Source organism: Mesorhizobium sp. M7A.F.Ca.US.008.03.1.1 (assembly GCF_003997495.1).
In the GTDB taxonomy this organism is placed as follows: Bacteria; Pseudomonadota; Alphaproteobacteria; order Rhizobiales; family Rhizobiaceae; genus Mesorhizobium.
Genome location: NZ_RZRU01000035.1, coordinates 1 through 52240 on the forward strand (window position 1 = coordinate 1; position 52240 = coordinate 52240).

General features: G+C 64.5%; 44 protein-coding genes and 1 pseudogene. 24 read left to right on the forward strand and 21 right to left on the reverse strand.

Annotated elements, in window-relative coordinates; genetic code table 11:
- Positions 1-331 precede the first annotated feature (331 nt).
- From EOA16_RS30415 to EOA16_RS30425, 3 genes are all read left to right on the forward strand, one after another.
- Positions 332-1117: an abortive infection family protein gene (locus tag EOA16_RS30415; protein ID WP_127261437.1), complete on the forward strand. Its 786-nt coding sequence runs from the start codon at positions 332-334 to the stop codon at positions 1115-1117.
- 151 nt (positions 1118-1268) lie between these two features.
- On the forward strand, positions 1269-2948 hold the full coding sequence (locus EOA16_RS30420) for an FAD-dependent oxidoreductase (RefSeq protein ID WP_127261438.1): 1680 nt from the start codon (positions 1269-1271) through the stop codon (positions 2946-2948).
- Positions 2945-3253, forward strand: coding sequence for a UBP-type zinc finger domain-containing protein (locus EOA16_RS30425; protein WP_164754435.1), 309 nt, complete (start codon positions 2945-2947; stop codon positions 3251-3253). The genes EOA16_RS30420 and EOA16_RS30425 overlap by 4 nt, the downstream gene beginning before the upstream one ends.
- Positions 3254-3341: 88 nt before the next feature.
- Here EOA16_RS30425 and EOA16_RS30430 read toward each other — a convergent pair whose 3' ends face one another.
- The 3 genes from EOA16_RS30430 to EOA16_RS30440 all read right to left on the reverse strand — a co-directional run bounded on the left by EOA16_RS30430 (position 3342) and on the right by EOA16_RS30440 (position 6105).
- Positions 3342-3716 (reverse strand): YkvA family protein, encoded by a 375-nt coding sequence (locus EOA16_RS30430; protein ID WP_127261440.1) that lies wholly within the window; start codon positions 3714-3716, stop codon positions 3342-3344.
- 90 nt (positions 3717-3806) lie between these two features.
- Positions 3807-3986, reverse strand: a complete 180-nt coding sequence (locus EOA16_RS30435) for a hypothetical protein (protein WP_023814179.1) — start codon at positions 3984-3986, stop codon at positions 3807-3809.
- 130 nt (positions 3987-4116) lie between these two features.
- A complete protein-coding gene (locus tag EOA16_RS30440) occupies positions 4117-6105 on the reverse strand; it encodes a BTAD domain-containing putative transcriptional regulator (protein WP_127261474.1) in 1989 nt (662 codons plus the stop codon).
- 254 nt (positions 6106-6359) lie between these two features.
- Here EOA16_RS30440 and cysK point away from each other — a divergent pair, with 254 nt between their 5' ends.
- The 7 genes from cysK to EOA16_RS30475 all read left to right on the forward strand — a co-directional run bounded on the left by cysK (position 6360) and on the right by EOA16_RS30475 (position 15057).
- A complete protein-coding gene (cysK, locus tag EOA16_RS30445) occupies positions 6360-7448 on the forward strand; it encodes a cysteine synthase A (protein ID WP_127261441.1) in 1089 nt (362 codons plus the stop codon).
- Between the two features lie 13 nt (positions 7449-7461).
- Positions 7462-8949 carry an aspartate aminotransferase family protein gene (locus EOA16_RS30450; protein ID WP_127261442.1) on the forward strand — a complete coding sequence of 496 codons (1488 nt, stop codon included), beginning with the start codon at positions 7462-7464 and terminating at the stop codon, positions 8947-8949.
- Between the two features lie 49 nt (positions 8950-8998).
- The gene (locus EOA16_RS30455; RefSeq protein ID WP_127261443.1) at positions 8999-9355 is read left to right on the forward strand and encodes a hypothetical protein; all 357 of its coding nucleotides are present in this window, start codon (positions 8999-9001) and stop codon (positions 9353-9355) included.
- Between the two features lie 125 nt (positions 9356-9480).
- The gene (locus tag EOA16_RS30460) at positions 9481-9852 is read left to right on the forward strand and encodes a hypothetical protein (protein ID WP_127261444.1); all 372 of its coding nucleotides are present in this window, start codon (positions 9481-9483) and stop codon (positions 9850-9852) included.
- A gap of 110 nt (positions 9853-9962) precedes the next feature.
- Positions 9963-10589, forward strand: coding sequence for a CDGSH iron-sulfur domain-containing protein (locus tag EOA16_RS30465; RefSeq protein WP_127261445.1), 627 nt, complete (start codon positions 9963-9965; stop codon positions 10587-10589).
- A gap of 158 nt (positions 10590-10747) precedes the next feature.
- Positions 10748-12790, forward strand: a complete 2043-nt coding sequence (locus EOA16_RS30470; RefSeq protein WP_127261446.1) for a hydantoinase/oxoprolinase family protein — start codon at positions 10748-10750, stop codon at positions 12788-12790.
- Between the two features lie 98 nt (positions 12791-12888).
- Positions 12889-15057 (forward strand): malate synthase G, encoded by a 2169-nt coding sequence (locus tag EOA16_RS30475; protein WP_127261447.1) that lies wholly within the window; start codon positions 12889-12891, stop codon positions 15055-15057.
- A gap of 128 nt (positions 15058-15185) precedes the next feature.
- On the opposite strand, the gene EOA16_RS30480 is transcribed toward EOA16_RS30475, so the two are convergent.
- The 3 genes from EOA16_RS30480 to gshB all read right to left on the reverse strand — a co-directional run bounded on the left by EOA16_RS30480 (position 15186) and on the right by gshB (position 18659).
- Positions 15186-15725 (reverse strand): J domain-containing protein, encoded by a 540-nt coding sequence (locus EOA16_RS30480; RefSeq protein ID WP_127261448.1) that lies wholly within the window; start codon positions 15723-15725, stop codon positions 15186-15188.
- Between the two features lie 277 nt (positions 15726-16002).
- Positions 16003-17535 carry a YifB family Mg chelatase-like AAA ATPase gene (locus EOA16_RS30485; RefSeq protein ID WP_127261449.1) on the reverse strand — a complete coding sequence of 511 codons (1533 nt, stop codon included), beginning with the start codon at positions 17533-17535 and terminating at the stop codon, positions 16003-16005.
- A 182-nt stretch (positions 17536-17717) separates the two neighbouring features.
- Positions 17718-18659 (reverse strand): glutathione synthase, encoded by a 942-nt coding sequence (gene gshB, locus EOA16_RS30490; protein ID WP_127261450.1) that lies wholly within the window; start codon positions 18657-18659, stop codon positions 17718-17720.
- A gap of 220 nt (positions 18660-18879) precedes the next feature.
- Here gshB and EOA16_RS30495 point away from each other — a divergent pair, with 220 nt between their 5' ends.
- From EOA16_RS30495 to EOA16_RS30520, 6 genes are all read left to right on the forward strand, one after another.
- The gene (locus EOA16_RS30495) at positions 18880-20229 is read left to right on the forward strand and encodes an EAL domain-containing protein (protein WP_127261451.1); all 1350 of its coding nucleotides are present in this window, start codon (positions 18880-18882) and stop codon (positions 20227-20229) included.
- A gap of 265 nt (positions 20230-20494) precedes the next feature.
- The gene (locus EOA16_RS30500; protein WP_127261452.1) at positions 20495-21262 is read left to right on the forward strand and encodes an SDR family oxidoreductase; all 768 of its coding nucleotides are present in this window, start codon (positions 20495-20497) and stop codon (positions 21260-21262) included.
- Positions 21259-22212, forward strand: a complete 954-nt coding sequence (locus EOA16_RS30505; protein WP_127261453.1) for a 2-dehydro-3-deoxygalactonokinase — start codon at positions 21259-21261, stop codon at positions 22210-22212. The genes EOA16_RS30500 and EOA16_RS30505 overlap by 4 nt, the downstream gene beginning before the upstream one ends.
- Positions 22209-22850, forward strand: coding sequence for a 2-dehydro-3-deoxy-6-phosphogalactonate aldolase (locus EOA16_RS30510; protein WP_127261454.1), 642 nt, complete (start codon positions 22209-22211; stop codon positions 22848-22850). The genes EOA16_RS30505 and EOA16_RS30510 overlap by 4 nt, the downstream gene beginning before the upstream one ends.
- On the forward strand, positions 22847-23728 hold the full coding sequence (locus EOA16_RS30515) for an SMP-30/gluconolactonase/LRE family protein (protein ID WP_127261455.1): 882 nt from the start codon (positions 22847-22849) through the stop codon (positions 23726-23728). The genes EOA16_RS30510 and EOA16_RS30515 overlap by 4 nt, the downstream gene beginning before the upstream one ends.
- A 126-nt stretch (positions 23729-23854) precedes the next feature.
- The gene (locus EOA16_RS30520; RefSeq protein WP_127261456.1) at positions 23855-24928 is read left to right on the forward strand and encodes a D-alanine:D-lactate ligase-like protein; all 1074 of its coding nucleotides are present in this window, start codon (positions 23855-23857) and stop codon (positions 24926-24928) included.
- Between the two features lie 48 nt (positions 24929-24976).
- Here EOA16_RS30520 and EOA16_RS30525 read toward each other — a convergent pair whose 3' ends face one another.
- The 9 genes from EOA16_RS30525 to dnaK form a co-directional block, all read right to left on the reverse strand.
- Positions 24977-25387 carry a GFA family protein gene (locus EOA16_RS30525; RefSeq protein ID WP_127261457.1) on the reverse strand — a complete coding sequence of 137 codons (411 nt, stop codon included), beginning with the start codon at positions 25385-25387 and terminating at the stop codon, positions 24977-24979.
- Positions 25388-25428: 41 nt separating this feature from the next.
- Positions 25429-25893 (reverse strand): SRPBCC family protein, encoded by a 465-nt coding sequence (locus EOA16_RS30530; RefSeq protein ID WP_127261458.1) that lies wholly within the window; start codon positions 25891-25893, stop codon positions 25429-25431.
- Positions 25890-26210 (reverse strand): helix-turn-helix domain-containing protein, encoded by a 321-nt coding sequence (locus EOA16_RS30535; protein WP_027040204.1) that lies wholly within the window; start codon positions 26208-26210, stop codon positions 25890-25892. Before EOA16_RS30535 ends, EOA16_RS30530 begins: the two co-directional genes overlap by 4 nt.
- Positions 26211-26494: 284 nt before the next feature.
- Positions 26495-26782 (reverse strand): DUF1330 domain-containing protein, encoded by a 288-nt coding sequence (locus EOA16_RS30540; RefSeq protein ID WP_013528591.1) that lies wholly within the window; start codon positions 26780-26782, stop codon positions 26495-26497.
- A 32-nt stretch (positions 26783-26814) separates the two neighbouring features.
- Positions 26815-27522, reverse strand: a complete 708-nt coding sequence (gene pyrF, locus EOA16_RS30545) for an orotidine-5'-phosphate decarboxylase (RefSeq protein WP_164754437.1) — start codon at positions 27520-27522, stop codon at positions 26815-26817.
- An 11-nt stretch (positions 27523-27533) separates the two neighbouring features.
- Positions 27534-28130, reverse strand: coding sequence for an NADPH-dependent FMN reductase (locus EOA16_RS30550; RefSeq protein ID WP_127261460.1), 597 nt, complete (start codon positions 28128-28130; stop codon positions 27534-27536).
- A 190-nt stretch (positions 28131-28320) separates the two neighbouring features.
- A complete protein-coding gene (gene pmtA / locus EOA16_RS30555) occupies positions 28321-28926 on the reverse strand; it encodes a phospholipid N-methyltransferase PmtA (RefSeq protein WP_127261461.1) in 606 nt (201 codons plus the stop codon).
- A gap of 166 nt (positions 28927-29092) precedes the next feature.
- Positions 29093-30223: a molecular chaperone DnaJ gene (gene dnaJ / locus EOA16_RS30560; RefSeq protein ID WP_023810873.1), complete on the reverse strand. Its 1131-nt coding sequence runs from the start codon at positions 30221-30223 to the stop codon at positions 29093-29095.
- A 212-nt stretch (positions 30224-30435) separates the two neighbouring features.
- Positions 30436-32352, reverse strand: a complete 1917-nt coding sequence (gene dnaK, locus EOA16_RS30565) for a molecular chaperone DnaK (RefSeq protein ID WP_024502156.1) — start codon at positions 32350-32352, stop codon at positions 30436-30438.
- A gap of 490 nt (positions 32353-32842) precedes the next feature.
- On the opposite strand from dnaK, the gene EOA16_RS30570 reads away from it, so the two are divergent.
- From EOA16_RS30570 to EOA16_RS30590, 5 genes are all read left to right on the forward strand, one after another.
- On the forward strand, positions 32843-34828 hold the full coding sequence (locus tag EOA16_RS30570) for a hypothetical protein (protein ID WP_127261462.1): 1986 nt from the start codon (positions 32843-32845) through the stop codon (positions 34826-34828).
- Positions 34829-34838: 10 nt separating this feature from the next.
- A complete protein-coding gene (locus EOA16_RS30575) occupies positions 34839-38684 on the forward strand; it encodes a DUF11 domain-containing protein (RefSeq protein ID WP_127261463.1) in 3846 nt (1281 codons plus the stop codon).
- A 215-nt stretch (positions 38685-38899) separates the two neighbouring features.
- Positions 38900-39577, forward strand: coding sequence for a ribulose-phosphate 3-epimerase (rpe, locus tag EOA16_RS30580; RefSeq protein ID WP_127261464.1), 678 nt, complete (start codon positions 38900-38902; stop codon positions 39575-39577).
- Positions 39578-39948: 371 nt separating this feature from the next.
- Positions 39949-40689 (forward strand): GntR family transcriptional regulator, encoded by a 741-nt coding sequence (locus EOA16_RS30585; protein WP_127261465.1) that lies wholly within the window; start codon positions 39949-39951, stop codon positions 40687-40689.
- Between the two features lie 177 nt (positions 40690-40866).
- Entirely contained in the window at positions 40867-42381 is a 1515-nt protein-coding gene (locus EOA16_RS30590) for a malonyl-CoA synthase (protein ID WP_127261466.1), read from the forward strand.
- A gap of 27 nt (positions 42382-42408) precedes the next feature.
- Here the strand turns inward: EOA16_RS30590 and EOA16_RS30595 are convergent, their stop codons facing one another.
- From EOA16_RS30595 to EOA16_RS30615, 5 genes are all read right to left on the reverse strand, one after another.
- Complete coding sequence (locus tag EOA16_RS30595) at positions 42409-44448, reverse strand: ABC transporter ATP-binding protein/permease (protein WP_127261467.1); 2040 nt, start codon at positions 44446-44448, stop codon at positions 42409-42411.
- 62 nt (positions 44449-44510) lie between these two features.
- On the reverse strand, positions 44511-45689 hold the full coding sequence (nagA, locus tag EOA16_RS30600) for an N-acetylglucosamine-6-phosphate deacetylase (protein ID WP_127261468.1): 1179 nt from the start codon (positions 45687-45689) through the stop codon (positions 44511-44513).
- Positions 45686-46723, reverse strand: coding sequence for an SIS domain-containing protein (locus tag EOA16_RS30605; protein WP_127261469.1), 1038 nt, complete (start codon positions 46721-46723; stop codon positions 45686-45688). The genes nagA and EOA16_RS30605 overlap by 4 nt, the downstream gene beginning before the upstream one ends.
- Positions 46720-47502 (reverse strand): GntR family transcriptional regulator, encoded by a 783-nt coding sequence (locus EOA16_RS30610; RefSeq protein WP_027040192.1) that lies wholly within the window; start codon positions 47500-47502, stop codon positions 46720-46722. Before EOA16_RS30610 ends, EOA16_RS30605 begins: the two co-directional genes overlap by 4 nt.
- A complete protein-coding gene (locus tag EOA16_RS30615; RefSeq protein WP_127261470.1) occupies positions 47499-48380 on the reverse strand; it encodes an N-acetylglucosamine kinase in 882 nt (293 codons plus the stop codon). The genes EOA16_RS30610 and EOA16_RS30615 overlap by 4 nt, the downstream gene beginning before the upstream one ends.
- Before the next feature lie 198 nt (positions 48381-48578).
- On the opposite strand from EOA16_RS30615, the gene EOA16_RS30620 reads away from it, so the two are divergent.
- The 3 genes from EOA16_RS30620 to EOA16_RS30630 all read left to right on the forward strand — a co-directional run bounded on the left by EOA16_RS30620 (position 48579) and on the right by EOA16_RS30630 (position 51982).
- Positions 48579-49538, forward strand: a complete 960-nt coding sequence (locus tag EOA16_RS30620; protein ID WP_127261471.1) for an N-acetylmuramic acid 6-phosphate etherase — start codon at positions 48579-48581, stop codon at positions 49536-49538.
- 2 nt (positions 49539-49540) lie between these two features.
- Positions 49541-50800: an ABC transporter substrate-binding protein gene (locus EOA16_RS30625; protein ID WP_127261472.1), complete on the forward strand. Its 1260-nt coding sequence runs from the start codon at positions 49541-49543 to the stop codon at positions 50798-50800.
- A gap of 252 nt (positions 50801-51052) precedes the next feature.
- Positions 51053-51982 carry a sugar ABC transporter permease gene (locus EOA16_RS30630; protein ID WP_127261473.1) on the forward strand — a complete coding sequence of 310 codons (930 nt, stop codon included), beginning with the start codon at positions 51053-51055 and terminating at the stop codon, positions 51980-51982.
- Positions 51983-52049: 67 nt separating this feature from the next.
- Here the strand turns inward: EOA16_RS30630 and EOA16_RS33420 are convergent.
- Positions 52050-52240 (reverse strand): annotated as a pseudogene (locus EOA16_RS33420) (ISAs1 family transposase); the annotation flags it as partial.

Here is a 52240-nt window from a genome sequence, read left to right on the forward strand (position 1 = left end):
CGCCGACAACTCCAGACATGCCAGCCCTTGGGCTGCAAAGGTCTATCAGGACGCCAGAAAGCGAGGGTGCAGACACCCTCATGCCGTTCGCATCCTTGCCAGAGCTTGGCTCAGAATCCTCTGGCGCACCTGGCAGGACGGTACACTCTACAATCCAGACAGACACCCCGCCGCAGCCGTCTTGCTCGCCAAAGGTTGACACAGGAAGTCTCATGGGTGAGCTACCTGACCAAGCCGCTGTGAATTTAGAAGCTTGGGGGAGCGCTTTGGCACAAGCCGCACAGCTTCATATTAACAAGAAGCGATCGGGACGAGTCGTCTGGGGCTTGGAATGACAATAGATGAGACCGAACTACCTTCGATCGCCGCGGAGCGAGCCGCGATGGTCGAAGGTATTCTGATCGACTGTGCGACCGGCGGGTCTTCGCAGAATGACATTTACGAACGTCTACGGCGCGAGTTTGTACAAAACGAGGAATTTAAGCCTCTGCTGCCGCCATTCGTTCGGGCTCATCGAAATTTGACGTCGTTCTGGGGATGGATAAAGCAGCAAGCCGGAACCTACGCCGAGCGCCGACAAATAATCGGAGCGGGGTTCACGCCTCTCATGGATCATTTGGAAGGCAAAGGATCTGCGCCAGGTGACAAACTCGTCTCTGAGACATTGGAAACGTTCGATGCCGAGGGAGTTCACCTAGTCTGGAACAAAGCTCTAGCCAGACGATCGTCGGATCCGGAAGGCGCGATCACGGTCGCTCGAACTTTGTTGGAAACCGTGTGCAAGCGCATCCTTGATGAGTGTTCGATCTATTATACAGACAAGGAGGATTTGCCGAAGCTCTATGCGATGGCCGCGAAGGCTCTCAACTTGGCACCGGACCAGCATAGCGAGGAGCCAATCAAGGCTATTCTTGGGGGCGCGATGAACCTTGTGAATGGAATCGGCACGCTCCGCAATCGCCTCTCCGATTCTCATGGGCGAGGTGGACGCCTGCCTGTTAAACCGTCCGCGCGTCACGCAAGCCTCGCCGTCAACACAGCCGGAGCCGTAGCGACATTTTTGGTCGAGACATATGTCGAGAAGCATGTACCCGCGAAAGCGGCGGACGCAGCCTAATTCAACCTAGCTGCATTCTTCTGCAGATGTCGCGGCATGCATCCCCGCCCCAAACTGACTAGGCGAGGCGTCCATCAACCAACCTCCCCTTTCGGCCAGTCCCCTCACAAACCGCTTCAAACTCCGCGTCCGCTTCGCTACGCTCAAAACCATGGCTCAACCCACCAACCCGATCTTCGGTGCCCGCCGCGACCAGGCGTTCCCCACGCTGGCCGAGGTGGACATCGACCGCATGCGCCGGTTCGGCGAGGCCAGCGCCTATGCGGCCGGCGAGCACATCTTCGCAGCCGGCGATGTGGCGCCGGGCCTGATCGTCGTCCTGTCGGGCAGCGTGGACATCACACAGGATGGCAAACTCGCCCGGCGCGAGACGATCGTCACGCATGGTCCGGGCAGCTTCGTCGGCGAGCTGGCCCAGCTTTCAGCTCGTCCCTCGCTGGTCAATGCGCAGGCAGCCGAACCGGTGGAGGCGTTCGTCATCGCCTCGCAGCGGCTGCGCGACCTGATGGTGCAGGAGGCCAATCTCGGCGAGCGCATCATGCGGGCGCTGATCCTGCGCCGCGTCGGGCTTTTGGAGAGTGCCACCAGCGGGCCGATCATCATCGGACCTGTCGCCAATGGCGACGTCTTGCGGCTGCAGGGTTTCCTCGCCCGCAGCGGCCAGCCGCACCGCGTGCTCGATTCAGACAGCGATCCCTGCGCCAAAACCCTGGTCGAGCGCTTCGAGGTCGACCCGCACCATCTGCCGATCGTGCTGTGTCCAAACGGCAGGCTGCTGCTCAATCCCGGCGAGAAGGACCTCGCCCGCTGCATCGGCCTGCTGCGGCCGATCGATGCCGCCAAATTGTATGACGTCGCCATTGTCGGCGCCGGCCCGGCGGGGCTGGCGGCGGCGGTCTATGCGGCGTCAGAAGGGCTGTCGACGATCGTGCTCGATTGCCGTGCCTTCGGCGGACAGGCGGGCGCCTCCTCGCGCATCGAGAACTATCTCGGTTTCCCCACGGGCATTTCGGGCATGGCGCTGATGGCGCGCGCCTACAACCAGGCGCAGAAATTCGGCGTCGAAATGGTGATCCCGGACGAGGCGAAGCTTTTGAGCGCCGCGACCGACGGCGCCGGTTACAGGCTCGATGTCGGCGACGGCGAGACCGTGCGCACGCGCAGCGTGGTGATCGCCAGCGGCGCGCGCTATCGCCGCCTCGATGTCGCGAACCTCGCCCAGTTCGAGGGAACGTCCGTGCACTATTGGGCCTCACCCATCGAAGCCCGGCTTTGCGGAGGCCAGGAAGTGGCGCTGGTCGGCGCCGGCAATTCCGCCGGCCAGGCCGCCGTCTATCTGGCCAGCCACGTGAAGCAGGTGGCGCTGCTGGCGCGGGGCGGCAGCCTTGAGGCCAGCATGTCGCGTTATCTGGTCGAGCGCATCCGGGCGCAGCCGAACATCGAGGTGCTGACCGGGACCGAAATCGAGGCGCTGGACGGCGAAGAGGGCAATCTTGCCACCGTGCGCTGGCGCAACCGCGCCAGCGGCGAGGAAACGATGCGCCAGATCCGCCATCTCTTCCTGTTCATCGGCGCCGACCCGAACACCGACTGGCTGGCGAACTGCAACGTGGCGCTGGACGCCAGGGGTTTCGTGCGCACCGGATCGGACCTGGGATCGGCGCCGATGGAGACGAGCCGCAGCGGCGTGTTTGCCATAGGCGACGTCCGCGCCGGCTCGGTCAAGCGCGTCGCGGCGGCTGTCGGCGAAGGCGCCCAGGTGGCCGCCGCCTTGCATGCCTATCTCGGGCGCGGCAACGCCGACGCATCTCAAACGGCAGGGAGACCATGATGGATGAATGCAGACATACGCGCGACATCAGGGACGTGACGCCGAGCGCGCTCGGCTGCGAGGAATGCCTGAAGAGCGGGTCGCAATGGGTGCATCTGCGGCTGTGCCGCACTTGCGGCCATGTCGGCTGCTGCGACGACTCGCCCAACCGCCACGCCACAAAGCATTTCCACGCCACCAAGCATCCGATCATCGAGGGCTACGATCCACCGGAAGGCTGGGCATGGTGCTATGTCGACGAGGTGTTTGTCGACCTCGGCGACGACGTGACCCCGCAGAACGGCCCGATCCCGCGCTTTATTTGAGCGGCGCCGCATGGCGAAGGAATCCCGAGAAAAGAGCGGTCCATCCGGGCTTTCTTGGCGGCGGCCTCCCTGCTGAACGGCTTGGCAGTCAGTCGGCGAAATACTGATACCCCAGCCACCCGGCCAGCACGATCGAGGCAGCCCAGATACAAACAATGATCACCGCCGCGTAGAGGCTCACCGGCCTGTCGGCGGCCAGCGCGGCGGTTTTTCTGTGTTCCGCCATCACCTCGGGCGGTATCATTCTGACCACGGCAAGGACGCCCAAAGGGACAAGGATCACGTCGTCGAGATAGCCGATCACCGGAATGAAATCGGGGATCAGATCGATTGGCGACAAGGCATAGCTTGCAACACACAGGGCAAGCGCCTTGGCGTACCAGGGCGTTCGGGGATCGCGAGCGGCGAGGTAGAGCGCATGCACATCGCGCTTGATCGTTCGGGTCCACTCATTCAGTGCCATCGGATGATTTTAGCGCCAAATGAGAACCGCCGATAGCGCACGCCAGGCGCAGGCCTGCGAGAGCATCTCGAAGAGCCGATGACCGCTGGTCTACCGCACGGAGCCAGTGACGGTCGGGTCGATCATGCTGGGAACCGACTTGCGTTCGTTTCCGGCAAGCGCCGCTATGATCAGCAGGCTGGCAACCACCGGGACAAACAGGATGGCAACGCGAGCTTGCACGTAAAATATGGCGCGCCATTCATTGCGCTTGTCGGGGCTGTTGCTCATCATACTCACTTTGTCGGCCCCCCGGGCCGATGACATAGCCGCGAACGGTTAAACAACTCCTTCCGACTTCGTTAACCCGGCGGATTTGAGGCGAAATTCCACGCGATCCCACAGATGGCGATCCCAGGCTTCAGTTCAGCCCGATGCGGCTGGCGCCCTGCCGGAACAGCGCCACGGCATCCGGTTCGAAGCGGAAGGTGCCGATGAAATCGTCGGCGCTATAGTCCGGTCTTGTCTTGCGGATGGCGGCGGCGAAGCTGCGCGCCTCGTCGAGCCGTCCGGCCAGCGCCAGGCAGTGCGCGGCGATCGCCAGTATGATGGCGTGGGCATTGGGCCGCGCCGCCGCCTTCAGCGCCCATTCGGCCGCTTCCTCGAACTGGCCGAGCCGGACATGCGCCATGGCGCGTGCCCCCAGCATGCCGAACAGCAATGGGTCGAATGGGCTGAGATGGCGCGAATGGTCGGAAGAGCCTATCGCCGCTTGCGGGTCGCCCGACTGCGAATGCACGAAGGACAGCGCGTAGTGGCCAAGCGCGAAGTTGGGGCTGAGATCGACCGCCCGCTCCAGTTCGAGCAGCGAACCGTCCTGCTCGCCGCGCAGCCACAGCGCCCGGCCCATTGCCCAGTGCGCGGCCGGATTGTGGTCGTCGACCAGCAGGCTGTGTCCTGCGCTCTCGAAGGCCAGCGCGCTTTCGCGGTCGCGGTCGCCCCAGCGCTGGAAGGCGCTCTGCCAGTGGGTGAAGGACAGGCCGGCATAGGCGCGGGCAAAGGTCGGGTCGAGCTGCAAAGCCTGGGCAAAGAAATGCCGCGCCTGCTCGTTTTCCGCCTGGGTGAAGCGGTACATGTGCCAGAGGCCGCGATGATAGGCCTCCCAGGCGTTGAGCGAGCTGGGCGCCTTCAGCATGGCGCGGTTGCGCTCGACTGTTTCGATCTCGGCCGAGATCGAGGAGACGATGCTGTTGCCGATGTCGTCGAGCACGGAAAAGATGTCATCGGGCCTGCGCTCGAAGGTCTCGGCCCAGACGATCCTGGCGCTGCGCACCTCGATCAGTTCGACGCTGACGATGAGGCGGCCGGACGGGCTGCGCACCGTGCCGGTGGCGACATAGTCGACATTCAGCCGGCGGCCGGCATCCTCGGGCGCGATGTTCTGCTCGGCCAGCGCAAACACCGATCCGCGCGCGATGACGAAGAAATCCCTGAGCTTGGCCAGGCGCGTGATGATGTCGTGGGTGAAACCGTCGGCCAGTCCGCCGCGCGTGCCGCCGCTCTCCTCGACAAACGGCATCACCGCCAGCGAAGCGTTGCTGGGCTCGACCGGGCCGGGTGCGGTGGGCATGGTGGCCGCCAGTGGCGATAGCGTGGACAGGCAGGCCGCCCGAAGCGAGGTGCCCGACTGTCGGTCACGGATCGCCCGCCAGGCCGCGCGAAGCGGTGCGAAATCCAGCTCCTCCGACCGAAACAATCGTTCCGCCGCCGCCAGATGCTCTTCGGCCGCACCGGCCTCGCCGCGCCCGGCCAGACCGGCCAGAAGTGCTGCATGCGCACGCGTGTCGAACGGCGCCAGTTCCACCCAGGTGTCGAGATGCGCGATCGCCTCGTCGCCATCGGCCGGCAGACTTCCAACAAGCTGTTCCAGCACGGCGGCGTGGCAAGCGCTGAAGCGGCGGCGCTGCGCGGTCAGCCAGCTGTTGAAATGCGGGCTGCGCTCGAGCTCCAGCCCGTCGAGGAAATCGCCGGCAAACAGTTTGGCCAGCGCCCGCAAGCGGTCGACATCAAGGGTGCCGAGCCCTTGCGTGGCGGCTTGGCTCACCTCCAGCGCATCGACCAGGCAATCGCTCAGATCGAGTACGACCGTGTCACCTTGGGTGGAGACCCGGCGCCGGCCCGGCATATCAAGCGCGCCGCGCAGCTTGCTCAGGCACCAGCGCAGTTCGCCCCTTGGGTCGTTCGGCACATCCCACAACAACTCGCACAGGCGACTGCGGCCGACCGGATGCGGCGCCAGCGCCAGATAGGCGAGCAGCGCGCGCAGCTTGCGTGACGACGGCAGCGCAACGGACACATCGTTGCCGGAGATCATCAGCGGACCGAGCAGGCGCACGGAAAGGATCGGCATCTCGCCGTCCGGCCTCGATCGGGTGGATTCCACGTGCGTTTCCACGCCTGCTCCCACGCTGGCCTGTCGGCCTCTCCTGTATCACCAAACACGACACGGCGCATCCGGCAGCGGATTTCAGCGCCGGATACAGCCATTGCCGCTGTGCGGCATGTCAGTCCTAGCGCGGCAAGGTCACCAAACCTCGCCGCCCAACCCGCCGGTTTGTAACCGGCCCGTGAAGACAAAACGCGATGACAATCAAGGAGACCAAGATGTTGCAGCAGCAGAAGATCAGGACCACGGCCGGCCGTGGCCGCCTTTTCGACAGCATTCTCGACACCGTCGGCGACACGCCGGTGGTTCGCATCAACAATCTCGGACCGTCCCACGCGACGATCTACGTCAAGGCCGAGTACTTCAATCCCGGCGCCTCGGTGAAGGACCGGCTGGCGCTCAACATCATCGAGGAGGGCGAGCGCAGCGGTGTGCTGAAGCCGGGCCAGACGGTGGTCGAGGCGACCAGCGGCAACACCGGCATCGGCCTCGCCATGGTCTGCGCGCAAAAGGGCTATCCGCTGGTCGTCAGCATGGCCGACAGTTTCTCGGTCGAGCGCCGCAAGCTGATGCGCATGCTGGGCGCCAAGGTGGTGCTGACGCCGCGCGCCGAAAAGGGTTTCGGCATGTACAAGAAGGCGGTGGAACTGGCCGAGGCCAATGGCTGGTTCCTTGCCCGCCAGTTCGAGACGGCCGCCAACGCCGCCATCCACGAGGCAACGACGGCGCGCGAGATCGTCAATGATTTCGAAGGCTCGCGGCTCGATTGCTTCGTCACCGGCTATGGCACCGGCGGCACGGTCGTCGGCGTGGCGCGCGTGCTGCGCCGCGAGCGTCCGGAAACCCGTATCGTGCTCTCCGAGCCGGCCAACGCGCAGCTCATCGGCAGCGGCAAGGTGCAGCAGCGCGGCGCCGATGGTGCCCCCGCCGCCAGCCATCCAGCCTTCGAGCCGCACCCGATCCAGGGCTGGACGCCGGATTTCATCCCCAACGTGCTGCAGGAAGCCATCGACACCAGCCTCTATGACGAGGTGATGCCGATCGCCGGGCCCGAGGGCATCAAATGGGCCAGGGAGTTGGCGCGGAAAGAGGGCATCTTCACCGGCATTTCCGGCGGCGCGACCTTCGCCGTGGCACGGCAGGTCGCGGAGAAGGCGCCGGCCGGCGCGGTGATCCTGTGCATGCTGCCAGACACCGGCGAGCGCTACATGTCGACGCCGCTGTTCGACGGCATCGAGGCCGAGATGGACGCCGACGAGACCGCCCTGTCGCGCTCGACGCCCGGCTGCCAGTTCCCGGCGGCTTGACGGGAGATCCGATATGGATGCCGTGCAAGAAAACCTCGGCCTGGTGGCCGAGGAAACGCTCGATCCCCCGGACTGGGCCGATGTGCAGGCCCTGTCGCACCGGGTCATCGACGATGCGGTCGATTATCTCCGCGATGTGCGCGACCGCCCGGTCTGGCGGGAGATGCCGGCCGATGTGAGAGAGGCCTTCTCGGCGCCGCTGCCGCGCTCGCCGGCGCCGCTGGATGCTGTCTATTCCGAGGTGTCCCGCACGGTGATGTCCTATCCGATGGGCAACATCCACCCGCGCTTCTGGTCCTGGTATATGGGGTCGAGCAACTTCACCGGGGCGCTCGGCGATTTCCTGGCGGCTATCCAGGGCTCGAACCTCGGCGGCGGCAACCACGCCGCCGGGCTGATGGACAGCCAGGTGGTCAACTGGTGCAAGGAGATGCTGGGCTTTCCCGCTTCTGCCGGCGGCACGCTGGTCAGCGGCGGCTCGATGGCCAACATCATAGGGCTGACCGTGGCGCGCAACGTCAAGGCCGGCATCGACGTGCGCGAGCATGGCGTTGCCGCCATCGAAAAGCCGCTGCGCTTCTACGGCTCGGAGCAGATCCACTCGTGCCACCGCAAGGCGATGGAGGCGCTCGGCCTCGGCAACCGGGCGCTGCGCCGCATCCCGACCGATGCCGGGCTGCGCATCGACATCAATGCCTTGCGTGCGGCCATTGCCGAAGACCGCGCGGCAGGGTTCAAGCCGGCCTGCGTCATCGGTACGGCCGGCACCGTCAACACCGGGGCGATCGACGATTTGCAGGCGCTTGCGAAGCTGGCACATGAGGAAGGCCTCTGGTTCCATGTCGACGGCTGCATCGGCGCGCTGATCGCGATTGCGCCTGAAAATGCCCATCGCGTCGCCGGGATCGAACGGGCCGATTCGGTCGCGCTCGATCCGCACAAATGGCTGCACGCGCCGTTCGAGGTCGGCTGCGCCCTGGTCAGGGATGCCGCCGCGCATCGGGGGACCTTCGCGGTGACGCCGGAATATCTGGAATCGACGCCGCGCGGCCTCGCTTCCGGCGAATGGCTGCACGATTACGGCCTGCAGACGTCGCGCGGTTTTCGCGCGCTGAAGGTGTGGATGGCGCTGAAGCAGCACGGCGTCGAGAAATTCGGCCGCCTGATCGACCAGAACATCGCCCAGGCCGTCTATCTCGCCGGTTTGATCGAGGCCGCGCCGCGGTTGCAACTGGCGGCATCGCCGACCGTCAACATCGTTTGCTTCCGCTATCAGCCCGGTCTGACAGGCGAGGTTCTGAAGGCGCTCAACACGGAGATCATGCTGCGGCTGCAGGAACAGGGCATCGCGGCCCTTTCGGACACCACGGTGCATGGCGAGCACTGGTTGCGCGTGGCGATCACCAACCACCGCACACGGCGCGAGGATCTCGACCTGCTGGTGCGTGAAACGGTGCGGCTGGGGCATGAGATCGCAACGCAGGATTCCGCGCCTTCCTAGTTACGGGCAGGCATGCGATTCTGCCGCGATGATTCGGGAGATCCAGGCCGTGACGCTGTTTCGTATGGTTGCACTGGCGGCGCTGGTCTTCACCCCCCCGGCGCAGGCCGCCGACATGGCCTTTTTCGTCAAGAACCTGCGCAAGGAATCTGTCGCGGTCGAGCTGTTCAGCCGCGACCGTGAGACGGTCTGGCCGGGCAATGACAAGGTGTTCCTGATTGGCCCCGGGTCGCAGAAATCCGTGCCGCTCTCCTGCGATCAGGGCGAGCATATCTGCTATGGCGCCTGGGTTGACGGCAATGACAGCATCTCGGCCGGCGTCGGGCCGGACAATGATCAGCCCTGCGACACCTGCTGCTTCATCTGCGTCGAACACTCGACCGAGACGATCGATCTGGTGCCGTAGAGCGTGGAAGTTTCGTTGGACCCAAATTAAGTCGGGGATCGGCTCGTCCTGTCCACTTCCGCGATTCAGCGCTGCATGCAATGGTCGCCCCGCGGCCGGGTGGGCCGCTTATTCGGGGGGTTAACATGTTTTACGCCTATGCGCGCCGCACGCTGGTCGCGCTGTCGCTTGCCGCGCTGTTTGTGCCGGCCGCACACGCCGCCGATATCACCTTCGCCATCAAGAACAGCCACCCCAACGCCATGCGCGTCGAACTCTACAGCCAGGACCGCGACTATGTCTGGCCGGGCGACGACAAGGACTACTTCCTCGACGATGGCGAGACCAAACAGCTGCCGATATCGTGCAACGAGGGCGAATCGATCTGCTACGGCGCCTGGGTCGATGGCGACGAGGGCACTTATTGGGGCGTCGGTCCCGGCAACAAGGAAAAATGCGAGGATTGTTGCTATACCTGCAACGGCGGCGAGACCGAGGAAATCGATCTGGTCCCCTGACCGGCTTGCCAGCTTGACGGTTTTTCCTGCTGGAGCCATAGCCTGGACAGATACCCAGAGCGCGCCGCGTCCATCGGATGCGACGTGCTTCAGGCAGAAGGAGCCCAGCTATGGCCGGCATGGTCGAAAGCGACAAGATCGACGTCGGATTCTCCGGCAAGCGCTGCATCCATTCGCGCAACTGCGTGCTCGGCGATCCGCATGTCTTCGTGCCCAACGCGCCGGGCCAGTGGATTCATCCCGACGCGGCCAGCGTCGAGAAGGTCGTCGCCATCGCCGAAAGCTGCCCCTCGGGCGCCATCACCTATATCAGGAAGGATGGCGGGCCGCAGGAGCAACCACCGGTGGTCAACACGGTGCGGCTTCGGGAAAACGGCCCGCTGGCGGTACACGCCGAGATCGTGCTCGACGGCGAGACTTCTTATCGTGCCACGCTCTGCCGCTGCGGCGCTTCGGAAAGCAAGCCGTTCTGCGACGGCAGCCACAACAAATCCGGTTTTGCCGCCACCGGCGAGCCGCCGCTGAAGGACACGCCGGCGCTGGAGGCGAGGAATGGCCCGCTGAAAGTGACGCCGACCACCAATGGCCCGCTCAAGCTTGAGGGCAATCTCGAGATCGTCACCGGAACCGGCCATACGGTCGACCGTACGCAACGCGCCTTCCTCTGCCGCTGCGGCCATTCCGCCAACAAGCCGTTCTGCGATGGCACGCACAAGAAGGTTGGGTTTGTGGGTTAGGTTGACGCTGCGGCGAAGCTGCCAATCTCCCCCCTCGTGGACCCACGAGGGGGGAGATCAGCTCTCCTCCCTTGGCCCAGCGCTCGCAGCTTTATCGACCGGCCCGCATCGGCTAAAGGCAGGGGCAGACAAACTCCCCAGCCGGACCGCCGCCAAAAATGACAGCCAAGACCAAGCCAAAGCCGCTGTTCCTCGGGATCGACACCGGCGGCACCTACACCGATGCCGTGTTGTGGTCTGAAACGGAAGGCCCGCAAGAAGGGCCGAACAAGGGCAAGGTGCTGGCCAAGGCCAAGGCGCTGACCACAAGGCATGATCTCGCCGTCGGCATTTCCGGCGCCGTCGACGCGGTGCTGCAAAAGGCCGGCACCGATCCCGCCGCCATCAAGCTGGTGTCGATGTCGACGACGCTGGCCACCAACGCACTGGTCGAGGGCCAGGGCGGCCGCGTCGCGCTGGTGATGGTCGGCTTCTCCGAGGGCGACCTGGCTCGCGACGGGCTGAAGGCAGCACTTGGCACCGACCCGGTGGTTTTTTGTCCGGGCGGCCATGATGTGCACGGCAACGCGGCGAAACTCGATCTGTCCGGGCTGGAGGCAGTGCTGCCGGAACTTGGCGCCTCGGTGTCCGGCTTTGCCGTCTGCGCCTATTTCGCCACCCGCAACCCGGCGCATGAGATCGCCGCCCGCGAGCTGATCCGCGAAAAGACCGGGTTGCCGGTTACATCAAGCCACGAGCTGTCGGCCAAGCTCGGTGGCCCGCGCCGGGCGCTGACGACGCTGCTCAACGCCAGGCTGATCTCGATGATCGACCGGCTGGTGGCGGCGACCGAAGGTTTTCTCGAGGCGCGCAACATTGCGGCACCGCTGATGGTGGTGCGCGGCGATGGCGCCCTGGTTTCGGCGGCGTTTGCCCGCCGGCGGCCGATCGAGACCATCCTGTCCGGCCCGGCCGCCAGCCTGGTCGGCGCCCGCCACATGACCGGGCTCGACAATGCCGTGGTGTCCGACATCGGCGGCACCACCACCGACGTCGCCGTGCTCGACGGCGGCCGTCCCAGGCTCGATCCGGAAGGCGCCACCGTCGGCGGCTTCCGCACCATGGTCGAGGCTGTCGCCATGCGCACCTTCGGCCTCGGCGGCGATTCCGAAGTGGCGCTGGAAGATGGCGCGCTCAGCCCAAAGATCCTGCTCGGGCCGCGCCGCCTGGTGCCGCTGGCGCTGGCCGGCATGGCGCATGGCGTAGCGGTGATTTCAGAGCTGGAGCGCCAGCTGCGCGCGCCCAATCCCGGCCGCATGGACGGCCGTTTCGCGGTGCGCACCGGCGTGCCCGACCGGCTCGCCGCCGGCCTGACCGGCGCCGAAGCCAGGCTTTACGAGGCCATCGGTGCCGTGCCGCTCGCCGTCGACAGGCTTTTGACCTCGAACGCCCAGAACGCGACGCTGAACCGGCTGGTGTCGCGCGGGTTGGTGCATGTCGCCGGCTTCACCCCGTCGGACGCCGCCCACGTGCTGGGCAAGCAGGCGAACTGGGATCCCATCGCCGCGCGCCTCGGTGCCGAACTGTTCGCCCGCAAGCGTGACGGCCGTGGCCAGAACATCGCTGCTTCGCCCGAAGCGATCTCGGAACGAGTGCTGGTGACGCTGACGCGCTGGTCGGCCGAATATATCCTCGAGACCGCCTTTGCCGAGGATGGGCTCGATGGCGCGTCGACGGTGGCGCACGCCCTGGTGCAGCGCGCGGTCGACGCGCATCCCGGCATCGCCCGCCTGAGCGTTGCGCTCGACCGCCCGGTCATCGGCCTCGGCGCCTCGGCGCCGCTGCATTATGCCGGCTTGGCCGACCTGATCGGCAATGACTGCGTGGTGCCTGAGGATACCGATGTCGCCAACGCGCTCGGCGCCGTCGTCGGCCAGGTCAGGGTATCGGCCGAAGCGCGCGTCAGCCAGCCCCAAGAAGGGCTGTTTCGTCTCGCCTCGGGCGAGACCGTGCGCGATTTCCTCGACGAGGCGACGGCGATCGCGGCGGCCGAGGCCGATGTCCGCGCCATCGTCGCGGAGCGCGCCAGGGATGCCGGCACCGACAGCGCCGAGATCGACGTCGCCACCGAATTCCGGGTCTCGACCGTCGAGGCCCAGCGCATGTTCATCGAGGCGCATGTCGTGGCCGTGGCCTCGGGAAGGCCGCGCATTGCGGTTTGAGCGAGACGGCGAAATACGCCACCTTCACCCTAAGCTGAATTGACCCGGCAAACCTGACATGCCAAAGGCCCGCAAAGCCTTTCATCTGGAGTAGCCTGATGACCGACCGCATCGAGATCGCCGGATTGCGGATTGCCCGCGAGCTGCATGAGTTCGTGGCCAGGGAAGCGCTGCCGGGCACGGGGATCGAAGCGGACGCCTTCTGGAACGGTTTTTCAGCCATCGTCCATGACCTGGCGCCGAAGAACCGGGCGCTGCTGGCAAAGCGCGATGCCATCCAGGAACAGATAGACGGCTGGTATCGCGAGCATGGCGCACCCATCGACATGGAGGCCTACAAGGGTTTTCTGAAAGAGATCGGCTACCTCGTTCCCGAAGGCCCGGCCTTCAGCGTGTCGACCGACAATGTCGACCCGGAAATCGCAATCGTTGCCGGCCCGCAGCTGGTCGTGCCGGTGATGAATGCGCGCTATGCGCTCAACGCCGCCAATGCGCGCTGGGGTTCGCTCTACGATGCGCTCTACGGCACCGACGCTATCCCCGAAACGGATGGCGCCGAAAAGGGCAAAGCCTTCAATCCGGCGCGCGGCGCCAAGGTCGTTGCCTGGACGAAGGCCTTTCTCGACGAGGCTGCCCCGCTCACTTCGGGCAAATGGGCCGGCGTCAATGGTCTGTCGCTGGCGCAAGGCGCCTTGCGGCTGAGCGCCGGCGCGGGCTCGACGACGCTGGCCGACCCCAGGCAATTCGTCGGCTATCGTGGCGATGCCGCCAATCCCGATGCGGTGCTGCTGGTCAGGAATGGCTTGCACATCGAGATCGTGATCGATCGCAACAACCAGATCGGCCGCACCGATCCGGCGGGCATCGCCGATGTCATCCTGGAATCGGCGCTGACCACCATCCAGGACTGCGAGGATTCGGTCGCGGCGGTGGATGCGCCAGACAAGGTCGTCGTCTATCGCAACTGGCTCGGCCTGATGAAGGGCGACCTGGCGGAAGACATCACCAAGGGCGGCAAGAGTTTTGTCCGCAAGCTCAATCCCGACCGCTCCTACACCGCGCCCGCCGGCGGCACGCTGACAGTGCCCGGCCGCTCGCTGATGCTGATCAGGAATGTCGGCCACCTGATGACCAACCCTGCGATCCTTGACCGCGACGGCAACGAGGTTCCGGAAGGCATCCTCGATGCGGTGCTGACGGCGTTGATAGCGCTGCACGATGTAGGGCCGAACGGCCGCCGCGCCAATTCCCGCGCGGGCTCGATGTACGTCGTGAAACCCAAGATGCATGGGCCGGAGGAAGTCGCTTTCGCCGTCGAGATATTCGACCGCGTCGAGGCGCTGCTCGGCATGGCCAAAAATACCATCAAGATGGGCATTATGGACGAGGAGCGGCGCACCACGGTCAACCTCAAGGAGGCGATCCGCGCCGCGCGCGAGCGCGTGGTGTTTATCAACACCGGCTTCCTCGACCGCACCGGCGACGAGATCCACACCTCGATGGAAGCCGGCCCGATGATCCGCAAGGGCGACATGAAGCAGGCCGCCTGGATTTCCGCCTACGAGGCGTGGAATGTTGACATCGGGCTTGAATGCGGCTTGGCCGGCCACGCCCAGATCGGCAAGGGCATGTGGGCGATGCCGGATCTGATGGCGGCGATGCTGGTCGAGAAGATCGCCCACCCCAAGGCCGGCGCCAACACCGCCTGGGTGCCGTCGCCGACGGCGGCGACGCTGCATGCCACGCACTATCACAAGGTCGATGTCCACGCGGTGCAGGCGGCGCTGAAGAGCCGGCCGAAGGCCAGGCTCGACGACATCCTGTCGGTGCCGGTCGCGGTGCGGCCGAACTGGTCGCCCGAGGATATCCAGAAGGAACTCGACAACAACGCGCAGGGCATTCTTGGCTATGTCGTACGCTGGATCGACCAAGGCGTCGGCTGCTCGAAAGTGCCTGACATCAACGATGTCGGCCTGATGGAAGACCGCGCCACGCTGCGCATCTCCTCGCAGCACATCGCCAACTGGCTGCACCACGGCGTGTGCAGCGAGGACCAGGTGATGGCGACGATGAAGCGCATGGCTGACATCGTCGACCGCCAGAACGAGGGCGACCCGCTTTACCAGCCGATGGCGGCCGATTTCGACGGATCGATCGCCTTCCAGGCCGCCTGCGATCTGGTCTTCAAGGGCCGCGTCCAGCCCAACGGCTACACCGAGCCGGTGCTGAACGCGCGGCGGCTGGAACTGAAGGCGCAGCAGGGCTGAGCAGGCACAAACGGCGGATCGGCGGCGTGATTGCCGCCAACGGTCTTGATCGGCCGCGTTTCTCTCAACCGGCGGCGCTGCCGTGAATGGGGCGGCGGGTTCGGCCTGGCTTCCTGCGGAGTGAGGCGTCAGGAAGCTGCATGGTCCAGGAGCCGGATGGTGGGATCGCGACGGTGTTCGGAGTTGACCCGATCGACGCCTTCCACCGTAATCGCGATCGTCCCGTTTTCCACTCTTGCTATCCAGCCCTTCGCTTTCAGATACCAGAGATGAAACTCGAGATGCTCTCGCGGACAGCCTGACAGGCGTTCGAGCTCCACATCCCCGATCCCGGGATTGCTGACGTCGTGCCGGCGCTTGGCGTAAAGCAGCGACAGCAGCCTGGCCTGGATCACGACATCCCGCTCGACGCCTTTGGTGCTGCTGGCTTCCTCGGCCAATTCGCGGCGAAGGCCGGCATGGTCCCTGTGCGCGATGTCGTATTGAGCGCGTTTGACCGGATCCTTGAGCGTATTGTGGGCTTCCACGATTTCACTGAAGCGGGCCTCATCGCCGGTTTCGCGATTGTCGGGATGATAGCGCATCGCAAAATAGCGAAATATGCGCTCCAGCGTTTCCGAGTTGGCGTTCGGGCTAACTTCCAAAACTTCGTAGTAGTCAATGAACATAGCGGGCTCCCCGACCGCAATCATATTCGCATTGTCTAAATAAGGAATGTCCAATGCAGAGACCAAGACTTTGGTCCGGCGTCGATGACGTCCACCCTTCTGGAAGCGGAAGAAAATGGCCGGCGCCCGCTCGGTGGGGGCCGTTGGGTGGTGAGGACGCCGGCCAAGCGGACAATCAGGTCCGCCGCACCGTGGAGATGATCGATTCGCAGAGGCCGGGTTACGGCGTGATCGCGGAAGGCAACGTGGCGAGGTCGGCTTGTCGGGCGGCGAGTGACTACGCCGCCTGCGCCATGCGCTCCGCGCTCATGCGATAGGAGATCGCTTCGGCCAGATGGATGCGGCCGACGGTTTCGCTGGCGTCGAGATCGGCCAGTGTCCGCGCCACCTTCAGCACGCGGTGATAGGCCCGCGCCGAAAAGGCGAGCTTTTCGCTCGCGTCCTTGAGCAGCGACAGGCCGGCGGCGTCAGGCATGGCGATCTCCTCGATCATCGCCGGCGAGCAATGCGCGTTGGTGGTGGCGCGGGTAGCGCCGAGCCGCTCGAAGCGCTCGCGCTGAATGGTGCGGGCACGCGCCACGCGCACCGCCACATCGGCGCTTTTCTCCGCCCGGTCGGGCCGGATCAAGTCGCTGGCCGACACCGCCGGCACCTCGACCCTGAGATCGATGCGGTCGAGCAGCGGGCCCGAAATGCGCGCCTGATAGTCGGTGCGGCAACGCTCGCCGCGCAGGCAGCGATAGCCCGGCTCGCCGGCCATGCCGCAGCGGCACGGGTTCATCGCCGCGACCAGCTGGATACGCGCCGGATAGGTGACGCGATGGTTGGCCCGCGCGATCATGCAGTCGCCGGTCTCCAGCGGCTGGCGCAGCGCATCGAGCGTCTGCGGTGTGAACTCGGGAAACTCGTCGAGGAACAGCACGCCGTGATGGGCCAGCGACACCTCGCCCGGCCGCGCGCGGATGCCGCCGCCGACCATCGCCGCCATCGAGGCCGAATGGTGTGGCGCGCGGAACGGCCGCCGGTCGGTCAATTTGCCTTCGCCGAGTTCGCCCGCCACCGAGGCGATCATCGAGACTTCCAAGAGTTCCTTCGGCGCCAGTGGCGGCAGGATCGACGGCAGCCGCTGCGCCAGCATCGATTTTCCCGAGCCCGGCGGCCCGATCATCAGCAGATTATGCCCACCGGCGGCCGCCACTTCCAGCGCCCGCTTGGCGGTCTCCTGGCCCTTGATGTCGGCGAGATCGGGCAGGTCGCGTGCCGCGGCGTGGATGCCGGCCTCGGGGCGCGACAGCACCTGCGTGCCGCGAAAATGATTGGCGATGGCAATCAGGCTGCGCGGCGCCAAAATGTCGAAATCCTTTCCAGCCCAGGCCGCCTCAGGTCCGCAGGCGAACGGGCAGATCAGGCCCTTGCCCTCGGCATTGGCGGCGATCGCCGCCGGCAAGGCGCCGGCGACCGCGGCAATCGTGCCGTCGAGCGACAATTCTCCAAGCACGACATAGCCGGCCAGCATGTCGCCCGGAATGGCGCCAAGGGCAGCCATCAGGCCAAGCGCGATCGGCAGGTCGTAGTGACTGCCTTCCTTCGGCAGGTCGGCCGGCGCCAGATTGACAGTCACCTTCTTCGACGGCATCGACAGGCCGGAAGCATGCAATGCGGCCTGCACCCGCTCGCGGCTTTCGGCCACCGCCTTGTCGCCCAGGCCGACGATGTGCATGTTGACCTTGCCGGGCGCGATCATCACCTGCACGTCGACCGGCACGGCCTCGATGCCCTGGAAAGCGACCGTGCGAACCCGCGCCACCATCGTGCAACCCCAATTCAGGCTGGCCCCAGCCCTGCATTCAGGCCAGGAACGGCCCCTTGGGCAGACAATCACACTTCCACGGTCAAATCAAGAACATTACGGGAACATATGACCGCTTGGGTTGCAGCGGAATTGAGCGCGGTTGCAAAAACGGAACATGGTTAAGACAAAATGAAAACGGCTTACCCGCGCTTGTCCTCGACGGCATCCCAAAACAGGCTGGCGATGTCGGCGCCGCCGAAGCGGGCGACCTCGCGCACGCCGGTCGGCGAGGTCACGTTGATCTCGGTCATGTAGTCGCCGATGACGTCGATACCGACGAGGATGAAGCCGCGCTCCTTCAGCGACGGGCCGATGCGGGCGCAGATGTCGCGCTCGCGTTCTGTCAGCTCGGTCTTTTCGGCGCGGCCGCCGACATGCATGTTGGAGCGGGAATCATGCTCGGCCGGCACCCGGTTGATGGCGCCGACCGGCTCGCCGTCGATGAGGATGATGCGCTTGTCGCCCTTGCGCACGTCCTTCAGATAGCGCTGCACGATATAAGGTTCGCGGAACATCTGGCCGAACATTTCCAGCAGCGAGGCAAGGTTGCGGTCGCCCTCGAGCAGATGGAAGATGCCGGCGCCGCCATTGCCGTAGAGCGGCTTGACGATGATGTCGCCGAACTCCTTGCGGAAGGCGGCAACTTCGAGCGGATCCTTGGTGATCAGCGTGTCCGGCATCAGGTCGGCAAATTCGGTGACGAAGATCTTTTCGGGGCTGTTGCGCACCCAGGCCGGGTCGTTGACCACGAGCGTCTTCGGATGGATGCGCTCCAGGATGTGCGTGGTGGTGATGTAGTTCATGTCGAAGGGCGGATCCTGGCGCAGCAGGACGACATCCATTTCCGCGAGGTCGGTGCGCACCTTCTCGCCCAGCGAATAGTGGCTGCCCTTCTCGTCGCGCACCTGCATTTCCTCAATGCGGGCAAACACCTTGCCGTCGCGCGATGACAGCCTATCCGGCGTGTAGTGGAACAGCTCATGGCCACGCCGCTGCGCTTCCAGCGACAGCGCGAACGAGGTGTCGCCGGCGATCGACACGGTGGAGATGTGGTCCATCTGGACGGCGATTTTCAGCTTCATGGCGGGTCTCCGGCGGCTCGGATGGGCGACTGTCTTGCCTGTACAGGCTCACCGCCCGTCTGCCAATCGCGACTTGGCATCTGAACCCGAATGCGCACCTCACATCGATCCTTCGAAACAGGTCGCGGGTGCCCATGGAAAATCGATTTCGCGATACGTTTCCTAAAGGGTTTGCTGCCAGTCTGAAAATAAATTCCGACGTCACAAAACAGGGACACCGATGCAAACTTCGTTTGGCACCGGTCAGGCAAACAGGGAGAGCACGGATCTGGCGTTCACAGATCCGTTGACCGGGCTTGGCAACCATCGCCGCTTCTTCGACAAGGTCGATCGCCTTATCGCCGACCGTGCCGACGATCCCGCGCCCTTTACCGTCGGCATTCTCGACCTCGACGGCTTCAAGCCGATCAACGATCTGTTCGGCCACAAGGCCGGCGACGATATCCTGATCCAGGTGGCGATGCGGCTGCGCGCCTCGATGGACGGCTATTCCACCGTCTGTCGCATCGGCGCCGACGAATTCGCTTTTCTCTACCCGATGGTGTTCAGCGAGGAGGCGGCGGCCGAAAAATCCCGCATGCTGATCGAGATCCTGTCGGCGCCCTACGATGTCGGCGAACGCACCGCCAGGCTTTCGGCCTCGGTCGGCTGCTCGCTGTTCTATTCGGGCGACGAGACCACCGAGATCCTCATCAACAAGGCCGAGACGGCGCTCTACCACGCCAAGCGTTCCGGCCGTGGCCGCGTCGTCGTCTACACCCGTGAGATGGAAGAGGCGGCCAAGCGCGTCACCCGCATCGAACAGGCGCTGCGCCGTGCCGTCTCGGCCGGCGAGGTGGAGCCGCATTTCCAGCCCATCGTCGACCTCAACACGCGCCGCACCATCGGCTTCGAGACGCTGGCGCGCTGGACCGACCGCGATCTCGGTTCGGTGCCGCCGACTGTCTTCATTCCCATCGCCGAGGAGCGCGGCATCATCGGCCCGTTGTCGCAGCTGGTGCTGCGCAAGGCGACAGAGGCCGCCAGGAGCTGGCCGAAGGATCTGTTCCTGTCGTTCAACCTGTCGCCATCGCAGCTCGTCGACCAGAACACCGGCCTGCACATACTGGCGATCCTCGACCGCACCGGCTTCGATCCGCGCCGGCTGGAGATCGAGATCACCGAGACCGGCCTGATGAACGACCCGGCCTCGGCCGCGCAGATCGTCGAGGATCTGCGCCGCGTCGGCATCCGCGTCTCGCTCGACGATTTTGGCACCGGCCAGTCCTCGCTCGGCCGCTTGCGCGAATTCCATTTCGACAAGTTGAAGATCGACCGCGCCTTCGTCTCTTCCATTCTCGACGACCGCCCGTCCGAACACATCATCCGCGCCATCCTCGCTATGTGCGAGGGGCTCGGCATGGACGTGGTCGCCGAAGGTATCGAGCAGGAAGCGCAGGCCGATCGCCTCGTCCAGTTCGGCTGCGCCGGCGGGCAGGGCTATCTGTTCGGCAAGCCGGTCGATGCCGACGCCACGCTCGGCTATCTCCGCGATTCCTTCCGCGGCGCCCTGCGCGCCAAGGCGATCTGACCGGCGATCCCCGCGATCCGCAATCCTGATGCTGCCGCTGTGCGCATCCGGTGCGGCGCATTGTCGTTTTGTCTGACATAAGCCCTGAAATTCGACGGTTCGCCCTTGCCCGCGCGCCTTGCGTGGCTAGGATGCGCGCCGATCACGCAACAGCGCCGCGCGTCTTTCAAGACCCGCAAAGGACGCTGTAGCATTTAACATTTGCGCATGATCCCTTTCCGAAAATCGATCCGATTTTCGGGGTCATGCGCCGGAGAGAACAGATATGATGCCATCGGCGCATTTTGCCGACCTCGAAGGAGCCTCGGTGCTGATCACCGGCGGCGGCTCCGGCATAGGTGCTGCACTGACCGAGGGTTTTGTGCGCCAGGGCGCCAATGTCGCCTTCATCGACATCGCCGACGGTCCGAGCACGATACTCGCCGATCGCATCGAGAAAGCGTTCGGCAAGCGTCCGCTCTATCTCAAGACCGATTTGCGCGACGTCGATGCCTTGCGTGCGTCGGCGGCCAAGGCGGCCGAGGCGCATGGCGATGTCACCGTGCTGGTCAACAATGCGGCCTGGGACGAGCGCCACGCCGTCGAGGACGTGACGGTCGAGTTCTGGGACAACAACCAGGCGATCAATCTGCGGCCGCATTTCTTCACCGCGCAGGCGGTGGCGCCGGGCATGAAGCGGGCCGGCGGCGGCTCGATCATCAACTTCACCTCGACATCCTATCTGATCAACCACCCTGACATGCCGTCCTACACGGCCGCCAAGGCCGGCATCCTCGGCCTGACCAAGGGGCTGGCCGGCAAGCTCGGTGTGGACGGCATCCGCGTCAACGCCATTGCGCCTGGCTGGGTGATCACCGAGCGGCAGAAAGAGCTCTGGGTGACCGAACAGGCGCTTGCCGCCCATGTGGCCAAGCAGTGCATCAAGCAGGTGATGCAGCCCGACGACATCGTCGGCACAGTGCTGTTCCTCGCTTCGGACGCCTCGCGCATGCTGACCGCGCAGATGCTGATCGTCGATGGAGGTTTCCTGTGAACCCAGCCGGCAACGCACCGGCGGTCGCCGCCGTCGACTGGGGCACGACCCGCATGCGGGTCTGGCTGATCGATGGGCAAGGCAAGATGCTTGCCGAACGCCGTGGCGATGATGGCCTGATCACCGCCCAGCAAAAGGGCTTTTCGACCATCCTCGAAGGGCATCTGACGGCGATGGGAGCGCCAGCGGCGCTGCCCGTCATCATCTGCGGCATGGCCGGATCCCGCCAGGGCTGGCTCGAAGCACCCTATGTCACCGTGCCGGCGCCGCTTAGCGCCATCCTTGCAGGTGCTGTCAGCGTGCCCGGCCAGAGCCGCGATATCCGCATCGTTCCGGGCCTTGCCCAGCGGCTGACTGACGCGCCCGACGTCATGCGCGGCGAGGAAACCCAGCTTGCCGGCGCTGGCCTGCCGGCCAAGGGGCGCCAGCTGGTTTGTATGCCCGGCACCCATTCGAAATGGGTGCTGGTCGAGGATGGCGCGGTTGCCGGCTTCGGCACCTGGCCGACCGGTGAGCTGTTCTCCGTGCTTGCCGCGCACTCGATCCTGCGTCATTCGCTCGGCGAACATCCGAAGCCCGTCACATCCAACAACCCATTCTTCCGCCGCTGGTGCGAAACGGCGCTGGGTGATGGCGGCGATGTCACCTCGCGGCTGTTTTCCATCCGCGCCGCCGGCCTGCTGCAGGACCTGAAAGCCGACGATGCCGCCTCCTGCCTGTCCGGCCTACTGATCGGCGGCGAGATCGCCTCGGCCAGCCGCCGGCATGGCGCCGGCACGGAACCCGTGGTGCTGATTGCGTCCGGCGCGCTGGGAACTCTGTATAGCGAGGCACTCGGTCTTGCCGGGCTTGAGGTTCGGGCCGTCGACGCGGACGAGGCGGTGCGTACCGGACTCATCGAGGCGGCGCGCGAGAACGGCATGATCGCCAGAATTGGAGCAGCTCGATGAGCCAGACCGCACCTTTCCCCAAGCTCAAACGCGGGCTGGTCGCCATCCTGCGCGGCCTCAAGTCGACCGAGGCGATGGCCATGGGCCAGGCGCTGTTCGATGCCGGCATCGAGGCGATCGAAGTGCCGCTGAACTCACCGCAACCGTTCTCGTCGATCGCCCGCATCGTCCAGGTGCTGCCGAAAACGGCACTGGTCGGCGCCGGCACGGTGTTGACGCCGGCCGATGTCGATGGCTTGCACCAGGCTGGAGGGCGGCTGCTGGTCAGTCCCAACATCGATGCCGAGGTGATGGCGCGCGCCATGCACTACGGCATGGTGACGATGCCCGGCGTGTTCACGCCGACCGAAGCCTTCCAGGCGATCAAGCTCGGCGCCTCGGCCCTGAAATTCTTCCCGGCGAGCGTGCTCGGTGCCGGCGGCATTTCCGCGATGCGCGCCGTGTTGCCGGCGCAAACGCTGGTCGGTGCCGTCGGCGGCGTCTCCGAAAAAGATTTTGCCGGCTACAAGGCGGCCGGCGTGACCGCCTTTGGATTGGGCTCCAGCCTGTTCAAGCCGGGCATGAGCGTCGATGAGGTGGCCGCGCGTGCGCATGCTGCCGTCGCGGCCTGGGATGCGGTGTTCGGAGAAGCAGGATGAGCGAAGCGATCGTTTCGGTTTTTTCCGATCACGTCTGCCAGCTCGGCGAGGGGCCAAGCTACGATCCCGCCACCGATACGCTCTACTGGTTCGACATCGTCAACAGCCAGCTTCTGCAAAAGCGGCTGTCCGGCGGCGCGACCACCGTCCATGAGCTTGGCCAAATGGCGAGTGCCATCGCCGTCATCGACGACAAGCGCCAGCTGATCGCCGCCGAGACCGGCCTTTATGTCCGCGATGTCGCGACCGGCAAACTGACGCTGCACACGCCCGTCGAGGCCGACAATCCAGTCACGCGCTCCAACGATTCCCGGGTCCACCCCTGCGGCGCCTTGTGGATGGGCACCATGGGCAAGGGCGAGGAAAAAGGCGCGGGTTCGATCTACTGGTTCTTCAAGGGCGAACTTCGCCAGCTGTTTTCGGACATCACCGTCTCCAATTCGATCTGCTTTACCGAGGATGGCGCTCTCGCCTACTACACCGACACCTCGACCGGGCTGCTGATGCGCGTCGCCTGCGACCCTATGACTGGTCTGCCTGCAGGTGAGCCGAAGCTGTTCGTCGATCACCGCTCGGCCAAGGGCTATGTCGACGGGTCGGTGCTCGACCGCGACGGCATCCTGTGGAACGCCGTCTGGGGCGGCAGCGTCATCGAAGCCTATGGACCCGACGGCAAGCTCGTCCGCACGGTCGCCATGCCGGTGACGCAGCCATCCTGCCCGGCCTTTGTCGGTGCCAAGGCCGACCGGCTGGCGGTCACCTCCGCCTGGTCGGGCAAGGATGAGAAGCAGCGTCTGCTGGATTTGCAGGGCGGCATGACCTTTCTGCTCGATATTCCCGTCAACGGCCGCTTCGAGCCGCGCGTGCTGATCGCCTGAGCGAACTGGATTTTGCGGTCGGACGGTGTGTTGTCACGCAACCGTCCGACCCGGTCGGTTTCGCGAGAGCCTGACGCCTCGACCATGCGATGGTAGGCGATCGTGTCGTCGGGAACCGTTCATCTCATGCCAAGCCGCAAGCCGAAACTGATCCTCGTCCATGAGCCGGAAAAGGCTTGCCTGGACCGTCTGGTCGCCGATGGTCATGGACCGCAGCGCGCCGCCGAAATCGCGTCCTATCTGGCGCAGTCGACCGACCTCGCCGCTGAATTCGAGGCGCTTGGCCGCGCCTGCCAGGCGCGCGGCCTGTCTTTCGCCGCAGTGGCGCTCGACGAGGCCGCCAGCGTGCTCGCCAGCGAGCACCCTAGCACAACGCTGGTCTGGACGCTGACCGACGGCATCGCCTATTTCCGCGGCGGCGCGGCGCCCGCTCTGGCGCGATTGGGCGGTTTCAAGACGATAGGCGCCGACGATGCGCTGTTTGCCCTCTGCCAGGACAAGTTCCGCTCCGGCGCCGTGCTTGGCGCGCTCGGCCTGCCGGTGCCGCAGGCTGGTCTTGCGCGGGACGGCAGATGGTTGGTCGAGCCGCCGGCCTCGGGCGCCGGCTGGTTCGTCAAGCCCAACCGGCTCGGCGCCAAGATCGGCATCTGGCCGGATTCACGTGTGGCCGAGCTCGGCCATGCACTGGAGCTTAGCCGGCGCGTCTTTTCGGCCTATCGCGACGATGTCGTCGTCCAGCCCTATGTCGCCGGCCGCAACGTGCGCGCCAGTTTCCTCGGCCTGGTGCCAGGTGCCGGGGTCGAAGCGCTTGGCGTCGCCTTTGTCGATTCAGGCGCCGATTTCCAGACTATGGCGGATAGTCTGGCGCTCTATGGCGACACTGGCGAGGCAGCGAAAGCGGCAGGACATTACGCCGAACCGGAACTCGTCGCGGTTGCCGACAGCCAGCCGGTCGCCGACGCCAGGATTCGCGCGATCGCCGGGCGGCTGATGAGCGGGCTCGGCCTGCGCGATGTGTTTTCCATCGATCTCAGGGTCGAGGCCGACGACACCGTCCACCTCATCGAGTTCGAGGTTTGCCCCGGCCTGCCCTGCTTCGATTTTCGCGCTTATTGCCGCCAGCAATGGGGCCTCGAGCTTGTCGACGCCATGGCCGAGACCGCCGCCCGCCGGCTGATCGGCCAGGAGCATCGCGCCTAGACTAAAGGCGCGAGGGCAGATCGCGGGCCGATCAGCAGACGCGTTTCACTACGGCATTCGCTCGACCGCCTGCAAGGATGGATCCATCTTGTCCCAGGTATGGCCGTGGCTCGTGTAGGTCACCATCTGCGGGCTGAACTGTTCCGGATCGTCGAGGCTGGCCGCGTGGACCGCTATAAATTCGGGCATGGCGACGGATATCAGAAAGACCGGCGTTCCGCAGGTTGGACAGAAGGTGTGGATTTTTTCATTGCCGCTGGCGCCCGCCACGCGCCAGGTGCTCACCTCCCCGGTAATTGCCATATCGGCGCGCTGGCCGAAGGTCAGGTAGGATCCGTGGCCGGTGCCTGAGCGCTTCTGGCAATCGCTGCACTGGCAGTGGTTCTGGAAGATCGGCTCGTCATTGGTTTCGTAACGGATCGCGCCGCATGCGCAGCCGCCGGTATAGCGCTTGGTCATTGTCATTCTCCACGGGCCTGATTCTGCTTGAGGTCGCAGCATCAGGCCGATTTCGGCTTGGCGAAAATGTCGATGCCGCTGCCGGTTTCCAGGAAGGATTTCAGGCTCGACAGCACCGCCGGCCAGCCCTGGCTGACGCCTTTCGCCATGCCGCTGCCGGCCTCAAGTTCGTCATGGCTGACGGTCAGCCGCACCATGGTGTCGTATTCCTCGATGGCGAACGTCACCCGGCTGGTTTTCAATGGATCGTCGGCCTGAGAAGCGTTCGCCCAGGTGATGACGAGGCGCGTCGGCGGCGAAATCTCGACGACATTGCCGACGAGTTCGACGGTCCGTTCGTCATTGGCGCGGATGTGCTCCCATTTCGAGCCCGCTTTCCAGTCGGAGACGTTCTCGTGGCCCCAGTAGCGCTTTGCGACATCGGGCTTGATTATGGCCTCGAACACCTTCTGCGGCGTCGAGCGGATATAGGTCACGTAGACAAAGCTGGTCGTTTCCCTGGTCATTGGTCTTCTCCTTCGAGTTCTTGCTTCAGGTCGTGCAGCAGGCTGAGCCGCTGCCGTTCGAATTTCCGCACCCAGCGCTCGTAGACTTCGTGCAGCGGTACGGGGTTGATGAAATGCAGCTTCTCTCGGCCGCGCTTGACCGTGCTCACCAGATTGGCCGCCTCCAGCAGGTCGAGGTGCTGGGTGGCGGATTGCCTGGCCATGTCCAGGTTTTCGCAAAGCTGACTGAGCGTCTGCCCGTTCTGCTCGCACAGAAGGTCAAGCAGCCTTCTGCGTGTCGGGTCGCCCAGCGCTTTGAAAACCTTGTCGGCGTCCATCTGCCTCACTCTGTTGCAACGCCATAATATGCAGGTAAATACCTGCATGTCAACCGGCAATTCGACCCGCGCGGAATGACCTCGAGCGAACACTTTTCGGGTTGACCGCTCATCGGCACGGCTCCGCAATTGGCAACTGCGCCAGGCAGATCACCGTGAAATCGCGGAGCAAAGATATGGAAGATGAGCCTGCGGGCTTCAAACGCCGCCAGGCTTTATCCGATTTCTAGCATGACTTCCGGCGAAAACCGGAATGACTTCTTCGGAACTATGCTTGCAGGACCTCAGGCGCCTTCGACCAGCACGATTTCGCCATCGGCGACCTTCTGGCGAATGGCGGCGGCGCGCTGGTATTCCGGCGAGTGGTAGCAATCGTGCGCGGCGGCGAGCGATTCGAACTCGATGATGACGTTGCGTGCGCGGCCGGGGCCTTCGGCCTTTTCATGCTCACCGCCGCGCGCCAGGAACTTCGCGCCGAAGCGCTCAAAGGCAGGCTTGGCGGCGGCGACATAGTCCTTGTAGCCTTCGGCGTCGCGCACATCGACGCGGGCGATCCAGTATCCCTTGGGCATTTTCGTGGTCTCCGAATTTGTTCTTGGAAGTCTCAGGCAGAGCGCATTTCGTCGAGGATGGCTTCGGCCGCTTCCCGTTTGTTGGCCGCCGCCACGATCGGACGGCCGACGACGAGGTGGCTGGCGCCGTTGCGGATCGCCTGGCCCGGCGTCACCACGCGCTTCTGGTCGCCATGATCGCTGCCCGCCGGCCGGATGCCGGGCGTCACCACCGCCATGTCGGGGCCGACGATGCGGCGCACCGCTTCGGCCTCCGCGGCCGAGCAGACGATGCCGCCCATGCCGGCATGCAGCGCCTGTTCCGAGCGCCTGAGCACCAGCGTATGCGGGTCGTACTCATAGCCGACGTCGATCATGTCCTGCTCGTCCATCGAGGTCAGCACGCTGACGGCAAGCAGGCAAAGGTCGCTGCCGCGCGCTGCCTCCACCGCCGCCGCCATCGCCTTGGGATAGGCGTGGATGGTCAGCATGGTCATGCCCATCTTGACGACGTTCTCGACGCCCTTGGCCACCGTGTGGTCGATGTCGAGCAGCTTCATGTCGAGGAAGACCTTGGTGCCGCCGCTGGCCAGTTCCCTGGCGAAGTCGAGCCCTCCGGCGAAGGCAAGCTGATAGCCGATCTTGTAGAAGGAGACGATGCCGTCGAGCTCGCGTACGGCCTCCTCGGCATCCCTCACGGTCGGCACGTCGAGGCCGACGATCAGTCTTTCCTGCATGGATTGGGCCTGCATGATTCGCATCGTATCGGCGATCACGCCTCGATCCGGGTGGACAGCATGCGCGAGGTTTCGATCAGCGTGCGGCATAGGTGCTCCATCGATTTGTGCAGTCTTTCGTCACGGAAGTTTCCATCCTCGTCGAAGGCGTCGCCGCCCTCGGGCACCGAGCATTCCGGCGTCACCACCTCCATCTGGCAACGCACCAGAACGGCGCGCAGATGGTTGATGCAACGGACGCCGGCAAAGCGGCCGTTGGAGGACGAGCAGAGGCCGGCGACCTTGCCGGCCAGCGGCCTGACTGGCCGGCCGCCATCCCTGCGCACCCGGCTTACCCAGTCGATCGTGTTCTTGAGCAGCGGCGGAATGGAGCCGTTATATTCGGGCGTGGCGATCAGCAGTCCGTCATGAGCGATCACCAGACGGCCGAGTTTCTGGGCGTTTTCAGGTACGCCTTTTTCTCTTTCCAGGTCCTCGTCCATGATCGGCAGGGGGTAGTCGGCAAGCGAGATGCGGGTCACCTCGGCGCCTTGCATGGCAAGTTCCTTCTGCGCCACGTCGGCTGTCCTGCCGCTGTAGGCGCCGCTGCGCACCGAGCCGGCGAAGACGAGGATTTTCGGGATCACTGCCATTGGCCACCCTTGTTCCCGGACAGGTACAGCCAGAGGCCGCCCAAATCAACGCCAACTTCGTCATCCCTGGGCGGAGCAGGAGCGAAGCTCCGTCGCGGAGACCCTGGGATGACGAAGTGAGAGATGTTTCCGCCAATCGCTGAGCTATGCAGCCAGCGCTAGGAACCGCGAACGGCTCAGCGCGGAGGAACTAATGGGCCTCGCGCCGGTAGATCCACAGCTGCGTCGGCGGAATGTTGCGGAAGATGAAGTCGAAATGCTTGACCGTGTAGTCGCCGCGGCCGGCCGGAATCGGCGACATCGGGCCATAGGTCAGCTGCACGATCGGCCGTCCGGCCGGGATGCGGTCGAGCAGGCTCTCGATATAGGCAATGCGCTGGGCGACTGGAAAGTTGAGCAGCGGCACGCCGGAAACGACGGAATCGAAGATCATCCCGCTCTTGTCGCCAAGCGTGGCGTTGAGGTTGAAGGCATCGCCCTCGATGACGTTGACGCCGGGATAAAGCCGCCGCAGGTGACGGACGAAATCCGTGGAATACTCGACCGCGTAGAGGTTTTCGGGCCGTACGCCCTGGGCGAGGATGGCGCGGGTGATGACGCCGGTACCGGGACCGACCTCGAGCACCGGCAGCCCGGATTTAGGATTGACGATCGAGGCCATCTTGCGTGCGGTGACCGAACTGGTCGGCACGATCGAGCCAACCGTCTTCGGCTTGTCGATCCAGCCCTTGAAGAATTTGAGTTCGTCGTCGAACTTTTCGACAAGCGCCTTCCGCAATCCAGGGCCACGTGTCATGCAAGCTCTCCTCAGCGCTCCCCGCAAGTTACTTAGCACCTGAGCGGTGCTAGGCAAGGCGCGGCCGGACGCATGTCGTGGATAAGATAATTTTCGTCGCGTCTCAAGGGGTGACGCGATTCAAGGATTTACGCGTTGCAAATCGGCTTACGCGGGCCAAAGTGCATCAACGTTCGCCGAAGGACTCGAAAAAATCCTTCATGCGGGCAAAAAAGCCGCTCGATTGAGGCGAATTGTCCTGCGAGGAGAGCTGTTCGAACTCTTCCAGCAGTTCGCGCTGGCGGCGGGTCAGGTTCTGCGGCGTCTCGACCGCGGTCTGGATGTAGAGGTCGCCGATATTGGGCTGGCGCAGCACCGGCATGCCCTTGCCCTTGAGGCGGAACTGGCGCCCGTTCTGCGTGCCCTCGGTCACCTTGACCTTGGTCTGCGTGCCGTCCAGCGTCGTCACCTCGAAGGAGCCGCCAAGGGCGGCCGTGGTCATCGAGATCGGCACCTTGCAATAGAGATCGGCGCCGTCGCGCTGGAAGAACTCGTGCGGTTTGACCGCCAGGAAAATATAGAGGTCGCCCGAGGGCCCGCCGCGCAGGCCGGCTTCGCCCTCATTGGCAAGGCGGATGCGGGTGCCGTCCTCGATGCCGGCCGGGATGTTGACCGACAGCGAACGCTCCTCGGTGACGCGGCCCTGGCCGGCGCATTTCGGGCACGGATCCTTGATCGTCTGGCCGCGCCCCTGGCATTGCGGACAGGTCCGCTCGATCGAGAAGAACCCTTGCGTGGCGCGCACCTTGCCGTGGCCGTTGCACATGGAGCAGGTGACGGGCTGGGTGCCGGGCTTGGCGCCGCTGCCCGAACATTCGGAGCACGAGATCGACGCCGGCACCCGGATCTGCGCGGTCTTGCCGGCAAAAGCCTCCTCCAGGGTGATTTCCATGTTATAACGCAGGTCGGCGCCGCGCTCGCGGCCGCCCGACGAGCGGCGCTGGCGCCCGCCCATCATGTCGCCGAAAATATCCTCGAAGATGTCGGCGAAGCCGCCGGCGCCGAAGCCTTGCGCGCCGCCATTCATGCCGCCCTGCTCGAAGGCGGCGTGGCCGAAGCGGTCATAGGCCGCGCGCTTCTGCGGATCCTTCAGCGTCTCGTAGGCTTCGTTGATTTCCTTGAACTTGTGCTCGCAGGAATGATCGCCGGGGTTGCGGTCGGGATGGAACTGCATGGCGAGCTTGCGGAAAGCGCTCTTGAGCTCCTTCTCGTCGGCGCCTTTTTGGACGCCCAGCGTCTCGTAGAAATCAGCTTTCATTTTTTCCCGCTGTCCGGATGCTCAACGTCTTGAAGCATTGTTGCGTCTCTTGCCGGCACTGACGCTTCGATTTAGGTGCGATGGAAGGGGGATGCCAGTGTCGACGCGGCTTTGCCTGCATTTTTTCAGCAAGGCCCGCTGTTTTTCTGCAACGGGTTGCAAAAAAGCCCGGCCTTCGCCGGGCTTTTCGCTTTATCTTGCCGTCAAACGGTTCAGGCCGACTTCTTCTTGTCGTCGTCCTCGTCGATTTCCTCGAAATCGGCGTCGACAACGTCACTGTCCTTGGCGGCGTCCGCCTTGGCGTCGGCTTCCGCCGCTTCCTTCTGCGAAGCCTCGTACATGGCCTGACCAAGCTTCATCGAAGCCTCGGCAAGCGCCTGGCTCTTGGCCTCGATGTCGGCCGCGTCGTCGCCTTCGGTCGCAGTCTTCAGTGCCGCGATCGCGTCGGAGATCGCCGTGCGCTCGCCTTCCGAAACCTTGTCGCCATATTCCTTCAGCGACTTTTCCGAGGAATGCAGCAGCGCTTCGGCCTGGTTGCGGGCCTCGACCAGCGCACGCCGCTTCTTGTCGGTCTCGGCATTGGCCTCGGCGTCCTTGACCATCTTCTCGATGTCGGCGTCCGAAAGACCGCCCGATGCCTGGATGCGGATCTGGTGCTCCTTGCCGGTGCCCTTGTCCTTGGCCGAAACGTTGACGATGCCGTTGGCGTCGATGTCGAAGGTGACCTCGATCTGCGGCACGCCGCGCGGCGCCGGCGGGATGCCGACCAGGTCGAACTGGCCGAGCGCCTTGTTGTCGGCGGCCATTTCGCGCTCACCCTGGAAGACCCGGATGGTCACGGCCGACTGTGAGTCCTCGGCTGTCGAGAACACCTGGCTCTTCTTGGTCGGGATCGTCGTGTTGCGTTCGATCAGGCGGGTGAATACGCCGCCCAGCGTCTCGATGCCGAGCGACAGCGGCGTCACGTCGAGCAAAAGCACGTCCTTGACGTCGCCCTGCAGCACGCCGGCCTGGATGGCGGCGCCGAGAGCGACGACCTCATCCGGGTTGACGCCCTTGTGCGGCTCCTTGCCGAAGAACTGCTTCACGATCTCCTGGATCTTGGGCATGCGGGTCATGCCGCCGACCAGGACAACCTCGTCGATCTCGCCGGCCTTCAGGCCGGCATCCTTGAGCGCTGCCTTGCAAGGGGCAATCGTGCGCTGGACCAGGTCGTCGACCAGCTGCTCGAACTTGGCGCGCGTCAGCTTCAGCGTCAGGTGCTTCGGCCCGGTCGCGTCGGCGGTGATGAAGGGCAGGTTGATTTCGGTCTGGGTGGTCGACGACAGCTCGATCTTGGCCTTTTCAGCCGCCTCCTTGAGGCGCTGCAGGGCAAGCTTGTCGTTCTTCAGGTCGATACCCTGTTCCTTCTTGAACTCGGCCGCCAGGTATTCGACCAGGCGCATGTCGAAATCCTCGCCGCCGAGGAAGGTGTCGCCATTGGTCGACTTGACCTCGAACACGCCGTCGCCGATTTCGAGCACCGAAATGTCGAACGTGCCGCCGCCAAGGTCATAGACGGCAATGGTCTTGCCTTCCTTCTTGTCGAGGCCATAGGCAAGCGCCGCGGCCGTCGGCTCGTTGATGATGCGCAGCACTTCAAGGCCGGCGATCTTGCCGGCATCCTTGGTTGCCTGGCGCTGGGCGTCGTTGAAATAGGCCGGAACGGTGATGACCGCCTTCTCGACCTTCTCGCCGAGATAGGCTTCCGCCGTCTCCTTCATCTTCTGCAGGATCATGGCAGAAATCTGCGAGGGCGACTGCTTCCTGCCGCCGGCCTCGACCCAGGCATCGCCATTGTCGCCCTTGACGATCTTGTAGGGGACAAGCTTCTTGTCCTTCTCCGTCACCGGATCATCATAGCGGCGGCCGATCAGGCGCTTGACCGCGAAGATGGTGTTTTCAGGATTGGTGACCGCCTGGCGCTTGGCCGGCTGGCCGACCAGACGTTCGTCGTCGCCCGAGATGGCGACGATGGAAGGCGTCGTGCGCGCGCCTTCCGCATTCTCGATTACCTTCGGCTCCTTGCCATCCATGATGGCGATGCAGGAGTTGGTGGTGCCGAGATCGATACCGATTACTTTTGCCATTTTTCTAGTCTCTCCGCTAAGCAGGCTCTCAGGACCCGTACAGGCGTTCCGACGAAAGCCCCTGTTCACAAGAAATCCCGTTCCGGCAACCGGCATTCCGGCACCGAACGGCTTGGCGCGTATATAAGAACAGCCGGCATCGCGCGCAAGCATTCTGCGCAAGGCTTCCATGAACCTTTCCGTCTCCGCCTGCGACTGATCTCCAGGTGCCGCATGGTGCGGCCCGGAAAGGAAGCCCCCCATGACCAATAACCCAGAGGCTCCGCGGTCTCCGGGAACAACAGGAGCTCGGCGCGACCACCGCCTTCGGGACGAGGTCGATGCGCTGGGCTTTCCGCTGATTCCGTTGACCCTGCGTAAGAGCAGGCGTATCGTGACAATGAGGAAAGCAGACAATTCGATCAGGGAAGAACGAGCCGGACCGCCGCGCCTTGCCCTGATTTGCGCGGCCAGACCCGACGTTCTCCCGTCGACTACGGGGGGTAGTGTCATGTCTCGCATCCGCGGCTCGTTCGTGTCGTCTCTTGATGGCGGCTTGCGTCGCGCCATGCATCCAGGCGGGGTGCTGGCGCTGGCACTCGGCCTGTGGCTGGGCGCCGCCCAGGCCCAGGAAACCCGGATCATCTATCCCGGTTCGATGGCGGTGACCGGTTTCTCCGGCACCATCATTCCCAATTTCGATTCTTCTGACTCCGAAAAGGGAGGCCTGCCGCCCGGCGTCGATCCGGTCGACGAAACCTTCATCGACACCACGCGAGCCACCTTGCGCGTGTTCGACGTCTCGCACCTGGGCGGGCCGGCCGCCGGCCAGCTGGTCAACACGCCGCCGCCTTTCGAGGTGACGGCAGAGCAGATCGGCCAGGTGTTCGGTGTCACCTACGATGACGGCGTGCGCGACGGCGTTCCATCGGGCATTCCCAATCTCTATGCCGGCGCTACCTCGCTGCACGGCATCCGTATCGTCACCCCGGATGCCGACGATGACGGCCGCCCCGAGCGGCAGCGCCGTGGCGCTGCCGGCGCCACCTTCATGAATGGCCAGTTCGGCACCGAAAACGGCGGCGGGCCGGGCACCGTCTGGAAGATCGACGGCATCACCGGCCAGGTCTCCAAATTCGCCGACATCGACACCAACAGCGGTCCCGGCATCGGCAATCTCACTTTCGACGCCACTCACCGCCAGTTCTTTGCGTCCGATCTCGATACCGGCCTGATCCATCGCATGGACGCCGAAGGCAGGCTGATGGACAGCTTCGATCACGGCGTTGCCGGCCGTCCCGCGCATGGGCTCGCTCCCGTCGCCGACGACGGGTCGGTCATGGACATACAAGGCGCGGCCTTCGACAGCGAAGACCCCGACAGCTGGGGCTACACGCAGGACGAGCGCCGCGTCTGGGGCGTCTCCTACCATGGCGGCCGACTCTACTACTCGGTCGGCGGAAAGTCGGAAATCTGGTCGGTGGGCATCGCCCGCGACGGCACTTTTGCCGGCGACCCGCGCTGGGAACTGACGGTCAAGGCCGACAAGGACTACGCCGTCACCGACATGGCCTTCGACAACAGCGGCTTCATGTACCTGGCCCAGCGCGGCCCGGTCGAAAACCGCTACGATTACAGCCAGTTTGCCGATTCCGGCAAAGGCGAGGTCATCCGCTACTTCAGAGAGAGCCCGGACGATCCGGAAACGGAATCGGTCTGGGTCGAAGTGCCGCAGGAATATGCGGTCGGCTTCCCGCAGGGTTTCAGGCAGTCGGCCGGCGGTCTCGACCTGCAATATGGCTATGATGTCGACGGCAATCTCGACACCTCTGTGTGCACGCAGACGCTGGTCAACACCGGCGACAAGCTGCGCGACAATCCTTCACTCGCCGAACAGCTCGCCGCCGGCGGGCCGCCGGCCGTGCATGGCGTGCAGATCACGCCCAAGGAGCTGGTCAAGCCGGCCAACGTGCCGCCCTTCGGCTCCTGGTTCGTCGATTTCGACGGTTATTTCGAAGACCCGGAGGTCGAGGGTCATGTCGGCGACGTTGCCGTCTGGCGCCCTTGCGAGGGCCGCGCCGGCTATTATGAAGAAATCCCGGGCGGCTATCTGCCCCCCTTCTACCCGCCGGACTTCCCACCGCCCGGCAATCTGCCTCCGTGCATCGATGTCGAGGATATCAGGTATTACTGCACGCCTCGCGGCCTCCAGGCCGATCTCTATCTCCATGACCATGCCGGCTTCGGCGGCGATTCGATCAAGGCCCAACCTTCGAATGAGACAAAGTCCAGGACACCAGGCGTCGGGGTGACATCATCCCAGTCGCATGCGCCCGGCAAGCCTTACACAATCGACATCACCGGCCACCATCCGGGCGACACAGTCGATGTGGGGCTCTGCTTCTACAGGAAGTCCGACAAGGACAAGGGTGACTACTACCCTTGCTGCAAGATGACTTTGCCGCTCAGAACCCCAGCCGTCAGCTGCGAACGTTGAGGAGGGGAAGATGAAAAATCTCGCACTCTCCCCGCTCGCAACGAACGCTCGAACCACCGTCATGGAGACGATCATGAAACCCCTGTCATACGCCAGGCGCGGCGCGCGCTGGCTGATGGCGGCCGGTATCGCGGTCGCCATGCTCACCCCGGTGCAAGGCGTTGCTGAAGACGCTGCCCCGATCACCCCGGAGTTGAAGCTCGATCTCGACAGTTCGCGCGTCATCAATCCGAGGCCCGACCGGGTCGTACCCTTCTTCACCAAGAAAGGCACTCAACGAGGCTGCGACTACGTCGTCTATTCGCTGAGCTTCGGCCTGCGCGGCGATCCGCAGGGCCTTGCCGACCCGAGCCTCGAGGCCAGGCTGAAGAAGGTCCGGGTCGACTTCAAGGACCAGCTTCCGCACGGTCTTGCCATCGTCAACGTCAATGTGTCCGGCGACGGCACGGATGCGTCCGGCGGACCGCTGCCGGGTGCAACGATCAGCACGTCGGCAAATCCGAACGATACAGCTGTTGTCTCCGACTTCCGCATCTCGACGTCCGATCTCGACGGCATCGGCGCTGCCAACGAGCGCGTCATCAACTTCGCGATCACGGCCAAGATCGATCATGCGGCATTTCCCGCGCCGACGATCGTCGACAACCAGGGCATGATCAAGGTGACCGCCGGACCGGGCACGGGGACCATCATCCCGTCGCACGATCCGGGCAAGCCCGACGACGGCGACTTCAAGACCGGCGTGAAGACCTCGATCAAGATCGACGTCACCAAGTGCAATCCGCCGCCGCCACCTCCCGGCAAGGAATGCTTCAAGGTGGAACGCGGCACGGTCGACTGCGTGCCCGGCGGCGGCGCCTTCATCTACCACATGCCGGTCGGCCCGGAGATGGGCGGCAAGTGGGTGCAGGTGTCGACGACCACGCCCGGCATCACCATCATCCCCGACACCCAGCTGGTGCCGGCGGGCGGCGGCGTGCTCAACTGGAAGATCGTCGGCGCATCGCCCGGCGACGTCATCCACCTCATCGTCACCGGCATCGAAACCTATGCCGGTCCGAAGGAAGGCTGGGGCCTGTGCTGCACGCAGACGATCGACATCGTCATCCCGCGTGACCTCAGGTGCCCGCCCAAGGACAAGGAGCCGGACCTCAAGGTCGAGAAACGCGCCGACGTGACGCGTTGCACGATGGGCGGCGGCTGCGACTTCACCATCAGGGTCACCAATGTCGGCACCGGTGCCTACCACGGCAAGATCGTGCTCGACGAGGTGACGCTGCCGGCCGGATCGACGCTCGATTCAGGGCCCAATCCGCCCTGGGTCTGCGTACCCGGCACCAGCCCGATGATTTGCACCTATCCGGTGACCACGCTCAATCCGGGGGCCTCCGTCGACCTCAAGCTCGGCTTCAAGCCGGCCGGAGGCTGGCAAGGCAGCGTCTTGCGCAACTGCGCCACCTATAATTATGGCGCCAGCGGCAAGCCGCTGTTCGGCAGTCAGTCGAACGATCGCGGCTGTGCCTCGATCCCGATCTGCCGTCGTGGCGACCGCGACCGCGACTGCCAGCCGCCGGTCGAAAAGAAGGTCGACCTGATCCTGAAGAAGCGTGCCCGTATCCCGGTCTGCTCGGCCGACGGCATCTGCTACTTCGTGATCGACATCATCAACAACGGCACATCGACCTATAACGGGCCGCTGACGGTGATCGACAGCTATCCGGGCGGCGCGCCGGCCTCCTCGACCTTCGGCCCAAGCCCGCCCTGGACATGCGGACCGAACGGTCCCGGCCAGTTCCGCTGCGACAATGCCGGCATCTCGCTGCCTCCGGGCGGCTCGACACCGATCGTCGTCAAGGCGGTCATGCCGGCCGGCTACCAGTCGGACACTGTCGAGAATTGCGCGACGGTGAAGCCCATCCCCGGTGAAAACGATCTCACCAACAACAAGGCCTGCGCCAAGGAACGCTTCCGTCATCCCAATGGCGGCAAGCCGACCCTGCGCATCACCAAGGTGTGCAACGGCTCGCTCGCCGGTGCCGCGGTCATCTCTTGCCGCATCACCGTCACCAGCCTTGGCACCGCTGCCCCCACCGGTCCGGTGCGGGTCAACGATGCCGCCACGCTGGTGGCCGGCGGCGCGCCCGTCCAGATCCAGACCGTCACCCCTGACGGCGCTGAGTGGGCGTGCGGACCGGTTCCGGCCAATGCGCTGTCGTGCCAGATTCCCGGTGCCGTCATGATACCTGGAACCAGCCGCCACTTCGACGTGACGGTCTCGGCGAATGGCGCGTTCGAAAACTGCGCGCGCGGCTCCTATGGGCCGGCGCCGGGCGACGACGTCGTCTATCCCTTTGGCCAGGCCTGCGCCAAGGGCGGCGGCTCTTCGACCATCCGTGTCGAGAAGACCGGCGACCGTGAATGCAGGCTCGGCCAACCCTGCTCGTTCGAGATCACCATCACCAATGACGGAGCGACCGCCTTCTCCGGGCCGGTCCGCATCGGTGATGCGATCGGCGTGGAGGGTCTCGGCAGGCTGGAAGGCGTTGAGATCACCTCGATCGATCGGCCCTTCGGTTGCTCGCCGGAGCCGGCCACCTTGCCTGCGTCCTGCATTGCCTACCTGACGCTCGGCGCCGGAGAAAGCCAGGTGCACCATGTCACCGTGGTCATTCCCGACGACGGTCGCCTGGCCAATCTGCAGGGCAATGTCAGCGGCCAGAACTGCGTCGGAGTCCTGTCTCCCGACACACGGGTGCAGGGCGGTGGCGACGTGCTTGGCGGCGATCAGACCAATGTGCAGGGCGATCGCGGCAAGGCCTATGCCTGTCATCCCTTCACCATTAACCAGGAGACGAAGAAGGAATGCTCGCAAGGCTTCGTCATGAACGATGCCGGCCGCTGCGTTTGCCCGGAAGGCACCACCTACCGCAACGGCCAGTGCTCGCCGGGCGGTGGTATCGTGCCGAAGCCGGAACAGCCGAAGCGCTGTGTGCTGCTCGAAGGCCAGATCCGCACCGAGGACGGACGTTGCGTCTGCCCACGCGGAACCGGGCTCGAGAACGGCAGATGTGTCAGGACCGACAAGCCCGAGCAGTGCACCATCCGTGGCCAGATCCACAATGCGGATGGCGATTGTGTCTGCCCTAGGGGAACCGAGATCAGGGGGAATGCCTGCCGCCCGATCCAGCCGAAGCCGGGGCAGTGCACGATCGGTGGCCAGGTCCACGACGCCGATGGAGACTGTGTCTGCCCGAGAGGGACCGAGGTGCGCAATGGCGCCTGCCGCCCGATCCGGCCGAAGCCTGAGCAGTGCATCATCCGTGGTCAGGTCCACGACGCGGATGGAGACTGCGTCTGCCCGCAAGGGAACGAGGTCAGAAACGGCGCCTGTCGTCCGATCCGGCCAAAGCCTGACCAGTGCACCATCCGTGGTCAAGTCCACGACGCCAACGGCAATTGTGTCTGCCCGAGGGGTACCGAGGTGTGGGGCAATGCCTGCCGGCGCAAGCAGCCCACGCAGGAGCAATGCGACATACGCGGCCAGGTCCACAACAAGCGCGGCGAGTGTGTCTGCCCGCGTGGGACCGAGGTGATCAACGGCGCATGCCGCAGGCAGGAGGTGGAATGCGCACCGGGCTCGCAGATGATCAATGGCCAGTGCCAGCCGATCATCAGGAGGCGCTGCCCGGAAGGCACGATCGGACGGTATCCGAACTGCCGGCCGGTCCGCGGACAACCGTCGCTGGAGCTCAACCCCGGCCTGCTGCTGCAGCAGGTCCTGCCACGGCGCAGGCCGCAGGTCGAACAGCAGCAGGATCCGGTTCAAGACAGAATTCTGAAGCTCCAGCAGCAATAGCCACCTGCTCGACACGAGACCAGAAACCCGCCGGAGCAATCCGGCGGGTTTTTCTTATGGCTCCGAAGCAAGCGGGTATTGGCTGCACCATGATCGCGGATAACGGCACGCACCCCAGCCTGCGCGCCGCGCCTGCACCCTCGACAAGTCGGCTGTGGCGCATTAGGCAGTCGATAGGGTGGCCAACGAGAAGGGCACTCGGAAAGGCCGCACCCATGAGCAGAAAGACCTTGATTGCACCATCGGTGCTGGCGTCGGATTTCTCCAAACTCGGCGATGAGGTCGAAGCGGTGGCAGCGGCCGGCGCCGACTGGATCCATCTCGATGTGATGGACGGGCATTTCGTCCCCAACATCACCTTCGGTCCGCCGGTGATCAAGGCGATCCGCAACCGCACCAAGGCCTTCTTCGACTGCCATCTGATGATTGCCCCGGCCGACCCCTATCTGGCCGCTTTCGCCGAGGCCGGCTGCGACGGTTTGACCGTCCATGCCGAGGCCGGCCCGCATCTTGACCGCTCGCTGCAGACCATCAGGAACCTTGGCAAGAAGGCCGGTGTGTCGCTCAATCCGGCGACGCCGGAAAGCGTGGTCGAATATGTGCTCGACCGGCTCGACCTGATCCTGATCATGACCGTCAATCCGGGCTTCGGCGGCCAGGCCTTCATCCCGGCTGTTGTCGACAAGGTGAAGCGGGTCAAGGCCCTGATCGGCAGCCGGCCGATCCGCATCGAGATCGACGGCGGTGTTTCAGCCGAAACCGCGCCGCTGGTCACCGCTGCCGGCGCCGACGTGCTGGTGGCGGGCGCCGCCATCTTTAAAGGCGGCAGCGTCGAGGCTTATCGTCAGAACATCCAGGCGATCAGGACGGCAGCCGACAACGCAGCCGGCTAAGGTTCTGGTGCCGGGCGGGGCTTGTGAAGATCTGATGCGCAACGGCATCGGATCTGAACTGTGCCTGATTCGGTCTCAAGGTCCGCCGGTCTATGCCCAAAGCAGACAGTTGATCTGGCGCGCATACAAAAGAACAGAAAGACAGATTCTCCTGCGTGCATACAAAACATGTTAAGTTTCCACAGGTTGTGAAAATGCGCGGAATTACAGCATTCAGTTCCGGAATGCCGCATATTCCTTTGTGCTAAAGTACAATAACGTGATCTTCTGCTTGAGCGGGCGAATGCTCGCGCTGTATGGTACAAGTACGAGAAGGCGAATGCTTTCGGACTCGAATCGCCCAGGACAAGTCCTGAGGACAAGGGGTCGCTGTGACATACGGAGCTGCCAATCTGAACGACGACGCTGCCGGACCCAAGAGCACGCTTGCCACTACGGTCTATCAGCAATTGCGGGACGATCTTCTCGGCGGTGTCCTTGAAGCCGAGAGCAAGCTGCGGGTCGAATGGGTGGTCTCCAAATATGGGGCCGGTGCCTCACCTGTCCGCGAGGCTCTCAATCGCCTCGCCTCGGAAGGGCTTCTCGGCCGGCACGACCAGCGTGGCTTCTTCATCATGCCGGTCAGTGCGTCGGAACTCGAGGAGCTGACGCGCACCCGCTGCTGGCTCGAGGAGCGGGCGCTTCGCGAATCCATCGCCCACCGCACCGCCGAATGGGAAGAACAGCTCGTGCTGGCGCTGCATCGCCTGGGACGCGCGTCACGTTTTTTGCCGCAGAACCTGGTCTCGCTCAATCCGGATTGGGAGAGGCTGCATCGCATTTTTCACAGGGTGCTGATTTCGGCCTGCCGGTCGCAATGGCTGGTGGGTTTTTGCGACCAGCTCTCCGATCACGCCTATCGCTACCGGCAAATGGCCAATGATGGCGAAGGCGTCCAGCGCGACGATTTCGGCGAGCATCGCCCGATCGCCGAATGTGCCCTGGACGGCAATGCCGACGGTGCCGTCGAGGCACTGCTCAACCACTACCAGTTGACTGCCGCCATGTGCATGAAGCGCTTCGAGCAGGACGACGAAACGAAGGAACTCGCCGGCAAACGCGCTCGGCGATAGCAGTCGTTTCCTGGCGGGTCTCTTGCGCTCGTTTCTTGCTCGCAATCTGCGTCGGCGCGGCTGGCGTGAACCGCTGTCGGCGGGCTTGACGGCGCGGCCAAGAACCGCGAACTCTCGCCGCCGAGGCATGCCGCGACAGGCGCATGCTCAGCGCCGTAGCACCCCAGGGAAGTCTTCATGAGCAATCATCTGTTCGATGCGTTCCGGTCCCGGATGCCGGCGCCAGCGCGCTTGCTGATGGAAACCGATGATGGCCGCTCGCTCACCTATGGCGATATGCTGGCGCGCTCGGCACAGCTCGCGCATGCGCTCTTGCAACTGGATGTCGAACCCGGCGACCGGGTCGCCGTTCAGGTCGAGAAGTGCCCCGAAGCGGTCCTGCTCTATCTCGCCTGCCTGCGTGCCGGCGCCGTCTTCCTGCCGCTCAACACCGCCTACACACTGGCCGAGCTGGAGTATTTCTTCGGCGATGCCGAGCCACGGCTGGTCGTGTGCGATCCGGCAAGGGCGGCCGACATCGGCGCATTGGCGGAAAAAACGGGCGCCGTCACCGTCACGCTCGGGCGCGATGGCGAGGGATCGCTGACCGATCAGGCCTCGCGGCTGCCGGCGGATTTTCATGACGTGGCGCGCGGGCCGGATGACCTCGCGGCGATCCTCTACACGTCAGGAACCACCGGCCGCTCGAAGGGCGCCATGCTGAGCCACGAGAACCTTGCCTCCAACGCGCGGGTGCTGGTCGAGCACTGGCGCTTCACCGCAGACGACGTGCTGATCCACGCATTGCCGATCTTCCACACGCATGGCCTGTTCGTCGCCACCAACGTCGTCCTGATGGCTGGCGCCTCGATGCTGTTCGAGCAGAAGTTCGATCCGGCCCGCATCGTTTCGCTGCTGCCGCGCGCCACGGCCATGATGGGCGTGCCGACCTTCTACGTGCGCCTGCTGCAGCAGGACGGGCTGGACCGCGAGGCGGCGAAAAACATCCGTGTGTTCATTTCCGGTTCGGCGCCGCTGCTGGCCGAGACTCACAGGGCTTGGCGCGAGCGCACCGGCCACGCGATCCTCGAACGCTACGGCATGACCGAGACCAACATGAACACCTCGAACCCCTATGAGGGTGAGCGGCGCGCCGGTACGGTCGGTTTCCCCTTGCCCGGCGTCACGCTTCGCATCGCCGATCCCGACAGCGGTGCAGCGCTTGCCCAAGGCGAGGTCGGCATGATCGAGGTCAAAGGCCCCAACGTCTTCGGCGGCTATTGGCGCATGCCGGAGAAGACCAAGGCGGAATTCCGCGCCGACGGCTTCTTCATCACCGGCGATCTCGGTATGATCGACGCCGACGGCTACGTCCACATCGTCGGCCGCGGCAAGGACCTGATCATATCGGGCGGCTACAATATCTATCCGAAGGAACTCGAAAGCGAGATCGACGCGCTCGACGGGGTTAGCGAAAGCGCCGTCATCGGCGTTGCCCATCCGGATTTCGGCGAAGGCGTCACCGCTGTCGTCGTGCGTGCGCCGTCATCGCGGATCACCGGTGCAGAAATTCTCGGTGCCATCGCCGGACGGGTGGCGAAATACAAGCACCCGAAGCGGGTGATCTTCGTCGATGAACTGCCGCGCAACACCATGGGCAAGGTACAGAAGAACCTGCTGCGCGACACCTACAAGGACATATACGCATCATAGTTGCGCGGTGCCTGGCGCAGGGGCGCCTTACTCCTTGCGCGGCTTTTCGACCCGACTGCCGGAACCCCACAAGGCGCGCTTCAGCAGGTTGCGCCTGCGCGGGACGAGGTTGATGTCGCTGACAAGCTTGGCGCCGCCCTCGCGCCGTTCCAGGGTGATCTTGCGGCTGTGGAAGGCTTCCAGCTCGGCCCGGTGCGCCACGCTGATGATGGTGACATCAGGCAATTCGCGGATCACCGTCGCCATCATGGTGTCCTGGCTCTTCTCGTCGAGCGCCGAGGTTGCTTCATCCAGCACGACGATATCGGGGCGGTGCAGCAGCAGGCGCGCGAAGGCGAGACGCTGCTTTTCGCCGCCTGACAGCGTCTGGTCCCATGGCGCTTCTTCCTTGATCCTTTCGGCAAGATAGGCAAGGCCGACCTTGTCCAGGGCGGCCTTGATCTGTTTGATCGTCCACTTGTCCGCGGCCGCTGGATAGGCGACCGCGCGGCGAAGCGTGCCCGAGGGGATGTAGGGGCGTTGCGGCAGCATGAACAGTCGCCTGTCGGCGTGGAAATTGACGCTGCCGCCGCCCCATGGCCACAGGCCAGCAACGGCCCGCACCAGCGTCGACTTGCCCGAGCCGGATTCGCCAGCCACCAGCACACGCTCACCCGGTTCGATCGCAACCTCGGTTTCCTTGACCACAGAGGTGCCGTCGTCGAGCGTGACGGAGAGATCGTCGAGGCTGAGCATCGCACCGTCTTCGGTTTCGCCATGCTGGATGCGTCCGAGCGCGTCGCTCTGCTCCGCACGCTCGAGCCCGTCGAGCGACATCATCAGCGATGCGATGCGCCGCGCCGAGGCGTTCCAGTCGGCAAGACGCGGGTAGTTGTCGACCAGCCATCCGAACGCGCCCTGCACGATGGCGAAGGCGGAGGCAGCCTGCATCACCTGTCCGAGCGACATCGAGCCTTCGAGGAATTTCGGCGCGCAAAGCAGGACCGGCACGACCGGCGCAAACAGGCTCGATCCCTGCGACACCAGCGCCGTGCGCATGTGCTGGCCCGTCAGCAGCGCCCATTGCCTGAGCACATGGCCGAAATTCCTGTCAATGCCGCTGCGCTCCTCCTCCTCGCCGCCGAGCAGTGCGATGCTCTCGCCGTTTTCGCGCACCCGCGTCAGCGTATAGCGGAATTCGGCTTCCGCCTGGTTCTTCTGCTCGGAGAGCCGGACGAAATGGCGGCCGATGACCACCATCGACGTGGAGGTGATGGCGGCATAGATGACCGCGGTGATGACGAGGAAGCCAGGAATGGTCAGGTTTTCGCCGCCGATCGGCAAAGTGAGCGCGCCGCCGATCGTCCACAGCACCACGATGAAGGTCGAGGCCGACAGGAACGCGTTGAGGACGCCGGAGATGAAATCGACGGGTGACTCGGTGGCGATCCGCAAATCCTCCGTGAGACGGGCTTCGGGATTCGAGTGGTCTCCGGCGACGAGGTTCAACTGATAGTAGCGGCCATTGGCGAGCCAGCGTGCGATGACGGCGGTGGTCAGCCAGGAACGCCAGCGGCGCTGGATTGTCATGCGCAGATAGACCTGCGCGACCACAAGGCCCGCATTTCCAGCCACGAGCGGCAGGAATATGGCGCTGAGCCCATAGACGGTGTGGACGTTGCGTTGCTCGATGGCGTCGAAGAACGCGCGGTTCCAGACGTTGATTCCGTACTGAAAGCCGACATTGACGCAGATCAGGATCAACAGCCCGATCGTGAGCGGCCAGGCAAGCCCATCGCCGCGCCGGGCCCAATAGCCGCGCCCACTGATCCAGAAACGCCGTAGAAGGTATTTCCTGCGCGCCTGCTCGGCCTCTTCGGGCGTCAGTTGCGGATCGGGCTCGACAGCCTCCGGCGGCGGCCCCGGCTGGCCGTCGACCTCCGGGGCAGCTTCGGCAGTCGGCAGCTTTTTTTCGCGCAAATCCTCGTGGCGCGGCCTCTGGTCACGCGGCGCTTGCTGTCGCGGCTTCAAGGCACCGCGCGGTTTGATGCCGTCGGCCTGTTTCAATTTGGGTTTCGCCTCGGACATACGCTCCGACAACGACCTCAAAATCAAAAGGTTTCATGACGTCAGCCGACTTGAACCTGAAATCAACGCGTGGTGTCGGAGCCGGCCGCAAAAACCTTTTCGCCGCCGATCCAGACGCCCTTCGTGTCGAGATCGTCCGACAGCGCGACAATATCCGCAGCCGTGCCGTTGGCGAATCGACCAAGCCGGTGCGACTGGCCGATTGCTTGCGCCGGATAGAGAGAGGCCATGCGCAAGGCCTCGGAAAGCTCGACCCCGACGACGCGGTGCATGAAACGAACGGCCGAGATCATATCGAGATCGGCGCCCGCCAGCGTTCCGTCGGCAAGCCTCAGGCTGCCATCCCTTCGATAGATGGTGCGGCCGTTGAGCGTGAACGACATCATGTCGGTGCCGATTGTCGCCATGGCGTCGGTGACCAGCACGATCCGGGCCGGTCCCTGCTTGGCGCGCAGTGCGATCTTGATGGTGGCCGGATCGACATGGATGCCGTCGGCGATGAGACCGGCCGACAAGGTCCCGATGTCGATGGCCGCGCCGACCAGTCCGGGCTCGCGGTTGCCGATCTGGCTCATCGCATTGAACAGATGGGTGACCATCGAGGCGCCGGCCGCGGCAAAGGCGCTGGCGGTGGCATAGCCGGTATCGGAATGGCCAAGGCTGACGATGATGCCGGCCTTGGCGAGTGCCGCGACACGCGCCGGCTCGACGGATTCAGGGGCAATGGTGGTGAGCAGCACCGGCAGTTTTTGCCGCGCGGCGATCAGCATCGCCTGATCGGCATCCGTCATCGGCCGGATCAGCGCCGGATCATGTGCGCCCTTGCGGGCGACCGACAGATGCGGGCCTTCGAGATGCAGCCCGAGAAACCCAGGCACCCTTTGGCGCGCCGCTGCCTCGCCGGCGGCGACAGCGGCGGCCGTGATTGCGGGCGTGTCGGTGATCAGCGTCGGCAGCAGCGCCGTCGTGCCGAAGGGCGCGTGCGCGCGGCAGATGGTCTCGATGGAAGCGACATCGGGATGGTCGTTGAGCATGACGCCGCCGCCGCCATTGACCTGCACATCTACAAAGCCCGGCGTCAGCGTGCCGCCACCGGTGTCGACGACGCGGATCTCCGAGGGGATGGCCCCGGTGGGCAAAATGGCCTCGACGAGACCGTCGCGCAGGACAAGTGCGTGGCCTTCATGCCAGTCGTCGCCGTCGAAAATCCGGGCGCCAGTCAGGGCAAAGCGATCGCTCATACTGTCTCCGTCACCTTGCGAAGATTGCGCGGCGCGTCCGGGTCGAGACCGCGATGGCGGGCAAAGGCCTCGACGAACATGTAGAAGGAGACGATCAGCGTCAGCGGATCGGTCAGCGGATGGCCGGTGGCGACATGCGGCAGGCGCACGGCGCGTTTGGCAAGTGCAGAGGTGACGAACACCGGCGCGCCCTTGGCCGCCAGGCTGTCGGCGGCCTCGGCAATGGACGGTTCGGAGGCGTCGCGCGCGGCCAGCGCCAGCACCGGAAAATCGGGGCCGATCAGCGCCAGCGGGCCGTGCATGACCTCGGCGGCGCTGTAGGCCTCGGCATGCATGCCGCAGGTCTCCTTGAATTTCAGCGCCGCTTCATTGGCCATCGCCGCCGACGGTCCGCGGCCGAGGATGAACAGCGACTTCTGCTTCTCGATCGTCTCAGAGAGCACGCTCATCCAGTCGCAGGCGATCGCCTTGCCGAAATGCTCCGGCAGGCGGGCAAGCGCCGCCAGCAACGCATCGTCGCCCGTGGCATGCGCCATCAGAGCGAGGCCGGCGACGGCCGAATTGATGAAGGTCTTGGTGGCCGCGACGCTGCGCTCGGGCCCGGCCAGGATATCGATCGCATAGTCCGAAGCACGCGCCAGCGGCGAATCGGCGGTGTTGGTGATGGCGACGGTCAGCGCACCCCCCTCCCGCGCGGTTTCGGCCATGGCGACGATATCGGGGCTCTTGCCCGACTGCGAGATCGCCAGGCAGGCCGAGCCGGCGAGCCTGAGCTTGCGGCCATAGATCGAGGCGATCGACGGTCCAACCGATGCCACGGCCAGGCCCGCCGTCAGCTCGACGGCATATTTCATGAAGGTGGCGGCATGGTCGGACGAGCCGCGCGCCACGGTGACGACGAACTGCGGGTCGCGTTCGCGGATGCCGCGCCCGGCCTCGGTCAGCACCGCGCCAGAGCCGTCGAGCAGGCGGGCGACCGCTTGCGGGACCTCCTCGATCTCGCGCCGCATGTGGGTCATTTCTGTCGTGCTCATGGTCGGCCCTCTTCGCTCGGCCCTGTCAGCCGCAGTTCGGCGACGAAATCATAGGCGTCGCCGCGGTAGATGGAGCGGGTGAATTCGATCACCTTGCCGCTCGCCAGATAGGAGATGCGTTCGATGTGCAGGCCGGCGATGCCTGGCGGCACTTCGAGCAGACGCGCGTCGCTGTCGCCGAGATTGGCGGCGGAAATGCGCTGCACGGCGCGCACCGGCCGGTTGCCGGTCAATTCCAACGCCGCATAGAGCGAGGAGCCTATATCGGCCGGGTCGGGCAAGACGCTGGCCGACAGCGAGGCGCGCTCGATCGCCAGCGGCGTGTCGTTGGCAATGCGCAGGCGCGCCACCCGCGCCACCAGTTCGCTCGACGACAGGCCGAGCACCATCATTTCGTCGGGCGAAGGTGCGTAAAGCCCGCGGTCGAGCCATGCCGAACGCACAGCCATGCCGCGCCGCGCCATGTCCTCGGTGAACGAGGTCAGCCGTGACAGCGACTGTTCGACACGCTCCATGCGTGGCGCCACGAAGGTCCCGGAGCCGTGGCGCTGCACCAGAATGCCGCCCTTGACCAGGTCCTGCACCGCCTTGCGCACGGTAACCCGCGAAATGTCGGCCTTGGTGGCGATGTCGCGCTCGGAGGGCAGCGCGTCGCCGGGCCCGATCAGGCCGCGATTGACCGCGTCTTCGATGCTTTTGCGAAGCTGCAGATAAAGCGGCGCGCCGCTTTGCGCCTGATGTTTCAGCGTGGCGAAGATCTGGTCGGCGGCCTCGCTCATCGAGCCGCCTCCGCGTGTCCGGCGAAAAGGCGGACCGCCATCTGCACCGCGCCGCCCAGCGCGTCGTCGAGCGGCGGCTTCAGCAGCGCCCGGTAGCGGGCAGACAGGCGCGGCGCGTAAAGCGGCGCCAGCCCACCGAGCAGGCACAGCGGCGCGTCGTCGGCGAGATCGAGCGCGCCGAGCGAAGCTTCGACGTCGGCGACCACCCTGTCGAGGATCCAGTTGGCGACGCTGTCGCCCTTCTCTGCGTGTTCAAACACCTTGGGCGCGAAGCCGCCGAAATCGCCTGGCTTGGCATTGGTGGTGAATTCGACCACGTCCTCCGGGTTGTTGCGGAAAACCCCCAGCATGCTCTGCGTCAGCGGCGAGCCCGCGCGGACGCCGTCATAGGCAAGCAGTGTCTGTTCGAGCAGGTCGCGACCGATACGGGCGCCGCTGCCCTGGTCGCCAACCTGGAAGCCCCAGCCGCCGATGGCCCGCGATTTGCCGTTCTTGCGCGCCATATAGGCCGTGCCGGTGCCGAGGATCGCCATGGCGCCGTCACCGGAGCCGACAGCGCCCTCCAGAGCGATCTCGGCGTCGGTCTCGACACGGCTGATGCTGAACGGCAGGATCGCCTCGAGCTGCTGACGGTAGGTGCCGACATTGGCGCCGGCAAGGCCGAGAATTGCGGGCGTTTGCGGGATCAGTTCCGCATCCTGCCCGGCGGCGAGAAACGCCTGCCGCGCGGCCTCGACGATGTTCGAGCGGGCGCCGGTAAGGTCGGTGCGGATGTTGGCGGCGCCGCTTTTGGCGCGGCCGATCACCGTGCCGTCCGCCGTTGCCAGGGCGGCCCTGCAGCTGGTGCCGCCACCATCGATTCCGAGCACGAAATTCACGCGATTTCTCCTCCGGGCGGATAATACCAATAAAATACCAATAGCCAAGGGTTAATTTCCGCTTCAAAAAGATTAAGCAGCATTTTATTGAAAAATCTGCGCATTTCGTCTGCCCAGCGATTTCCGGCCAGCGAATTCGTTAATGCGTGTGGACAAGTGGTATTTTTTTGGTATTGTTCTGGTATTGGAGGAACCGGGATGGCCGAAACGCGCACCGAAGCGCTTCACAAAAATGCCGAGGGGCTGGATATCCAGACCCCCGACGCCATCCTTTCCTATTTGGCCGATGCGCAGATCGAAGCTGCCAAGGTCGTGCGCCATGCCGTTCCATCCATCGCCAGGGCCGCCGAGATCATCGCCGGCAGGCTGAAGAGCGGCGGCAAGCTTGCCTACGCCGCGGCCGGCAGCTCAGGCCTGATGGCACTGGCCGATGCGCTGGAGCTGCCGGGCACCTTCGGCATTCACCGCGACCGCATCGCTATCCTGATCGCCGGCGGCGACGACGCTTTCCGCACGCTGGCCGGCGGGCCGGAAGACGATACCGAGGAGGCCGCGGCAGCGGTCGCCAAGGCCGGCCTCGGCAAGGGCGACTGCCTGATCGCCATTTCCGCCAGCGGCACGACGCCCTATGCGGTGCGGGCCATCGAGGAAGCGGCTCGCCGTGGCGCCGCCACCATCGGCATCGCCAACAACAGGGACTCTGCGCTGCTGCGCCAGGCACAAACCGCCATCCTGCTCGAAACGCCGCCGGAGCTGATCGCCGGCTCGACGCGCATGGGCGCCGGCACTGCCCAGAAGATCGCGCTCAACATGCTGTCGACGCTGACCGCCATCCATCTCGGCCATGTGCATGACGGCTACATGGTCAATCTCATGGCCGACAATATCAAGCTGCGCGACCGCGCGGCGCGCATCGTCGCCGCCGTCAGCGGGCGCGGCACGGACGAAGCGGCCCGCCTGCTCGAGAAGAGCGGCGGCGCGGTCAAGACCGCCATTCTGCTTGCCGCCGGCGCCGGCAGCGCCGATGCGGCCGAGAAACTGCTGGAAGGGACCGGCCAGAAACTGCGGCCGGCACTTTCCGCGATCGAGGGGAGCAAGGGCTCCAACGCCCCCGTTCTCATCAAAACCGAACCTGAAAAAGGTCAACAGGGAGACTGAGCATGACAACGAAACTACTGACGGCACTGCTTCTGGGCACCAGCATTCTCGGCTCGGCCGGGGTTGCCTATGCCGACGACGTAACGCTCAACATCGAAAGCTGGCGCGGCGACGACCTTGCCATCTGGAAGGACAAGCTGATCCCGGCTTTCGAAGCCAAGAACCCGGGCATCAAGGTGGTGTTCGCGCCGTCGGCTCCGACCGAATATGACGCAGCACTCGGCGCCAAGCTCGCCGCCGGCTCGGCGGGCGACCTGATCACCTGCCGTCCGTTCGACAAGTCGCTTGAGCTGTTCAAGAAGGGCAACCTGGCCGACCTGTCGGCGCTGCCCGGCATGGAGAACTTCTCAGCCGTGGCCAAATCCGCCTGGCAGACCGACGACGGCAAGGCGAGCTTCTGCGTGCCGATGGCCTCGGTCATCCACGGCTTCATCTACAACAAGGACGCCTTCGACAAGCTCGGCATCAAGGTGCCGGAGACCCGCGACGAGTTCTTCGCCGCGCTCGACAAGATCAAGGCCGACGGCACCTACATCCCGATGGCGATGGGCACCAAGGATCTCTGGGAAGCCGCGACCATGGGCTACCAGAACATCGGCCCCAACTACTGGAAGGGCGAGGACGGCCGCGCGGCGCTGATCAAGGGCGATCAGAAGCTGACCGACAAGGACTGGGTCGCGCCGTATGAGGAACTGGCCAAGTGGAAGCCTTATCTCGGCGATGGCTTCGAGGCGCAGACCTATCCGGATAGCCAGAACCTGTTCACGCTCGGCCGCGCCGCCATCTACCCGGCCGGCTCGTGGGAAATCGGCCTGTTCAACACCCAGGCGCAGTTCAAGATGGGCGCCTTCCCGCCCCCGGTCGAGAAGGCCGGCGACACCTGCTACATCTCCGACCATACCGATATCGGCATGGGCCTGAATGCGGCTTCGAAGAACGTCGATGCAGCCAAGACCTTCCTGTCCTGGGTCGCCTCGCCGGACTTCGCCACCATCTACGCCAACGCGCTGCCGGGCTTCTTCAGCCTGAACTCCTCGCCGGTGAAGATGGAAGATCCGCTGGCGCAGGAATTCGTCTCCTGGCGCGGCAAGTGCAAGTCGACGATCCGCTCGACCTACCAGATACTGTCGCGCGGCACGCCGAACCTCGAGAACGAGACCTGGGTTGAATCGGCCAACGTCATCAACGGCACCGATACGCCGGAAGCCGCGGCCAAGAAGCTGCAGACCGGTCTCGACAGCTGGTATCATCCAGCCAAGTAAGAGCTCAGGCAACGGAGCCGGCCGGGCGCATGCCTGGCCGGTTCCGGACCACCCTGATCATCCAGAGTGCGTCCATTCAGATAGCGATTGTCGGCACCGCCTCTCGGCCTTACCCTCCCTTTGTGGGGAAAGGCTAGCTGATCAGTCGCAGGCCTTTGTTCTTGCCGCATCGGGCGAGAATGTTCGGGCTGTGCATCGAGGCATCATCTAGATCACACCCTTTGGAACCGAGAGACGGCGGGGACCGAACTCATGGCCGCAGATATCAGACCGAAAAGACCGTTCCGCTGGCACATCGGCATCTTCCTGGCGCCGGCGGTGCTCGTCTACACGGCGATCATGATCCTGCCGCTCGCCGGCACGCTGCAGCTGTCGCTGTTCCGCAACATCGAGCAGCACCAGGTCTTCGTCGGGCTGGAAAACTTCCGCATGCTGTTCGGCGACCCCAACTGGTCGGTGGGCTTCTGGAACGCGCTCAGGAACAACACCTGGTTCTTCATCATCCACATGCTGGTGCAGAACCCGATCGGCGTCATGCTGGCCGCCCTGCTGTCCAGTCCCAAACTCAGATTCGCGGCCTTCTACCGGACGGCGATCTTCGTGCCGACCATCCTGTCCTTCGTTATCGTCGGCTTCGCCTGGAAGCTGATCCTTTCGCCTCTGTGGGGCGTGGCGCCGCATCTGATGGATCTCGTCGGCCTGAAAAGCCTGTTCACGCCGTGGCTCGGCAAGGAGCAATATGCGCTGACCGCGCTCAGCCTGATCTCGGTGTGGCAGTTCGTCGGCATCCCGATGATGCTGATCTACGCCGCCCTGCTGTCGATTCCCGAAGAGGTGATCGAGGCCGCCGAATGCGATGGGATTACCGGCCTGTCGCAGTTCTGGAAGATCAAGCTGCCGCTGATCCTGCCGTCAATCGGCATCATCTCGATCCTCACCTTCGTCGGCAATTTCAACGCCTTCGACCTGATCTACACCGCGCAAGGCGCGCTCGCCGGGCCGAACTATTCGACCGACATTCTCGGCACCTTCCTCTACCGCGCCTTCTTCGGTTTCCAGTTGCAGGTCGGCGACCCCAACATGGGCGCGGCGATCGCCACGATGATGTTCCTGATCATCCTTGGCGGCGTCTGCGTCTATCTCTTCCTCGTGCAGACGCGCCTGCGTCGCTATCAGTTCTGAGGGTTGGAGATGTCGAGCTTGAACACCCCCCTCTGCCCTGCCGGGCATCTCCCCCTCAAGGGCAGGGCTATCGCATATGAGTAAAGAGGTCATGGAAGAAGTCTTTGCTCCAGTTTGCCCTTCGCATTTTGCTTGCGATTGGTTTGTCGAGCGGATGGGCAGCCAAGATGTTTTGCGCAAGCCTTCGGATGATAGCCAGGTTTTGTGGGGCGTTGTCCTTTCGGGTGCGGGCGTCATCTTCATGGAAGACGACATCAA

Excerpts from the sequence above, each read along its gene's own strand:
- EOA16_RS30435 (WP_023814179.1), bottom strand. The coding sequence starts at position 3,986 with ATGAGCAACAGCCCCGACAAGCGCAATGAATGGCGCGCCATATTTTAC.
- EOA16_RS30430 (WP_127261440.1), bottom strand. The coding sequence starts at position 3,716 with ATGGCACTGAATGAGTGGACCCGAACGATCAAGCGCGATGTGCATGCG.
- cysK (WP_127261441.1), top strand. The coding sequence starts at position 6,360 with ATGTTGCAGCAGCAGAAGATCAGGACCACGGCCGGCCGTGGCCGCCTT.
- EOA16_RS30425 (WP_164754435.1), top strand. The coding sequence starts at position 2,945 with ATGATGGATGAATGCAGACATACGCGCGACATCAGGGACGTGACGCCG.
- EOA16_RS30620 (WP_127261471.1), top strand. The coding sequence starts at position 48,579 with ATGGCCGAAACGCGCACCGAAGCGCTTCACAAAAATGCCGAGGGGCTG.
- EOA16_RS30500 (WP_127261452.1), top strand. The coding sequence starts at position 20,495 with ATGATGCCATCGGCGCATTTTGCCGACCTCGAAGGAGCCTCGGTGCTG.
- EOA16_RS30520 (WP_127261456.1), top strand. The coding sequence starts at position 23,855 with ATGCCAAGCCGCAAGCCGAAACTGATCCTCGTCCATGAGCCGGAAAAG.
- EOA16_RS30415 (WP_127261437.1), top strand. The coding sequence starts at position 332 with ATGACAATAGATGAGACCGAACTACCTTCGATCGCCGCGGAGCGAGCC.
- gshB (WP_127261450.1), bottom strand. The coding sequence starts at position 18,659 with ATGAAGCTGAAAATCGCCGTCCAGATGGACCACATCTCCACCGTGTCG.
- EOA16_RS30460 (WP_127261444.1), top strand. The coding sequence starts at position 9,481 with ATGTTTTACGCCTATGCGCGCCGCACGCTGGTCGCGCTGTCGCTTGCC.
- pyrF (WP_164754437.1), bottom strand. The coding sequence starts at position 27,522 with ATGCGAATCATGCAGGCCCAATCCATGCAGGAAAGACTGATCGTCGGC.
- EOA16_RS30625 (WP_127261472.1), top strand. The coding sequence starts at position 49,541 with ATGACAACGAAACTACTGACGGCACTGCTTCTGGGCACCAGCATTCTC.
- dnaJ (WP_023810873.1), bottom strand. The coding sequence starts at position 30,223 with ATGAAAGCTGATTTCTACGAGACGCTGGGCGTCCAAAAAGGCGCCGAC.
- EOA16_RS30420 (WP_127261438.1), top strand. The coding sequence starts at position 1,269 with ATGGCTCAACCCACCAACCCGATCTTCGGTGCCCGCCGCGACCAGGCG.
- EOA16_RS30550 (WP_127261460.1), bottom strand. The coding sequence starts at position 28,130 with ATGGCAGTGATCCCGAAAATCCTCGTCTTCGCCGGCTCGGTGCGCAGC.
- dnaK (WP_024502156.1), bottom strand. The coding sequence starts at position 32,352 with ATGGCAAAAGTAATCGGTATCGATCTCGGCACCACCAACTCCTGCATC.
- nagA (WP_127261468.1), bottom strand. The coding sequence starts at position 45,689 with ATGAGCGATCGCTTTGCCCTGACTGGCGCCCGGATTTTCGACGGCGAC.
- EOA16_RS30440 (WP_127261474.1), bottom strand. The coding sequence starts at position 6,105 with ATGCCGATCCTTTCCGTGCGCCTGCTCGGTCCGCTGATGATCTCCGGC.
- EOA16_RS30495 (WP_127261451.1), top strand. The coding sequence starts at position 18,880 with ATGCAAACTTCGTTTGGCACCGGTCAGGCAAACAGGGAGAGCACGGAT.
- EOA16_RS30630 (WP_127261473.1), top strand. The coding sequence starts at position 51,053 with ATGGCCGCAGATATCAGACCGAAAAGACCGTTCCGCTGGCACATCGGC.
- EOA16_RS30535 (WP_027040204.1), bottom strand. The coding sequence starts at position 26,210 with ATGGACGCCGACAAGGTTTTCAAAGCGCTGGGCGACCCGACACGCAGA.
- EOA16_RS30590 (WP_127261466.1), top strand. The coding sequence starts at position 40,867 with ATGAGCAATCATCTGTTCGATGCGTTCCGGTCCCGGATGCCGGCGCCA.
- EOA16_RS30525 (WP_127261457.1), bottom strand. The coding sequence starts at position 25,387 with ATGACCAAGCGCTATACCGGCGGCTGCGCATGCGGCGCGATCCGTTAC.
- EOA16_RS30595 (WP_127261467.1), bottom strand. The coding sequence starts at position 44,448 with ATGTCCGAGGCGAAACCCAAATTGAAACAGGCCGACGGCATCAAACCG.
- EOA16_RS30465 (WP_127261445.1), top strand. The coding sequence starts at position 9,963 with ATGGCCGGCATGGTCGAAAGCGACAAGATCGACGTCGGATTCTCCGGC.
- EOA16_RS30540 (WP_013528591.1), bottom strand. The coding sequence starts at position 26,782 with ATGCCCAAGGGATACTGGATCGCCCGCGTCGATGTGCGCGACGCCGAA.
- EOA16_RS30470 (WP_127261446.1), top strand. The coding sequence starts at position 10,748 with ATGACAGCCAAGACCAAGCCAAAGCCGCTGTTCCTCGGGATCGACACC.
- EOA16_RS30510 (WP_127261454.1), top strand. The coding sequence starts at position 22,209 with ATGAGCCAGACCGCACCTTTCCCCAAGCTCAAACGCGGGCTGGTCGCC.
- EOA16_RS30575 (WP_127261463.1), top strand. The coding sequence starts at position 34,839 with ATGAAAAATCTCGCACTCTCCCCGCTCGCAACGAACGCTCGAACCACC.
- EOA16_RS30515 (WP_127261455.1), top strand. The coding sequence starts at position 22,847 with ATGAGCGAAGCGATCGTTTCGGTTTTTTCCGATCACGTCTGCCAGCTC.
- EOA16_RS30570 (WP_127261462.1), top strand. The coding sequence starts at position 32,843 with ATGTCTCGCATCCGCGGCTCGTTCGTGTCGTCTCTTGATGGCGGCTTG.
- EOA16_RS30530 (WP_127261458.1), bottom strand. The coding sequence starts at position 25,893 with ATGACCAGGGAAACGACCAGCTTTGTCTACGTGACCTATATCCGCTCG.
- EOA16_RS30475 (WP_127261447.1), top strand. The coding sequence starts at position 12,889 with ATGACCGACCGCATCGAGATCGCCGGATTGCGGATTGCCCGCGAGCTG.
- EOA16_RS30610 (WP_027040192.1), bottom strand. The coding sequence starts at position 47,502 with ATGAGCGAGGCCGCCGACCAGATCTTCGCCACGCTGAAACATCAGGCG.
- EOA16_RS30450 (WP_127261442.1), top strand. The coding sequence starts at position 7,462 with ATGGATGCCGTGCAAGAAAACCTCGGCCTGGTGGCCGAGGAAACGCTC.
- EOA16_RS30485 (WP_127261449.1), bottom strand. The coding sequence starts at position 17,535 with ATGGTGGCGCGGGTTCGCACGGTCGCTTTCCAGGGCATCGAGGCCGTG.
- rpe (WP_127261464.1), top strand. The coding sequence starts at position 38,900 with ATGAGCAGAAAGACCTTGATTGCACCATCGGTGCTGGCGTCGGATTTC.
- pmtA (WP_127261461.1), bottom strand. The coding sequence starts at position 28,926 with ATGACACGTGGCCCTGGATTGCGGAAGGCGCTTGTCGAAAAGTTCGAC.
- EOA16_RS30480 (WP_127261448.1), bottom strand. The coding sequence starts at position 15,725 with ATGTTCATTGACTACTACGAAGTTTTGGAAGTTAGCCCGAACGCCAAC.
- EOA16_RS30605 (WP_127261469.1), bottom strand. The coding sequence starts at position 46,723 with ATGAGCACGACAGAAATGACCCACATGCGGCGCGAGATCGAGGAGGTC.